Raw genomic sequence first — 57,129 nt, forward strand, 5'->3', positions numbered from 1 at the left:
CGCGTATGCCGGCCAATTGCGGATGTGCGCGCAGCACCGCGAGCTGGTCCGGGTCCCAATCATTGACCTGAGCGAGCTGCTCGCCGAATCCCGGAATCTGGTAGTAACTCACCGCCCGGCCGGCGACTATGGCAGCTTCCTCGGCCGGGGCCAGTCCCGAGGCGGTGACGACGGTGGCGCAGATTCGCACGGCATCGGCCGGGCGGCCCGCGGCCGCCGCGGCGGCGCGCACCAGTTGCGCGGACCGCGCCACCGCCTCGGGGGTCAGAAACGGATGCAGGATGACCCCGTCGAAATGGCGGCCGGCCAGCTCGAGCCCGCGCGGCCCGATGGCGGCGAGCAGCAGCGGGGGCACCGGCTGGTCGGGCACGTCGGTCAGGCGCAGCGCCGGGAAACTGCCGGCGGGCCCCTGGTAGCGAACCTTTTCGCCGCGACACAGCCGCCGGAAGATGTCGGCGGAGTCGGTCAGTGAGCGATTGGTCGGCACCGGCAGTCCCACCGACCGCCACATCGCGGCCACCGAGCGCCCGACACCCAGCACCAGGCGACCGTCCGACAGCGCCTGCGCGGTCATCGCCATCGACGCCAGCAACGCCGGATGCCGCGAGTTGAGATGCGTCACGCCGGCAGCGATGTCGATATCGCTGGTGACCTGACTGATCGCACCGAACAGCACGCCGAAGTCCTTGGCGCCCCAGCGTTCGCTGAGCCAGACCGTGCCAAGCCCGAGGCGTTCGGCCTCGGCCGCCTGGGTCAGCGCGGGCCGGGGATCGGTGACGCGGCCGGGAACGACATAGGCGCCAAGCCTGCCTGCCCGCTCGGCAGCACTGGATTTTTGTTCACTCATACCCATATTCTGACAGTAATGGTCAGTTTTTGGCCGACGCGGTCGAAGTCGGCGGCCGGGCCGTGCGACAGAGAGCGAGTTTCAGTGAGTTACACCGCCGAGCGAGGACACCTCGACGACCGGTCCCGCGGCGCGTTGACGGCGTGGGCGCGTACCCGTCTGGCACCGCCAGGTCACACCGGCTTGGAACTGTCGGAGTTCTCCGCCCCGGGCGCCGGATACTCCGGCAAGACCGTCTTCTTCACCGCCGCATGGACCGAAGCGGGCGGCCGGCGCGTACGCCGTGCGCTGGTACTACGCATGCAGGCACCCGATCATCAGCTGTTCATGGCCCCCGATGCCATCCGGCAGGCCGAGGTGATGCGTGCGCTGACCCGGTATGCGCCGATGCCGGTCATCACCGCCCAGGAGCCCGATCCCGGCGTACTCGGCACACCTTTCTACGTCATGGACCGCGTCGACGGGCGCGTCCCGTCGGACGTTCCGAGCTGGCACAAGGCGGGATGGACCGCCGACCTCACCCCGGATCAACGAAAACAGCTGTACGACAACGGGTTACGCGCGCTGGTCGCACTCCATGGAATTGCCGACCGTGCCACGATCGACGCGCTGGCCACACCCGGGCCCGGCACTGCCCTGACTCGCTACGTCGATCAGGTGCACCGCTGGTACCTCAGCGCCCGCGACGAGCTGGTGGTCGACCCCGAGGTGCTGGCCGCGGCGGTCGCCGAGTTGACCACCGACATCCCCGACACCGACGCCGAGGGCGTCGTCTGGGGTGATGCCCGGGTGGGGAATATGGCCTTCGCGGCGGACCTGTCGGTCGCCGCCCTGTTCGACTGGGAGGGCGCCACTACCGGACCGCCCGATATCGATCTGGGCTGGTGGCTGATGTTCGAGCGGTTTCTGTGCGAGAGCATCGGCCTGCGACGCCCCGAAGGCGTGCCCGACGATCCGGATATCGTGCTCCGCTACGAACAACTCGGTGGCCGACGAACCGGCGATATCGGCTACTACACGCTGCTGGCCGCCGTCGTCTTGACGCTGATCACCAACCGGCTCTCGGCCCTGCTGGTCCGAGACGGTCTCGACCCGAAGACCGCGCGTTCCTATCCGGCCGCCGCGCTGGAGCTGGTACGGCGCTACCTCGGCGAACGCATCGAACGAAGGAGTATCACACGATGAACGAACCTGCCCCGGTCGGCACCGTAGGCACGCCGTGGGAAGTGATCGTGGAGCGCGGAAAGATCCGCGAATTCGCTCGCGCGATGCAATCGGAGAACTCCGCCTACGAGGGCGCGGACGCGATCGTCCCGCCCACCTTCCTGATCACCGCCGGTCAGTGGGCGCCCCCCGGCGCGCGCGTCGACGTCGGATTCGACCGCGCCCGCCTGCTGCACGGAGAACAGGAATACATCTTCCACGGGCCGCTGCCACGGGCCGGAGATCACCTGACCGCGCGCGAAAAGGTGGTCGATCGATTCGAGAAACCGGGAAAACGCGGCGGTGTCATGCGATTCGCCGTGGTGGCCACCGAATTCCGCACCGGCGACGGGGAATTGGTGGCCGAGGCACGAGCAACATTCATCGAAACCGCACCCAGGGAGAAGAAGGAGAAGTCCGCATGACCACCCCGGCCGCCGCATTCGAGATCGGCACCACGGCCCCGCCGCGCACATTCGGCCCGCTGACCCGGCAGATGTTCGTACGCTATTCCGGTGCCTCCGGCGACCTGAATCCCATGCACTACGACGACACCATGGCGATCGCGGCCGGCTACCCCTCGGTCTTCTCCCAGGGCATGCATCAGGCGGCGCTGCTGGCGACGTTCGCCACCGATTGGCTGGGTGCGCACAACCTGCGGCGATTCGGCGTGCGCTTCCGCGAGCAGGTCTGGCCCGGCGACGTCCTCACCTGCACCGGCACGGTGACCGCGATCGAGCCGGTCGACGGCGGCCGCAGAGTAACCGTCGAACTTGCATGTCAACGTCAGACGGGCGGCACCGCCCTCGCCGGAACCGCGGAGTTCCTGCTCGACCACGGCCACGACACAGTGGTGGCCAGCACATGAAGCGCACGCGCGAGATCGACTAAAGTAGCCGTTGATGTCAGAGAACCGAATCCTTCGCCGGGCGAGCTACGGCCCGTCGAGCCCCGAGATCGGCACCCGGGGTACCACCACGCGGCGAAAGATCGTCGACGTCTCGCTTGTGCTGTTCGGTGAACTCGGCTTTTTCAACACCTCCGTGGATGCGATCGCCAAGGCGGCCGGGGTCTCGCGAGCCACTCTGTACCAGTATTTCCCGGGCAAGGACGAGATCTTCCTGGAGCTGATGGACGAGTGTGGCAGCGCACTGTTGCGTGTGACCCGCCGCATCGGCCCGCTCGGGCCCACCCCCACGGGTTTCGACAATCTGAACTGGTGGCTCGGCGAGTGGAGCTGGGTCTTCGAACGCTATTCGACGATGTTCGTGCAGTGGGCCAATGTGGCCGCCACCGAAAGCGTGGTGCAGCCGGAGATCGACCGTTTCGTCGGCAAATACCAGCATCAGCTGGCGAATCGCTTGGCCGACGCGGAACTCGACGGGCTCGACCCGGAATTCGCCGCGATGGCGATGATGGCGGTCGTGCACCGGGTGAATCTCTACCTGCACACCGACCGCGCCCACGGCCGCAGCATCGAATCGGTGGTCGATGCCCTGTCGGTCTTCCTGCAGCTGGTGTTCTTCCCGGATACACCCGCGAACGTCTTCGATACCTTGCCGCTGCGCGTCGACTCGGCGCAGGTCATCACTATCCCGCCGATACCGTCGGCGCGGGGAATAACGATCGAGGAACGCACGCGTGATCTCAGCACGCGCGCCCGGCGTACCGTCGAGCGGCTCGTAGCCGCGGGTGCGGCGCAGTTCGCAGCTCGTGGGTACCACCGCGCCAATGTAGACGATATCGTCGCCGCGGCCGGCTACGCCCGCGGCACTTTCTACAAATACTTCAACGAAAAGCAGGACCTGTTGCTCACGGTCAGCGCCGAGGCGGGTGCCACGGCGATCACCCTGGGCGACGAACTGCGTCATCTGCGCCCGCCCGCTGCCGACCCTGCCGCGTTCCGCGGCTGGCTGTCGAGATTCGTGGAGTTCGAGGCGGAGTTCGGCGGGGTCATCGATGTCTGGACCGAACGCGGGACCGAACGGTCGCTGGTCGCCGATCTGGCCGCCTATGGCGAAGCTATGACCGATTCCGCGATCCTGGATTTTCTCAGCACCGTCGATCGGCCCGACATTCCGTTCGATCCCATCGCCTCGGTGCTGATCTTCCGCGCCATCATGGAGCGGCTGGCCCGCGCGTCACAAGAGATCGAGACTCCTCTCGACCCCGAGCAGATCGTGGATCTGATGTCCGCGGTGATAGAGCGCGGATTCTTCTCGCGCGCCCGAAACTGACCTCGACGCAGCCCGGCGCTCAAATGGTGCCGGCGGAGCGGAACCGCTGAATCTCGGCCGCGGAGAAACCCAGTTCGCGCAGGACCGCCTCGGTATGGGCGCCGACGGCCGGGACGGGATCCATCCGGGGTTCCACGCCGTCGAGCGCCGCGGGCGGCAGCAGCGCTCGGATATCACCGCCGGGAGTATCCACCTGGCGCCAGCGATCGCGCGCAGCCAGAACCGGATGCTCCCATACCTGAGTCATATCGTTGATCCGGGCGGTCGCGATGGCCGCCGATTCCAGGCGCGCTATCAGCGCCTGGGTGGTGAGGCTGTTCGTCACGGCGGCGATGATCGACTCGAGTTCGTCGCGATGGGCCACCCGGCCGGGATTTGTCGCGAATCGCGGATCGGTGATCAGCTCCGGCCGCTCGAGCACCTCGGCGCACAGTCGCTGCCATTCCCGATCGTTCTGCACCGCCAGCAGGACCGTCCCGCCGTCACCGGCGGTGAACGGGCCGTAGGGCGCGATGGTCGCGTGCCGGGCCCCGGTCCGCACCGGGGCCGTGCCACCGTAGCGGGCGTAGTAGAGCGGCGAGCCCATCCATTCGACCAATGCTTCGAACAGCGATACCGACACCGCCCGCACCCGTCCGGTCGTGGCCCGGGTGTACAGGGCGGTCAGGATGCCGGAGAACGCGAAACTTCCGGCGGCGATATCCGCCACCGAGATACCGGCCTTCGCGATGTCGGCGTCCGAACCGGTCACCGACAGCAGGCCCGCCTCCGCCTGGACCAGCAGGTCGTAGGCCTTGCGCGACTGCCAGGGTCCGTCACCGCCATATCCGGAGATTCCGCACGGAATGACAGTGGGATACCGCTGCGCCAGCCGGTCGACGCCCAGGCCCATCCGGGCCACCGCACCCGGCCCGAGATTCTGCACGAAGATGTCGGCACCAGCGAGCAACCGGTGCAGCACCTCCCGGCCGTTCTCGGATTTCAGATCGAGCGTCAACGATTCCTTGGACCGGTTGAGCCAGGCGAAGTAGCTGGACTGGCCGAGCACCGTGGTGTCGTATCCCCTGGCGAAATCCCCTGCACCCGGTCGTTCGATCTTGATCACCCTGGCCCCGAGGTCGGCCAGCTGCCGCGTGGCGTACGGGGCCGCGACCGCTTGTTCCAGGCTGACGACGACCACGCCTTCCAGCGGCAATTCGTCCATCGAATTCTCCCTGCTCATTCGGTGCGAGCGCTTGGTGGCCGAAGCCTCCGCGATGGCACTCGAAATGACATGCATTGTCAGATCGACACTATAGAATGTCGTATAGGGCTGGCAAGAATGACCGGACGACAGCCTACTGTGCGCAGTATCAGGGGATTTCGACTGAGAGCAGCAGTAGTCGACCAATATAGACAAGCTGTCAGATCATCGCTTACTGTGGTGTGACACAGACCCCCCTAACACATCATCTGGTCGTGCCGGAAAGCGCCGGTCCCGGCACCGGTTCGCCCGGTCGGCCCGCGCGGAAGAGGCCGCACCGAACTATGCCGATCGGAACACACGATGACGATCTCCCTCCTCCTCGACATGGCGGTTGCCGCCAATCCGGACCGCGTCGCCCTCACCGCGGGTGACCGGTCGCTGACCTACCAGCAATTCAGCGATCTGGTCCAGGGCGTCGGCTCCGCATTGCGCCGATCCGGCGCCGAGCACATCGTCTATCTGGGCGGCTCGGGTGTCGAACTGCCCGCACTGCTGTGGGGCGCCGCCCACGCCGGAATCCCGTTCGTCCCGGTGAACTACCGGCTCGAGGCCGGCCGGCTGGTCCGGCTCATCGAGCGGGTCGGCAACGCACTCGTCGTCGCCGCTCCGCGCTACGCCGAGTCGGTCGCCCACGCCGGTGCCACCGTCGAGACCACGGACGCATTCTTCGCGCGCGCGGCGACCGGTGCGCTGCCGATCGCCGACGTCGATCCCGAGAGTCCGGCGGTCATCCTGTTCACCAGCGGAACCACCTCGGAGCCCAAGGCGGTCCTGCTGCGTCACAGCAATCTGCTCAGCTACGTCATGGGCACCGTCGAATTCGGTTCGGCGGATCCGGCGGACGCCACGTTGGTGAGTGTGCCGCCGTACCACATCGCGGGGATCGGAACGATCCTGACGAACTTCTACGCGGGCCGCCGCATCGTGTACCTACCCGATTTCGACGCGCGGGAGTGGTTGCGCCTGGTCCGCGAGGAGGCCGTCACCTCGGCCATGGTGGTGCCCACCATGCTCGACCGGATCGTGTCCGCGGTGGACGGGGCGGTCGCCGACACCCCGGCGCTGCGATCGCTGTCCTACGGCGGCGCGCGCATGCCGCGCCCCACGCTGGAGGCGGCGCTACGAGCATTCCCCGGTACCGGATTCGTCAACGCCTACGGTCTCACCGAAACCAGCTCGACCATCGCACTGCTGGGCCCCGAAGACCACCGGGCCGCGATGGACAGCGACGATCCCGCCGTGCGCGCCCGGCTCGGCTCGATCGGGCGTCCGGTGCCCGATATCGAGATTCTCATTCGCGACGCCGACGGCAGTCCGGTGGCTCCCGGCGAACAGGGTGAACTCTGGGTTCGCGGGCCACAGGTCTCGGGCGAGTACATGGGCTCGGGCTCGGTGCTCGACGCGGAAGGCTGGTTCCCCACCCGCGACCTGGCCTATCAGGATGGCGAAGGCTTCTTGTACATCGTCGGCCGCAACGACGACACGATCATTCGCGGCGGCGAGAACATCGCCCCGGCCGAAATCGAGGACGTCCTCATCGACCACCCGGCCGTGCGCTCGGTCGCGGTGGTCGGAATTCCCGATGAGCACTGGGGCCAGGCGATTCTCGCCGCCGTGGTCCCCGAAGGCGATGAGCTGCCCGACCCCGAGCAGCTGTTCGAATTCGTGCGCTCGCGGCTGCGTTCTTCACGCACGCCCGACCACCTCGTCTTCCGCAGCGAGCTGCCGGCCACCCCGACCGGAAAGATCCTGCGCAAGGACATCGCCGCCGATTATCTCGCGGACGCGGCCGCCGATTCGGTCCGCTGATCCGCACCCCGGAAAGGAGTAGCAATGGTAAAGCCCGGAACCCGGTTACGGAGTCAGGTCTGCAACACGGAGGTGATCGTGGTGCGCGCCGGTGACAACGCCGGGGAATTGCGTTGCGGCGGGGCGCCGATGGTCGATCTGGACCGGCCTCGGGAATCGGGGGCGAGCCCGGCCGCGGAGTTCTCCGGCGGCACCCTCATCGGCAAGCGCTACGTGGATGCCGAGGGCACCATCGAGGTGCTGGTGACCAAGCCGGGCGAGGGCTCGCTGTCCCTGGGCGACACCGCGCTGTCGGTCAAGACCGCGAAACCCCTGCCCGCCAGTGACTGACCTGGTACAGGCAGGCGGTGCGGGCCCCTTGGCCGGTGTGCGAGTGGTCGAGCTCGCCGCCATCGGTCCCGCACCGCACGCCGCGATGACACTGGCCGATCTGGGTGCCGACGTGGTGCTGATCGACCGCCGATTTCCCGGCGCGACCGGCCACCGGCCCGCTCAGCAGCGCGGGCGCACCCTGGTCGAAGCCGACCTCAAGCACCCGGCCGACCGTGAGCAGATCCTGTCCCTCATCGAACGAGCCGACGTGCTGCTCGAGGGTTTCCGGCCCGGGGTCACCGAGCGCCTCGGCATCGGGCCGCGGGTTGCGTTCGAGCGCAACCCGCGGTTGATCTACGGCCGCGTCACCGGCTGGGGACAAACCGGTCCACGCGCCCAGCAGGCCGGCCATGATCTCAACTACATCTCGATCACCGGACTACTGCACGCCGTGGGTCGTGCGGATCAGCGGCCGGTTCCGCCGCTGAACCTGTTCGGCGATTTCGGTGGCGGCTCGATGTCGCTGGTCGTCGGCGTGCTGGCGGCACTGGTCGAGCGGCAGCGTTCCGGCCGGGGCCAGGTCGTCGACGCCGCGATGGTCAACGGGGCCCCGGCGCTGGGTCATCTGCTGTGGTCGATGCGCGCCTCCGGACGCTGGTCCGATGAGCGCGGCACCAATATCTTCGACGGTTCCGCGCCGTTCTACGACACCTACGAATGCAGCGACGGACGCTATGTCGCGGTGGCGGCGCTGGAGCCGAAGTTCTATGCCGAACTGCTGCGAATCCTCGATCTGGAGCCGGAAACCCTGGGCCCGCAACGAGATCCGGAAGGCTGGGTGAAGATGCGCAAGGTCTTCGCCGAGAAGTTCGCGACCCGCTCCCGCGACGATTGGGCGAACATGTTCGACGGCACCGACGCGTGTGTGACACCCGTGCTGACGATGACCGAAGCCCAGGACGACGAGCATATGCGCGCCCGCGGCGTATTCGTCGACATCGACGGCGCGGTGCAACCGGCACCCGCGCCGGTGTTCTCCCGCACTCCCCCGGCCGTCCCCGCACCACCGCCGCGGTGGCCGGTGGACATCGCATCAGTATGGAAATGACTCCGCCGCACGGCGGACCGGAAAAGATAGGGACCCAGGTGACCAATAGCCAGACCGAGGTCGCGGCGCCGACCGTTCTCGTCGAACGCCACGGCCATGTCCTGCTCATCACGCTCAATCGCCCGCAGGCCCGCAATGCCCTCAACGCCGAGATGTGCGTCCGGATCGGCGACGCGCTGGAAGCGGCCGACCGCGATCCGGAGATCCGCGCGGTCGTGCTCACCGGCGCCGGCGACAAGGCGTTCTGCGCCGGCGCCGATCTGAAGGCCATCTCGCGCGGGGAGGCGGTGATTCCGGAGGGGCGCGAGCACTGGGGACTGGCCGGTTACGTCTCGCATCCGATCAGCAAGCCGACCATCGCCGCGGTCAACGGTCCCGCCCTCGGTGGCGGGACCGAATTGGTGCTCGCCAGCGATCTGGCGATCGCCGCCGACACCGCGAGCTTCGGCCTGCCCGAGGTGACCCGCGGGCTGATCGCCGGTGCCGGTGGCGCGTTCCGGCTACCCACCCGGCTGCCGCAGGTAGTGGCGTTGGAGCTGCTGCTCACCGGCGATGCGATCAGTGCCGAGCGGGCCCTGGAACTGCATCTGGTCAACCGCGTGGTCCCTGCGGGGCAGGTGCTCGAGCAGGCGCTGGATCTGGCCCACCGGATCGCGGACAACGCACCGCTGGCGGTTCAGGCCACCAAGCGCATCGCCCTCGGGCAGAGCAGCGCCGGCGAGCGCCCCGGCGAGGATCGCGGCTGGGCCGCCACCACTGCGGAGTTGACCGCAGTCGCCTACTCCGAGGACGCGCAGGAGGGCCCGCGTGCCTTCGCCGAGAAGCGCAAGCCGGTGTGGAAGGGACGCTGACCCCCGCTGACTGTCGCCCCAGACCTCGACGACACGAAAAACGCTGGGTGCCCGGACATTTCGTCCAGGCACCCAGCGTTTTCCGTCTGCCGCGAAATCTCAGCGACGGGTGTCGGGGACGGGCCGGGCCCAGTCGACCCACGGGCCCCAATCGCGCGGTGCGGCCGGTTCCCGCACCGGCCCGGGCTGCTCACGGGCCCGCAGATATTCGCGGACGAACTTCTTTCGCTCCGGCAGCAGCCACCAGCAGTCCATGCCCGACCAGTGGCCGTCCCCGGCGTAGGTGAGGATCGTCGTCGAGGTGAATTCCGCGGCGATACTGCCCCCATCGGGGCGGTCCGCGCGATGCACGCTGCGGAAGACGACGCGGTCCCCGTCGGCGGCGTACCAGACCAGCGGTGAATAGACCGGAATCGAGCCGGCCAGACTCGACTCGACCAATTCCCGGATCGCCTCGGGGCCCACGGCGGCGCCCCGGTGCGGATCGTGGTATTTCGCATTTGCGGTGAACGAGTCGGCCCAGCCCGCCCAATCCCCGTGTATCGGGCCGGTCGAGTAGAAATGCCGGAAAGCGGTGTCGATCTCACTGCCCAGTTGTGTCATCGGTCAATTCCTCCACCAGGTCTCGGCCACATCTCGACGGCCCCAATTCGCCGGCACTGCGGTCCGACGCGGCCGCCATCCAGATGGCGCTGCAATTCAATGGCTCCGCACGCCGAAATCGATATCGGCGATACCGGAGAAGGGAACGAAACCCTCGCGGGTCACCCACGACGGTTCGGCGACGTGACCGGGTTCGGGACGCGCCCACGACACCCATGGTCCCCAGTCGCGGCGGCTCAAACGCTGCTGCGGGGTTTGCGGATACGCGTCGAGTGCGCGCTGATATCGCGCGGAGAAATCGGCCATCTCGCCAGTAGCCCAGATATCTTCCTCCGAACGCCACCGGCCGCCGCCGGCGTATTCGATGATCTGCAGCGACGGGAAGTCAATCGGCGCCGCACCCGGTTCCGGATTGTCGGCGCGATTGGCGATCTCGTACACCACCCGGCCGCCGTCGATCAGATACCACTTCAGCGGGCTGTACACCTGCGGGGCGGCGCCCATCGTCCCCTCCAGGAACCGCACGATTTCACCGGGGCCGGTGAACCGGCCGTAGTAGTGATCGGTGTAGACGGCGTCGTCGGTGAACAGATTCGCCCACGCCTGCCAGTCCTCGTAGACCAATCCGGTCATCACATAGTTGCGGAATGCGGCCTCGACCTCGCTCCGGTCGAATTCAGCCATCGTGCCCCTCCTTGTTCCGGCGGATGCCATTCATCCGCGCGAGATAGCGAGCCCCATCCCGGTGATCCATTTCTCCACCGGTTCGTAGCAGACGCATTCGAACGGCTTCCCGGCACCGGCCGCGCCCGCGGCCATCCAGGTCCGGACCTCATTGGCCCCGACACCGGCCTGTTCGGTGGCGACAGCGGCGAGCTCGGCCAGCCGGGTGGCGTCCCAGGTGGTCAGCGCGTCGAGGAAGGCGCGGTCCCACTCGGGCCGGATCTTCTTCTCGGCGGCGGCGTAGCCCGCGGCGATGATGCGCGCCCGTTCCTCATCGCTCATATCGTGGGTATCGACCTCCAGGCTCGGCGGGGAGTGCGAGAGCCCGCCGGTGCCGATCACCAGCACCCGCTCGTCGAGACCGTCGAGGAAATTCCCGACGGCGGCGCCGAATTCGAGTACGCGCCTCGGCGTCGGCAGCGGTGCCGTGGCGCAGTTGATCGGCACCGGAATCACCGGATAGGCGGCCAGGCCCTCGGTGAGATCGCGCAGCGGCTGTGCGAACGCGTGATCCAATTCGATATCGCGGCATACCGTGATATCGAATCCGGCGTCGAGCAGATGGTCCGCGAGCCCCCGCGCCGGCTCGGGCGGCACCCGCAATGCTCCTGCGGGCTGACCCGCCTCGGCCATGATCGAGGCACTGAGCGCGACCGCGAACGACGGCACCACCTTGCGGAAGGCGCGACGATGGTCACCGCCGAAGAGCACCACCACATCCGGTGCGAATTCCTCGACAAGGGCGCGTACCCGCACCAGACCATCCCGGAACTCTTTGCCGTAGACATGTTCCACATCGCGCATCATTCCCGGACTGTGGCTCGCGCAGACGATCAGCCGATCCGGCCCCGACATATGAACTCCTTACTCTGTTCGTCGCACGTGCGTACGGCGGTGACCGCCCACGTGCGGCGTGGTTCTAGCGTCGAGTCGCCATTCCCGCATCGACGTTGAGGGTGCTACCGGTGAACGAGCGCCCCGACTCCGTGATGAGAAAAACAATGGCCTCACTGACATCGCGCGGCTCGATCATCGGCAGGTCCGGTAACAGGGTCTGCATGGCATTGGCCAGGTTCGGATAGGCGCCGAGCACATTGAACAGTTCCGGGTTCTGCGTCACCATTGGTGTCGCGCAATTGGTCGGCGCGACACCGTTCACCCGAATGTGGTACTGGGCAAGGTAATTCGCATACTGGCGCACCATTCCGGTCAGCGCGAGTTTCGCCATACCGTAGGCGTCGTCACCGCCCGTTCCGTTGCCGAGTCCCAACATGGCCGCCATCGAACTCGTCACCACGATATTGCCGTCCCGGTGCCCCTGCTCGCCCCGCTCGATCAGATGGGGCAAGGCGACACGAACCGTATTCCAGGGCCCGATCAGCAGCAGATCGATACCGGCGCGAAACACCTCGGCGGCATCTCTCTCGCCGGTATTGCTCAGCAGCACACCGGCATTGGCCAAGACGGTGTCGATATGACCGAACCGTTCGACGCCTGCGTCGAATGCGGACTGCAACGACGTGAGATCGCGGATGTCGGCCTTGCGGGCGAGCATGGACCGCCCCGTCTGCTCGACCAGTCGCACGGTCTCGTCGAGGTCTTCGGAGGTGCCGAGTTTGTATGGTACGAGGTCGATATCGGCGCAGATATCGATGCCGACGATGTCGGCGCCCTCCTCCGCGCACCGAATCGCATGCGACCGGCCCTGACCGCGCGCGGCTCCGGTGACGAAGACGACCCTGTCTTCCAGCTTGCCCACTGCCTTGCCCATTTCTCTTGTCGCGGTAGTGATTCGGCGCCTGAAGGCGGCCAGATCAGATGACGGCCCCGGACTCCTTCAGGGCGATGATGCGGTCCCAGTCCAGCCCCAGTTCCTGCAGCACGTCGTCGGTGTGCTCCCCGTGGCCGGGCGCCGGGCGCAATGCCGCGGGTGTCTCGTCGAACTGGACGGGATTGGCCGCCAGCGCGAAGGTGTTTCCGTTGGCGTCGGTCACCTTCGGCAGATAGCCGTTGGCCGTCACCTGCGGATCATCGTGCAGTTCGAGGGCGGATTCGAAGGCATCCCACACCCCGTCGAAATCCTCCAACTGCTTGCGCCAATACTCGAGCGGTTGAGCTTCGAAGGTCCGGCGCAGTTCTGCGGTGCATTCGCGGCGGTTGGCGAAACGAACGCGAGCGTCGGCGAATCGGTCGTCGGAGACGAGATCGGACCGGCCGATGCGCGCACACAGATCGGGCCAGAATCGGTCCGACTGCAGCAGCACCAGTGCCAGGAACCGATTGTCCTGGGTGCGATAGATACTGGTCACCGGGTTCGGCATTTCATCGAGGTCGTATTTCGGGATGTTCGAGCCGATCACCTTGGACCCCACCACATCCGGACCGAGCTGCCACAGTGCGGTTCCCAGTAGTGATACGTCCACAACCGAGGCCTGCCCGGTGCGCTCGCGCCGGAACAGGGCGGCCGCGACACCGCCCGCGATGGCGAAACCTCCGAAGACATCGCCGAAGGCCGGCCGCTGGATCGGCGGATAGCTGCCGTCACCCGCGGCCAGCGCGTCACCGATGCCACCGCGCGCCCAGTAGGCCGCGAGGTCGAATCCGCCGCGATCGGCCTGCGGTCCCTTCGGCCCGTAACCGTGCCCGCGCGCGTAGATGATCTTCGGATTGCGCGCCCGGATCGCGTCGAGGTCGACGCCGAGGCGCTGCTGAGACCCGGGCAACAGATTCGTCGCGAAGACATCGGCCTGTTCGACGAGTTTGTACAGGATTTCCAGTCCTTGCGGGTTGGCGACGTCGAGTCCGACGCTGCGCTTCCCCCGGTTGGGCTGCTCGATGAAATGGTTGACCCCGGTCGCCCCGGCCACCACCCCGGAATTGACCAGTCCGCGCTGCGGGTCCCCGGTCTCCGGGTGTTCGATCTTGATGACGTCGGCGCCCCAGTCGGCCAGCACGGCGCCCGCGGACGGCACAAATGTCCACGCCGCGAGTTCGACGACTTTCACACCTTCGAGAATCGGCTCCATTGATCGGAGTCCTTTCTTCCTGCTCGTTCCGGAACAACCCCGCGAGGGATCAGCGGAATCCGACAACCTTTGTCTGGAGGTACTGTTCGAAACCTTCGCGACCGTTCTGGCGGCCCAGACCGCTCTGCTTGTAGCCGCCGTACGGTGAATCAGCGCCGTAGAACATTCCGCCGTTGACCATCAGCGTGCCGGTGCGGATGCCACGAGCGATCGCGTCGGCACGTTCGGGGTCGCCACCCCACACCGAGCCGGACAGCCCATACGGGCTGTCGTTGGCGATGCGGATCGCATCGCGGTCGTCCTCGAACGGGATCACCGAGAGGACCGGGCCGAAGATTTCCTCCCGCGCGATGGTCATCGTGTTGTCGACGTCGGCGAACACCGTGGGCTGCACGTAGTAGCCCTGCGAAAGATGCTCGGGGCGACCGCCCCCGACGGTGATCCTGGCGCCTTCCGACTCGCCCTTGCGGATGTAGTCGAGCACACGGTCGCGTTGGCGCGCGTTGACCAGCGGGCCGGAGAAATTGGCCGGATCGGTGGGATCGCCGTACGCGATACCACCGAATGTCGCGGTCGCGATCTCGACCGCTTCGGCGTAGCGGCTGCGCGGCACCAGCAACCGGGACGGTAGCGCACATCCCTGACCGGCGTGCATGCAGGCGATCATCGACTGCGGAATGACGGCACCGAAATCCGCGTCGTCGAGTACCACCATCGCGTTCTTGCCGCCGAGCTCGAGGAAGGTCCGTTTCAACGTCGCCGCCGACAACTCGACGATGCGTTTGCCCACGCCGGTCGAGCCGGTGAACGACACCATATCCACGCGCGGATCCACCAGTAGCTGCTCGGCGACTCCGTTGTCGGAGGTCGTCACCACGTTGAACACACCCGCCGGGATGTCGGTCCGCTCCGCGACGAGCCGGCCGATGCGGGCCGCGCCCCACGGGGTGTCCGGGGCAGGCTTGAGAACGACGGTATTGCCGGTGGCCAGGGCCGGTCCGATCTTGTTGAGCGCCACTTCGATCGGAAAGTTCCACGGCACGATGGCCGCGACGACGCCGATCGGCTCCTTCACCACGCGACGATGACTGACCGCGCCGAACAGCTCGGTGTCGGGAAGCGTTCGCTCCCACTCGAAATCATCGATGAGTTCAGCTGGATAGGCGATCGCGTCGGCCAGTGGCCAATCGAGCTGGGCCATATAGGTGATCGACACCGGCGATCCGGCTTCGGCGACGAGCTCGGTACGGAAGGCTTCCTTCTCGTCCTGCAGAGCCTCGTGCAGCTGACGCAGGCAGTGTTTGCGGAATTCGCGATCGGTGGCCCAGACACCGTCGTCGAATGCCGTCCGCGCCGCAGCGATCGCACGATCGACATCCGCCGCGCCGGCGTCGGCGGTATCGCCGATGACCTGCTCGGTCGCCGGATCGATGTTGTCATAGCGCGCGCCCGAGGCGGCATCGGTCAGGACGCCGGCGATCAGCATCCGCGCTTCTCCGCGGGTGATGTGTGATGTCGTGGGGGCTGTCATGATCTCCGAGGACCTCTCAATCACGCCGGCTGAGCAGCATGGCCCCGGCGACAGGGCCGCCGCCGACCGCCACCGCCACGAGCTCCGGAGTCTTGGGCGCCTGCCGATCGCCACCCTCACCCCACAGCTGGACGCAGGCTTCGTGCAGGAATCCCATGCCGTGCAGGCGGCCACCGGACAGCTGGCCGCCACTGGTGTTGAGCGGCAGCTCCCCGTCGAGAGCGATGCGATGCCCGCCCTCGACGAATTCACCGACGCGGCCGCGCTCGCAGAATCCCAGCGCCTCGAGCCACTGCACGGTCAGGAAGCTGAAGCCGTCGTAGAGCTGGGCCATATCGACATCGGCCGGGCGCAGGGTCGTGCGCTCCCACAGCGTCGTCGCGGCATCGTGCGCCGCCATCGTCGTGATGTCGGCGCGCTGGTCCCAGGTCGCGCGTTCGAACATGCCGGTGCCGACGGATTCGACTGTCAGCGGCGGCTTCGGCAGACCGGCGGCGGCCTCGCGCCGGGAGATGATCACCGCGCTGGCCCCGTCGCAGGGCACATCGCAGTCGTAGAGGCAGAACGGATCGGAGATCATCCGCGCCTCGAGGTAGTCCTCGAGCGACATGGGGGTGCGATAGACGGCGTCGGGATTGAGTCCGGCGTTGGTCCGGGCGTTCACCGCGATGGCGCCGAGCTGTTCGCGGGTGAGACCGAAGTCGTGCATATAGCGCTGGGCGGCCATAGCCAGCCAGTTCGCCGCCGACACCGCGCCGAAGGGGCCGAAATATTCCAGGTGATCGGGCAGCCGGCCGCTCCCGAACAGTACCGATGCGCGCCCGGCGGTCTGCGCGGTCGACTCCCATACCGATCGATACACCAGCACGTGGTCGGCCAGCCCGGTGGCTACCGCCATACAGGCATCGATCGCCGGGCCGATCTGCCCCGCGGTCTCCATACTGCTGGTGAACCACCGGCTGCGCAGTCCGAGTGCGTTGCGCAACTCGTGCACAGTGGCCCCGGAGAAACCGGGATCGGGTACGCCCGGACCGGGATAGCTGGCCACCCCGTCGATATCGTCGGGCTCGAGGCCCGCATCGGCGATGGCCCGCAGGGCGGCCTCGACGGTCAATTCCAGACCGCTGCGGCCAAGACGCCGCCCGACCTGAGACTTGCCGGCGCCGGTCACTACGGCCTTGCGTCCGAACAGACCGCTCGGCTCACTCATCGCTCACTCCTGCCGCGGGACGGAACAGCGGAAGCCAGACGTCGTCCCACTGCTCGAAGAACACCTCGACCTCGAGGCCGACCGACACCGTCTCCGGCACCACCCCGACCACATTGCTCACCACTCGGACATCGGGCTCTTCGGCCAGTTCGATCATCGCCACGACATAGGGCGGCGGAAATCCCGGAATCCAAGGCTGGCGATTGACGGTGAACGCGGCCACCCGGCCGCGGCCGGAAACCGGTTCTGGGACCACATCGGTGCTCCGGCAGCGGAAACACGCCGCCGATCCGGGATGAAACCACCGCTGGCAACTGCGACACCGGTAGATCAGCAACCTCCCGTCGCGGCCGCCGGTCCAGAATGGTTCCGATACCGCCGTCGGCGCCGGCAGCAGCCGCACCTCCGGCCGCACGTATTCGACCGCGACCGCACCACCGTGCGACACACCCTCGGCCTGTTCCAACAAATCCAGTCACATCCCGTGTCCATGCGGCACGTCGTCACGATCGGCCGCAACCACTTGATCCTCTTCACTGTAGAACTGATCTGACAGTAGCGTCAATATTGCGCAGTGACTTTACGACGGTAAAGCGCGATGATTTTCCGGCGCCGCAGGGAGTAGTCTGACACTGCGTCACTAATCCGCCACGCCAAAGACAGGCCGGTCGGCCCGGCGGGGCCTGCGCGAGCAGACGCACCGGAACAACCCCATGGCACGTGTCGGCGGTGCAGCCTTGGCGACATGATAGGAGCGCAGCGCCCGGCGTCGGATCCAAACAGGAATAATCGTAATAACACCACAATTATTTAGCTGTATCAGTCCCGAGGTTGCCGTGCGGCACCTCGACCGGACCGTCCAGCTCGCCCCAGCAACCCCCGCGTACGCCGTAAGGGATCACGCTGCGGCCGGTAGCGTTCTCGATCTCGGCGGCGCCAGCCGGCGCGAGTCGACAGAGGAGCCGCTCTCGCGCGGCTGCGTGAGTAGGCCGGCGCGCCCTCGGTTCACGGCCGCACCGCTCGACATCCGCGCCGATCCGCATCGGCACATCGCACCCCAATGTAGTATAAATAGTTAGTTAAATATGCTACTTCGAGCGCCCTTAGCGCCGACGACCGAACAGGGGTTGTGGCAATGAGTTGGATCAGTTCACTAGGCACTTACCTGCCGCCATGGGGAACTGCGCAGCGGCGCACCGCCGGGGACGACGAGGATGCGGTCACGATGGCGGTCGAAGCCGGGTGCGCCGCCCGGCGAGGCGGCGGACAGATCGCCCGGGTCACCCTGGTCACCAGGGACTTTCCGCTCTTGGAGGGCGGTAGCGGAGCAGTCTTGCTGGCAGGACTCGGACTCGATCCCGACATCGAGGTCACCGAGCGCATCGGCGGCGCCCCCGCGGCGCTGGACGCGATCGCCACCGCGCGCCCGCGCACCCTGGTCATTGCCGTCGATCTGGAACCGGCCGGCGCCGCCGCGGCGGTGATCGGCGAGACCGGTCTCACCGTCCGTCCGGTGGCCCGGCTGGCCCGCAGCCTTCCGGTCCGGACCCGTGACGCCGGGGGCGTGACCCGTGACTACGGGGATCCGCGCCTGCTGCGCGAACGCGGAATCCTGCGATCGGTGCGGACCGCTTGGCCAGGTGAGGTGAGCGCGGTTGCTGGAGTGGATCACAAGACGGCCACCGCGCTGTCGAGTGCCACTGCGCCGCAGCTGCCGACGACAGGCGCGTCCGCGGCCGTGTTCGCCCTGGCTCGGATGGCCGAAACCGGCACCGAGGGTGTACTTCTCGGTGTCGAACAGGCGACGGTGAGCGGTCTCGGCGTGGATGGCGGTACCGCATCGGTGGTGCGCAACGAACTCCAGGCGCGCCCCGTTCCGCGCCTCGTCCGGGCGCCGGGCCTCGACATCCCCATCTCGCTGGCCGCCTACGAGCGCGCCTTCGATGCCAAGCTGCGCTGGCAGGCCTCGCGCAACCCCGCCACCGGCGCGCTGGATTTCCCGCCGCGGCTGTCGATCGACACCGAGGGCCGCCTCGTCGAGCCGGCCGAGCTGGTGGAGTTGCCGCGCACCGGAGCCGTCTACACGCAAGTCACGGTGCACGTGCCCGTCCCCGGCCTGCCCAGCCCGTATTCACTGGTCATCGTCGAACTGGACGGAGTCGCGGTGCGCGCACTGGCGAAAACCACTGCCGCCGAATCCGGTTCGGTCGGCATCGGTGACCGCGGCCGCATGGTCCTGCGCCGGGTCGCGGTGCGTTCGGGCGTTCCCGACTACGGGTACGCCTTCATCCCCGACACCGCGCAACACACACAGAAGGAGATCGCATGAGAAGGGTCGCGATCGTCGGGGCGGGAATGACACCGTTCGGCGAACATTTCGGGCTGGGCATCAAAGATCTGCTGCCGATGGCCTTCGCGGAGTGTATCGCGAACGTGGACAAGGGCATCGCTCCCGCCGAGATCCAGGCGGCCTGGTTCGGCGAGCTGTCCACCACCGACGGCTTCCCGTCCGGGATCCTCGCCGACAGCTGCGGCCTGCTCGACATCCCGATAACTCGAGTCGAAAACGCCTGCGCCACAGGCAATGACGCGGTGCGCAACGCGCTGTTCGGGATCGCGTCGGGCGCCTTCGACACCGCCCTGGTGATGGGCGCCGACAAGGTCCGGGAGTCCGCGAGCAAGGACACCTTCTGGGAATGGGCCGGGATGACCCGCGATATGGCGTGGGACTATCCGCTCGGACTGATCGCCCCGGCGAATTTCGCGCTGCACGTGAGCCGCTATCTGCACGAATCCCCCGCCACCCGCGAACATATGGCGATGGTGGCGGTGAAGAATCACCGCCACGCGGTGCCGAACCCGAAAGCCCAACTGCGGCAAGAGATCACCATCGAGCAGGTACTCAACGCGCCGATGGTGGTGGAGCCGTTCGGCCTCTACGACTGCACACCGCAGAGTGACGGCGCCGCGGCGCTGGTGCTGGCCGCCGAGGATGTGGTGGACCGCTATACCGATCGACCGGTGTGGATCCGGGGCGTGGGCCTGGGCGTCGATCGGGTGATGCATCAGCACAAAGCCGATATGACCACCTTCCCCGCCACCGTGCGCGCGGCGAAGGCCGCCTACGCCATGGCGGGCCTGACGCCCGGCGACATCGATGTGGCCGAGGTGCACGACTGCTTCACCGGTGTGGAACTGATCAGCTACGAGGACCTGGGATTCACCGACCGGTTCGGGGCATACAAACTCATGGAGTCCGGCGCGACGACGATCGGCGGATCACTGCCGGTCAATCCCAGCGGCGGACTGAAGGCCAAGGGGCACCCGCCGGGGGCCACGGGCGTGGCGCAGTGCTTCGAGATCTTCGAACAGCTGCGCGGTAGCGCCGCCAACCAGGTCGACGGCGCGCGGATCGGCTTGGCGCACAATATCGGCGGCCCCACCGCGGTCTCCGCGGTCACCGTCCTCGGACGGGATCGGGCCTGACCCGAGCGGGACCCGATCGCGCTGCTCGCCCCGGCCGCGTCCCCACCGGCGCGCGGCCGGGCGGCGGCCTAGGGCAGCACGTCGAGGACCGACTCCTCCGGATCCTCGATCATGAAGTTCTTGACCTGGGCCAGATGTTTACGCCAGAAGGTTTCGGCCTTGACGGCGTCCTTGTCCCGGATCAACTGCACGAGTTTGACGTGTGCCCGGTGCGCTGCCGCGGCCTTGGATTCGGCGCCGGTGTCACCGCGGTGCTCACGCAGGAAGTTCTCGACATGGCTTTCGATGATCGTCGAGACGATGTCGAGCAGCACGATCATCGTCTGATTGCCCGCCAGCTGCATCAGTGTGCGGTGGAATTCCAGGTCGTATCCCTTACCGAAGGCCAGCGGGTCACTCAGCAACGCTTCGCCTTTGGCAAGCATGTCGTCGAGGGCTCGCAGGTCGGCCGCGGTTCGCTTGCGCGCCAACGTGGCCACCGCTGCCACCTCGAGATTGGCCCGGGCCTCGTGCACGTCGGCGAGGGTGGCCTTGCGGTACTGCAGCAGGGTGCCGGCGTAGCGAGCGGCTGCGGATACGTCGGGCATCATCACCCGGCCACCACCGCGCGCACCGCGCCGCACCTGAATCACCTGTTCGGACTCCAGGATTCGGAATGCCTCGCGCAGGGTGGGACGCGACACGCCGAATCGCTCCATGAGTTCGGTCTCCGATGGCAGCGCATCGCCCTCGCGCAGTTCACCGGTGACGATCTGACGGCGCAATTGGGCGGCCACCATCTCACCGGCCTTCGGCACGCGGACGACCGACGTCGACAGTGGCATCGCAGACATGAATTCCTCCGGTATGGGTCAGCTGATACCACTATTATCACCTATCCACCTGTATCCGGCGCCAACCGACCGTGATCCGGCCCATGGGTCGAACCATCGATCAACGGGTACTGCCGCACCTCGACACCGGCGCAGATCCCGCCCTCGACCGGCCGAGTCGATGACGGAAGCGCCCGAAATGCCAGAGTTGACAAAACTGTCCGGATTGCCTGCCCGCCCTGGCGCGCACAGCCGGATCCCACGCCGGAATCTCCTAGACTGGCCCCATCATGAACGATTCATCGGCGCCCGCACTCGACGACGACGACAGCAGCCGGACCGACGACGGCACCGGCGACCTGCGGCTGGGCGCACGCGCGGCCCGCACCCGCAACGCCATCCTGGAGGCGTCCAAACAGCTGTTCCTGGAACGCGGCTATTCGGGCACCCGGATCAACAACATCACCGATGCCTGCGGGATCTCGCGCGCCGGTTTCTACACCTACTTCCGCGATAAGCGCGAAATCTTCAACACCCTGGGCGAGGAGACTTATCACGAGTTGCTCGACGTGGTCGCGCGCTGGGACACCATTCCCCAGCCGTGCACTCGCGAGGACGTCGAGACCTGGGTGCGCGGCTATTTCGCCTTCATGGACAAGCACGGGGCCTTCATCCTGTCGGCCCAACCGGGCCCTTCCGACGAAGATGTCAAGATTGCCAGCACCCGGATGCAGATGCGGGTGGTGTGGCTGCTCGGGATGAATCTGCGCAACCGCCAGCGCCACCCGGCCGCCGCACCGGAGGCGCTGGGACTGTGCGTCCAGGCCATGCTGGACCGATCCTGGTATCTGAGCCACACCCAGCAACAGCTGCCGGTGGATCCCGACGACATCGTCCGCACCGCAACCGATTTCCTGATGGCGATCCTGACCGCCTGAGCCCCGTCCGGTTACGCGCGCAGAGCCGACGCGGCCCAGGCGGTGGTCAGGTCGTCGACGGTGACGATATCGGCCAGCATAGCCATCGTATTGCGCAGCACCTGCTCGGCGTACTCGGCCGGGGTGCCCATCACCGCGTCGCGCGCGACCACCACCCGGAATCCCTCCTCGCTCGCATCGGCCGCGGTCAACGGCAGGGCCACATTCAGCGAGACCCCCGCCAGCACCACAGTGTGAATTCCCATGCTGCGCAGCACCGGAAGAAGTTCCGTACCGTGTGTGGGCGAGAGGCCCTGATGCCGGCCGAGCACGAAGTCGGCCGGATCCAGCAGCTCCGCGACGACTTGGGTGGACGGGTCCCCCGGCCCCCACCCGCCGGCTCGGTCCAGTGCACGCCACAACGGCGCCTGCCCGGGCCCACCGGCACCGAGGAATCCTTCGAACGTCGCGTGCACCACCGGGATACCGGCAGTCCGGGCGCCGGCCAGCAGCCGCGCGATGCCCGACACGACGGCCCGTACATCGGCGGCCAGCGCAGGAAGAACCGACTCGGGCCCGATCACGCCGTTCTGACATTCGACGCATACGACGGCGACTCCGGTGGGATCGGCCCCCGCCCGGGTGGCGCGGGCGCTGGATCCACTTCCGCTACTCTTACTTGACGTCATCGTCAAACACTATCGAAAGTGGGTTCTTGTTTGTGTAGCAACAGGAGATTTTCGTAGGATCCCGCCCATACCCGTCCGGAACGGGCCAGTTTGTCACTATCGTCAATTAAAGTCCGGAGCTCGCCGTCGGCAGCTGCCGGGAAAGGCGTCCCCATGAGTTACCGCTACATCCGCTACGAAACTCTCGAACAGGGCCGCATCGCACGCATCACCCTGAACCGGCCGCAGGCGCGCAACGCCCAGAACCGTGGGATGCTCTTGGAATTGGGCGAGGCCTTCGAACGCGCCGAAGCCGACGACACAGTCCGCGTGGTGGTTCTGCGCGGCGACGGTCCCGCATTCTCGGCCGGACATGATCTGGGCACCGCCGAGAGCGTCGCCGAACGCGAGCCCGGACCCGACCAGCATCCGAGTTTCCAATGCAACGGAGGCACTCTCGACGGCGCCGAATCGCGGCTGCGTCAAGAGTGGCATTACTATTTCGAGAACACCAAGCGCTGGCGACAGCTGCGCAAGATCACCATCGCCCAGGTGCACGGCAAAGTCCTTTCGGCCGGACTCATGCTGGCATGGTGCTGCGATCTCATCGTGGCCGCCGAGGGCACTGTCTTCGCCGATGTGGTCGGCACCCGGCTCGGCATGTGCGGCGTCGAATATTTCGCCCACCCGTGGGAGTTCGGCCCTCGCAAAGCCAAAGAGCTACTGCTGACCGGTGATTCGATCGACGCCGAACAGGCGTATGCGCTCGGCATGGTGAGCAAGATCTTCCCCGCCGAAAGCGTATCGGAGCGAACGGTCGAATTCGCGGCCCGCATCGGCAAGGTCCCGTCGATGGCCGCGCTGCTGATCAAGGATTCGGTCAACCAGGCACAGGACGCCCAGGGCTTCAGCACCGCGCTGGACGCCTGCTTCACGATCCATCAGCTCAACCACGCCCATTGGAGTGAGATCTCGCGCGGCGAAACCTACGTCGGCACGGTGGACTACGGACTGGAGGACTGGCGGACGGCCTCCGCGCTGCGGCCCGCGGACAAGAACACGCCGTGACGACCGCCGCCCCGTGGAGACCGAGCGCCGCCGGATTTTCCGGCGGCGCATCAGGTTTCACAGCCGCGGCGGCGATTCAGATCTTCGGCAGGGGCCTGCCGGGCGGCGGCTCCCGGAACAGCGACTCCTGAGCCAGGGTGGCCACCGTGGCGCCGTCGGCCCGGCGAACCGTTCCGGTGTAGAGCCCCCGCCCTCCGGCTACCGTCCGCGGGAGCAGGTCCACCAGCACCCACTCGTCCAATCGCGCCGGACGATGGAACCACACGGTGTGGTCGAGAGTCGAACCCGCCCACTGCGCGCCGCCGGGCACATCCACCAGACCACTTGACGTATCGGACAGATAGGTCAGGACACAGGCGTGCACGAGCGGCGAATCCGGCAGCTCGATCGCGCTGCGAGCCCAGAACCGGCTCGGCCACGGAGTGGATCGGGTTCGCTGCGGTGGCACTCGCGCCTGCATCGACCACATGCGCTCGAATTCCCACTCGGGCAGCAACTCCGGCGCTGCGATGTCGGGCATCGGCTCGACCTCGTGGTCCGCGTCGCGCCGCGGCGTCGCGAACGACGCGGACATCGTGAAGATCACTTCGCCATCCTGCAGTGCGGTCACCCGGCGCGCCGAATACGACCGGCCGTCGCGGTCCCGGTCGACCCGGAACAGCACCGGCCGCGCCGCACTGCCACCGCGCAGGTAGTAACAGTGCAGCGAATGCGGCGATCGCCCCGGTGGTACCGCCCGCCCGGCGGCGTACAGGGCCTGCGCGGCGACCTGCCCCCCGTACAGCGAGAACGGCTCGTCGAAAAGCACGACCGAACGGTGCAGATCGCGATCGATCTGCTCCAGCTCCAGCAGATCCAGCAGCGTCGCAGACGCTATCGGTGCCGACTCCAGCGACATCTCACACCTTTCTCGGCGCACACCCGCGCGCCGGACCGACCGGGTCGTCAACCGGCGTGTGCCATACCGCTCATCGAATACCAGTGTGGCACAATATATTTTGATTAGGCGGGGACGGGCACGCTGTCACCGGCGGGGTTGCGCACAGGAAGCCCGAGCAGACGACGTGCGTTGTCACCCATGAAGTCGCGGGTGCGCCGCTCGTCCATGCCCTCGGCGTATTTGTAGAAGCCACGCGGTTCGGTCAGGCCCTCCGGATGCGGAAAGTCGGAACCGAACAGCACCTTGTCCCAGCCTACGGTGTGCACCACATCGGCGACCTTGCCCTCCCAGAACGGGCTGACCCAGATGTTGCGGCGGAACACCTCGTGCGGATGCTCGTCGAAGGCCTGCGGCATTTTGGCGTACGTGGCCTCGAAATCGTCGAACAGCGGCTGGATCCAGGCGCTGCCGTTCTCCACACTGGCCACGCGCAACTTCGGGAACCGGGTCAGCGTGCCGTGGCAGATGAGGCTCGTCATCATGTCGGCGATTTCGCGGTGCCCCAACGCGATCCAGCGGAACGCGCTCATCTCCAGGTGGTTGTTGGTTTCCGGCGGTTCCCACTGGTTGATGTAGCCGTCCAGCGGCGGCTGACTGGCGTGGAATACCACCGGGATCCCCGCCTGCTCGACATCACTCCAGAACGGGTCGAACTCCGGCAGCGCCGGCGAGCGCCAGCCCCGCAGGCCCTTCACCGGAGCCGGCTTCATCAGCACTACCTTGGCCCCGTTCTCCACGACATAGGCCAGTTCCCGGCGGGCGTCGTCGACCATGGCGGCGCTGATCACCGGTGTCATGAACAGCCGATCCTGATGGGTGTAGCCCCAGGTGTCGAGCATCCAACGGTTCAGCGCGTGGATCACCGCGACCACCAGTTCGGGGTCCTCGGCCGCGGAGTGCTCGACCAGATTGGCCAGCGTCGGATAGATCAGCGCCTCATCGACACCCTGACGGTCGAGTTCGGCGATGCGGGGTCCGGGCTCCCGGAACGAGGGTTCGGCATCGATGCCGACCGACAGCTCGCGCAGCGATTTGCCCTCGGCGTTCTGACCCGCGAAGAACTTCTCCCACGATCCCGGCGCGGCCACCCGGTCGAATGTCGGGTTCGGGATGTATTCGGTGATCCGGCCGAGGATCGCGATCCGCGCCGCGTTCCCGACCTGCACGAATTGCACTGCGCGGCGGTACTTCTCAGGTAGATAGCGGGTCAGCGCGTCCGGCGTCTCGTACATGTGCTGATCGGCGTCGAAGATCGGCGCGTCGGTGAACTGCGTCATGGGATGTCCCCTGTCCGAAAATGCGGTTGCTGCGGCATGGCCACTGAGTCGATCTCTACGATAGGACTAGTTTGACGAAAGTGTCAAACTTATAGAGGCTGTTCAGCGGCTATCTATCGCACAATATTCCTAAAACTCTGATCTAATCGTCAACCGCACTGCCGTTACGGCCTATACAGCATAATAAGTTCGCCGTATCGGATCGGTTCCGCCGACGAAGGGAAGACGATGTCCGCACAGGAGCAGCCCAAACCACCCTCGGGCGACTGGCTCGGCACTCCGTATCTTCGCTTCGAGCGCGACGGCGTATTCGCCGTCTGCACGGTGGACCGGCCGGAGGCACGCAACGCGCTGACCCCGGCGATGTACTTCGGTCTGCGGTACGTGATTCAACCGGGTCGACCGCGATCCCGCCGCGGCCGGACTGCTGCTGACCGGCACGGGCGACACCTTCGTCCCGGGCGGCGACCTCGGCAAGAGCGGCACCGACGACTGGCTGGATTTCGAAACCGCGCTCGGAATGGACGTCACGCCGTTCGATACGCTGCGCCGTTCGGCCAAGCCCGTGGTGTGCGCGGTCAACGGCCTGTGCCAGGGCGGCGGCCTGATGATCGCTCTGTGCAGTGATCTGGCGGTGGTCAGCGACCGGGCGAGTTTCCGCGTCCCGGAACTGTTGCGCGGCATCGCCGATACCTACTACGCCCAGGTGCTCGCACGCGTGGTCGGCGTCGTGCGCGCCCGCGACTTGCTACTCACCGGGCGCACACTGTCCGCGCAGGAGGCACTGGACTGGGGGCTCGTTTCGCGGGTGGTGCCCCACGACGAACTTCTCGGCGCCGCAACCGAAGCCCTGGCCCAGATCTGCCGGACCGCGCCGGCCGCGCGCCGGGAGATCAAGGCCAGTCTGGACGGCTACCTCGGGCATTTCGCTCGTATCGCGATGGAGTCCAGCCTCGCCGGGCCCGAAGCACTGGAAGGCTTTCAGGCATTCAAGCAGCGCCGCTCACCGCACTGGGTGCCCGCCGAATTGCGCCGCGACGGCCGGCTGTGAGCTCTCAGCCGAGCAGATCCAGCACGCTGGTCGCCGCATCGTCACCGAGAACGTAGCCCTCGGCTTCGCCGAGGTGACGGTGCCACAGCTCCTCGGCCGCGCGCGCATCTCGCTCGCGTATGAGCTCCACCAGCTTGCGATGGACCCTGCCGGTGTCGCGCCGGGCCCGCTCGGCGGAGGGACCACTGTCGGGTTGCAGTGTCACGTTGGCGGTCTCGATGATGTGATGCACCATCTCCGAGAGCAGGGTCAGGGTTTCGTTACCGGCCAGCCGGACCACCAGCTGATGGAATTCGCCGTGCAGCCGGATCGACCGCGACGGGTCGTATTCGTCGTCGTAGCGGTCGAGCGCCTCGGTCAGCGCGGCCAGATCGGCCGCGGACCGGCGCAGCGCCAACCGGCCGACGCTCGGCACCTCGAGCGCGGCACGTGCTTCGTAGACGTCTTTGACCGAGGCACCCTGATACTCGAGGATGAAACCCGCGTAGCGGGCGGCGACTTCACGCCGCGGCGGCTGCACGCGCGCCCCGCCGTTGGCGCCGCGGCGGATGACGATCAGCCGTTCGGACTCCAGCACCCGATACGCCTCGCGCAGGGTCGGACGCGACACCCCGAATCGGCTCATCAGCTCCGTTTCGGACGACAGCGCCTCACCTTCGGACAATTCGCCCCGGATGATGCGGCGGCGCAGTTCGGCAGCGACGAGTTCGGCCATCTTGGGCACCCGGACGCGCTGAGTGGTGCCGCGAGCCGGGGACCGCTGGGCACCACGCGACGCCCCGGTCGGGGAATCGACTGCCACGCTTACCTCCCACCGCCGAACGATACCTTAAATGAATCATATAATAAAACTAATTGGGCGCACTGCGGACATGGCGGCGGTCTCTGCCGATCCAGGCGTGAAATGCACTGCGCCGCCCGACCGGATCGGCCGGGCGGCGCAGGGAACTCAGCGGCTCGGCGCATCTCGGGCGTACCGCATGGCGGTCAGCCACCTGGTCAGCAGATCGGTATCGGTTCAATCGTCACGGGATCTGCTCGTGACTCGTCGCGAGCTAAACTCGCCGCGCCCACCTGCGCCGGAGCGGCCGCAAGGAGGCGGTAGAACCGGCGAGCGTTCAGCTCCACGACCCGGCCGACGTGGGCCCGCCCGCGGGCGGGCCCACGTCACGCGCTCACCGCGGGGTGAACCGCTGCGCACCGTCGAGCCGGATGGTCTCGCCGTTGAGGTATGCGTTTTCCAGAATGTGGCGCGCGAGCGCACCGTATTCCTCCGGCTTTCCCAGCCGCCGCGGATTCGGGATGTTGGCGGCGAATTTGGCCAGTGCCTCGTCGCCGACGGACTCCATGATCGGCGTGCGCATCGTGCCCGGCGCGATAGTGACCACCCGGATGCCCAGGGACCCGAGGTCGCGGGCTGCCACGATGGTCATGCCGACCACACCGGCCTTGGCCGCCGAGTAGGCGATCTGGCCGATCTGCCCCTCGAAGGCGGCGATGCTGGCCGTGGCCACGATGGCGCCGCGCTGCCCGTCCTCGTCGGGCTCGGTCCCGGCGATGGCCGCCGCCGCGATGCGCAGCACGTTGTACGTGCCGGTCAGATACAGGTCGATCGTCTTGGTGAAGCCCGTCAAGCTCGCCGGGTTGCCATCCTTGCCGACCACCTTCTCCGCGACGCCGAAACCACCGTGCGCCACCACCGCGTACCGGAAGGTGCCGAGCTTGCCGGCCTCGGCCACCGCATTGCGCACGCTGTCCTCGTCGGTCACGTCGGTGCGCACGTACTTGGCCTTGGAGCCGAGGTCGGCAGCGAGTTTCTCGGCCTTCTCGTCGGCGAGATCGGCGATGACCACCGCGGCACCGGCCGCGGCGACCTCCCGGACCACGGCCTCACCGAGTCCGCCCGCGCCACCGGTCACCAACACCACACTGTCGGCCAGATTCATATTTGCTCCTCGTCTCGATCCGATCGCCCGTCGCGACCGCGAGTACCTGGCGGCAACCCGGCCGCGACGCTGGGCGACATCACCCCCATAGTAGAATCAGTTATCTAAATATTCTAATTCTGCGGATAGAGCGGATTGCGCCGTAGGTAGCCGGCCCGCGCCCGCCACGTCGGTGACATGCACGCATTCCCGTTGGACACTCTCAGGCCGGCGCCGGGCCCGCATTCCAATAATCGCGGTTGGTACCGATGCGCCCCCCGCGCAGCGAGCCGACCGACGCGCCCCGCAACCCGATCGGTTGCATGATCCATTCCACGACGAACGCATCCCCGCTGATATGGCTGCTCACCACGTCGTAGGAGGCCCCGGGCGCCTTCTCCAGCGCCCCGGCGACGAAAGCCCGTGCCTCGCGGGGGCCGCGGGCGACGTGGCCACTGGGCACATCCTCGAGTACGACATCGGTATCGAGCGTTGCCATGATCGCGTCGGCGTCACCGGCATTCCATGCGGCGAAGTAGCGTTCGATCGCGGTCGTTTCGGTCATGGTTTTCTCCCGTCTCGTGGATTGTCTCGTTCGTTCCCGGTGCCCGACCGGGCCGCCGCAGCGTTTTCCAGCAGTCGCCGCAGTGCCCGGTCGAGCGCCGTTCCGTCTGCCAGGTCCGGTGCCGTGACACCCGCGGCGATCAGCGCCGGATGGGTGCCGCCGGTCTCGCGCAGGCCGCGGGTGGCCAGCCATCCGGCGAACATCAGATAGGTGGCCGTGAAGAGGTCGACGGCGTCCGCCTCGCCGAACCCGGCGGTGCGCAGAATCGACAGCGCCGCACCGGTCAGGCGTTCGGCGGCCGGGGATTCCCGTGCGGCCGTGAGCACCCGAGTGCCCGTGCCCGGATAGCGCAGGAACGCGCGGTCCATGCTCGACACCAGACCGGCGTACTGATCCACCCAATGCGCCTCGGGGTCGACGGCTATCTCGATGCGGGAGGCCACCGCTTCGATCACGCGCGCGTCCAGATCCTCTCCGCCGCGCAGGTGGTAGTGCACCGCCGGCGGCGTGACCCCGAGCTCGTCGGCGACCGCGCGCACCGTCAGCCGATCCAGACCACACCGCTGCACGATCCGCAGTGCGGCCTCGAGAATGTCCTGCGCCGACAACGGAACGGGTTGTGTCCCACCACGCTGACGCGCCACCGACACCTCCGGGTGCTCGAGCCTCTCTCGCGTTCCGCGAATCATTATGTCACAGTAAATGAGAATCTCATTATGCACCAGTAAATGAACCGAAGGAGGATGGAATGCGTTGTGACGCAGTCATAGTCGGCGGCGGCGTGGCCGGATGCGCATTGGCGGCCCGGCTGGCGGCCGCCGGGGTGGCGGTGACCGTACTCGAGCGCGAGCCGGTCTACCGAGACCAGGTTCGCGGCGAGGCCCTGGTGCCGTGGGGGTTTCTCGAAGCGATCGATCTCGGCATCGCCGACGCCGTCACCGGCGCCGCCGACGCCTCGGTGATCACCCGGATGGTGCCCTACGACGAAAGTCTCGACATCGCCCGGGCGCGGCGCGGGGCGATCGATCTCAGCGCGGTGGTACCGCAGGCGCCCGGCGTCATCGGAGTCGGCCACCCCGAGCTGCGAGAGGCCTTGGCCACCGCGGCGACCAAGGCGGGCGCCACGGTCGTGCGCGGTGTCGCCCGCTGCGTCGTCGGGCACGGCGCGTCACCCTCGGTCGACTACGAAAGGGCGGGAACCGAACACCATCTGGACTGCCGGATCGTCGTGGGCGCCGACGGCAAGAACTCGGCCACCCGGACCGCGACCCAGGTCCCGTTCACCATCACCAGCCCGCGAGTGATGCTGTCGGGCATGCTCGTCGACGACCACGGCGCATGGGATCGCGCCGAGACCACGATCGCGGTGAGCGGTCGCAACCAGTACATCGTCATCCCGCGCGCCGACGGGCGGATCCGGCTCTACGTGGGCCGCCGCACCACCGATCCGGAACGCATCACCGGGCCGGATCGGATCAGCCGATTCCTCGATGCCTACCGCACCCCGGCGCTGCCGTGCGGCGACGCCCTGGCCACGGCGCAGCCCCTGGGCCCCTGCGCCACCTTTCCGTTGACCGACGCCTGGACCGATACCCCCGTCGTCCCCGGCGTGGCGCTGATCGGCGACGCGGCCGGGTGGAGCAATCCCATCGGCGCCCAGGGACTCAGTATCGCCCTGCGCGATGCCCGGCTGCTCGCCGAAGCGCTGCTGGACAACCGGACGTGGACTCCGGCGACCTTGCGCGGCTACAGCGAGGAGCGCAGCGTGCGCATGGCCCGGCTGCGTTTCGCCACCGCGCTCACCGACATGCTCTCGGCGTTCGGGCTGCCCGACCGCACCGCCAAGCGGGCACGCATGCTGAAACTGGTGGCCGAGCGCCCGGAAACGAGCGCGGCGCTCGGGGGCATCCACTCCGGCCCCTGGACGCCGCCGGCCGCGGCCTTCAGCCCCGACATCCTGACCACGCTCGCCCTGACCTGAGGGTAATGAGATTACTTATTCATCTAATTGATGGCGGACCTATTGGCTGTTAGCATGCTCGACACCGGGGGCACAGCGGAAGGGTCGAGAATGAGAAGTCTGCGGGCAGTATGGTTCTGGCCGACGGTCATAGCGGTCATAGCGTTCGCGGGCCTGGCGGCACCTGCCACCGCCGCGCCGGCGGCCGGCCCCCGGTGCACGGAGGTCTCCATCCCGGTCACCGTCGACCGCGAGGCCCGGATCGCGGGCACCTACTGCCGGCCGGCCGATCCGTCCTCCGCACTCCAGATACTCGTGCCCGGAGCCACCTACGACCGGACCTATTGGGACTTCCCCGGATTCGACGGCCGCTACTCCTATGTGCGGCACGCCGCCCGCGCCGGATTGGCGACCCTCGCCATCGACCCGATCGGCGTCGGCAAGAGTTCCAAGCCGGTCGGGGTACAGGTCTCGGCGTTGTCGGCGGCCCAGGCCGTGCACGAGGTCATCGGCGCCGCGCGCGCCGGGGCACTGGGACGGGCGTGGAACCACGTCGTGCTGGTGGGCCACTCGTTCGGCTCACTGACCTCGATGCTCGAGGCCGGCACCTATCACGACGTGGACGGGCTCCTGGTCAGCGGCGCGTCACACGCTCCCGGGCCCGGCGGCATCGCCACCATCGTCGGCGCGGCACGTCCGGCACTCGACGATCCCGCCACCGCGGGTCGGATACCCGCCGGCGACCTGGGTTACCTGAGCGTTCCGGGCGCCCGCCAGGCCGCCTTCCACGCACCGGGGGACTCCGATCCCCAGGTGGTGGCCGCCGACGAGGCCACGCGCGCCGCCGGCACTATCGGCATTCTGGCCACCATCCCGGTATTCATCCCCGCCACTTTCGATATCGCGGTGCCGGTGCTCATCGCGAACGGGACCGCGGACAAGGTCTTCTGCGCGCAGGGAGCGGGCGGCTCGCTCACCGATTGCTCCAGCGCCGCGGCTCTGTACAGCTCCGAACGCCCGTTCTTCCCCCGCGCGGAGCTCGAAACCTACGTGCTGCCGGGATCGGGCCATTCGATGAACCTGGCGCTCAACAGCGCCGAGTTCTTCGACCGGGCCGCCGAATGGGTGCACAGCATCAGCGAATCATGAAGCCGCGCATCGTGTTCGACGGCGACGCCGGCGGATGACAACGCATCGAGCAAGAACGGGAGAGTTCGTGTATCCAGCCCACTTCGCCGCATCCACCCCGGACAAGCCGGCGGTGATCGACACCGCCACCGGCGCCGTGCAGACCTATGGCGAGCTGGTCGCCGGTGCGAACCGGCTCGCCCGGCTGCTGCGGGAGGCCGGATTGCGGCCCGGCGACCACTACGTGGTTCTCGCCGAGAACCACCTGAGATATTTCGAACTGGTCTGGGCGGGACTGAATTCCGGTCTGTACGTCACTCCGGTCAACTCCCACCTGACCGCCGCCGAGGTCGCCTATCTGATCAACGACAGCACCGCGAAGGTGGTCATCACGACCGCCGCGCTGGCCTCGGTGGCCGAACAGATCGTCGACCTCACTCCCGACGTCGTGCGGCGTTTCATGCTCGACGGCACCAGCACATCCTACGAATCGCTGGACGACGCGGCCGCGCGGTATTCCGGCGGACCGGACGATCAGGAGGTCCGCGGCACCTTCATGCTCTACAGCTCCGGCACCACCGGCCGGCCCAAGGGCATCCGCTACCCGCTGCCCGATCACCCGGCCGCCGACGGTGACGCGGAGTTACTGCCCAGCGGGCGAGCCCTGTTCGGGCTCGATGCCGACACCATGTTCCTGTCCCCCGCTCCGCTGTACCATGCTGCGCCACTGCGTGTTTCATGTCTTGTGCACTGCAGCGGCGGTACGGTGGCAATCATGCCGAAATTCGATGCCGAGGCCGCGCTGCGCGCCATCGACGAATACTCGGTCACCTCGAGTCAGTGGGTACCGACGATGTTCGTGCGCATGCTGAAGCTGGCGCCGCGGATTCGGTCCCGCTTCGACCTGTCCAGCATGCGGGTGGCCGTGCACGCCGCGGCGCCGTGCCCGATCGAGGTCAAAAAGCAGATGATCGACTGGTGGGGGCCGATCATCACCGAGTACTACTCCGGCACCGAGAACTTCGGCACCACCGCCCTGTCCAGCGAGCAATGGCTCGACCATCCGGGCTCGGTCGGGCGGCCGGTGGGCTGCACTGTCCATATCTGCGACGACAACGGCGACGAACTGTCATACGACGACATCGGCACCGTCTATTTCGAAACCGCCGGCGCGAACTTCAGCTACCACCGCGACCCCGAGCGCACCGCTGCCGTCTCACATCCGGAGCATCCGGACTGGCATACCCTCGGCGATATCGGGCAGCTGGATGCCGACGGATATCTATATCTCACCGACCGGCGTGATTTCACGATCATCGCGGGCGGAGTCAACATCTATCCCCGCGAGATCGAGGATGTGCTGATCCTGCACCCGCAGGTGGCCGATGTGGCCGCCTTCGGAGTGCCGGACCCAGAACTCGGCGAACAGGTCAAAGCCGTTGTCCAGCCCGCCGATTGGGCCGATGCGGGACCTGAGCTGACCCAGCGGCTACTCGACCACTGCCGTGGCCGGCTTGCCTCCTACAAGTGGCCGCGATCGATCGATTTCGCCCGCGAACTTCCCCGCCAGGACAACGGAAAGCTGTACAAGAAGCTGCTGCGCGACCCGTACTGGGCCCAGGCGAGGCTGTGACCGATGCCCGCGCCGATTCCACAATTCGGGGTCTTCCTCCCGCAGTTCAACACCAGCCCGGATGCCGTGATAGCCACCGCTCGCACGGCCGAGGACGCGGGTTTCGATTCGTTCTGGCTCATGGATCATCTCTACGCCCCCGCCGCCCCGCCGGTGGATGTGCCGGACAGCTGGATTCTGCTCACCGCCATCGCCACCGCGACCGCCACGATCCGCCTGGGCCATCTGGTCGGATGTGCACCATTGCGGCATCCGGCGGTGCTGGCGAAGATGGCCGCGACCCTGGATCGCATCAGCGGCGGCCGCCTGGATCTGGGCCTGGGCTGGGGGTCGATCGAGGAGGAATTCGACCGGTTCGGCATCGAGGCCGGTTCGCCGCGGGTGCGCTCGCAACGACTGGCCGAGACGCTCGAGATCCTGGCATTGATGTTCACCGGTGAACGTTTCGACTACGCCGGCAAGCACTTTCGGTTGCGGGACGCGTGGGGACTGCCCGTACCGGCACAGGACCGGATCCCGTTCCACATCGGTGGCGGCGGGCCGACCTTGACGATGCCACTGGTCGCCGAATACGCCGACTGGTGGAACTGCGTCGCCGGCGCCCGCGAGCGTATGGACCAACTGGCGCCGCTGCGCGGCAGCGCGCGCATCTCCGCACAATATCCGGTCGGCCTCGTCCATCCCGGCGACGACCCCGAAGCCGTGCGCGCGAAACTTCTGCGGCGCATGCCCGAATCATCTTGGGGCCCACCGGTTGTCGGCACCCCGGCCGAACTCGTCGACTACTTCGCCCGCGAGCGGGCGCGGGGCGTGGATCTGTTCATCCTGCGCTTCCACGATCACGCCCCCGCACGCACGCTCGACCTGTTCGCCACCCAGGTCGCGGCGCCGTTGCGGCGCGCGGCCGCGGATCGGTAGGTGCGCCACCGGCCGCGAGGCCCTGGTCGCCCCCACGTCAGGGGGGGCGACCAGCCCCTCACCAGCTCAGCGCGGGGCTGTGCCCGAATCGGCCAGCGCAGATCGACCGGGACCGGGCTCGGGCTCGGACTCCTGCACCGTGATCGTGCGCAACAGGCGGACCACCGGCGCAGGATCCATACACAGGGCATCGGACATGTGCAGGGCTCCGCCTACCGCAGCGGCCAACAGCCGGTCGACCACGGCCTGCAGATCGTCGGCCTCGATTTCGTACAGGGCGACGAACGGGCCGTCATCGGCGACGGGCTCGAGCCGGCGGCCCGAGACGAACCCGTCCATCGCCACCACCTCGCGCAGATGCGTCTCGTCGTACCAGCTGTGATACTCCGCGGTGCGCTGCGGGGCACTGGGCCGGGTTTCGACGTACAAGATTCCTCGTGCCACGACTGTTCTCCTCGAACGAGCATGTCTGGTACAAAACATGTTGGTGCGCGGTAACTTCGGTGAGCTCCGCGCATCCGGAACCCCGCCGGTGGTCAACGGTGCAGGACACCGGCCCGCGGCAGCGGACAACGGCGTGCCGCGGGATCCGGCCCCGCTATTCGATCCGGCCGACGACTGAGCCGACCGGGTACTCCACCTCGATCTCACCGACTATGACCAGCGTGCCCGCGGCAGGTGATTCGATATCGGTCTCAGTCTTGTCGGTGGCCAGGGTGTAGAGCAGATCTCCCTGCTGCACCGTCTGGCCGTCCTCGACCAGCCAGGCCGTGATCGTCCCCTCGGTCATCGTCACACCGAGCTGGGGTATCAATAGTTCGTGCGCCACGGAAGGCGTCTCCTCTCGCGATGAATCGGGTGATCGGGTGTCACAACAGCCCGCGCACGGCCGCCTCGATCTGCGGCGGCCCGGGAATGTAGGCCTGTTCCAGCGATTTGGCGTAGGGCACCGGCGTGTTCGGTGCCGTCACCCGCGCCACCGGACCGGCCAGCTCACCGAACAGCTCGGAGTGGATGGTCGCGGCCAGTTCGGCGCCGAATCCGTTGCGCCGCACCGCTTCGTGCACGACGACCGCACGCTTGGTCTTGGCCACCGAGGCGAGCACGGTCTCGATGTCGAGCGGCTGCAGCGTCCGCAGATCCACCACCTCGACGTCGATCCCCTCGGTGGCCAGCTGTTCGGCGACGGCCAGGCAGTCGACCACCTGCCGCCCATAGGTCAGGATGGTGACATCCGATCCGGGGCGCGCGATGGCCGCCTTACCGAGCGGAACTCGATGGTCCCCCACCGGAACCTCACCGCGCGAGGCGAAGTAGAGCCCGAACATCTCCACGAATACCACCGGGTCGTCGTCGAAGATCGACGACAGCAGCAGTCCCTTGGCGTCGGCCGGATTGCTCGGCACCACGACCTTGAGGCCGGCGGCATGCACCAACTGAGCCTCAAGCATGTCGGAATGCTGTGCCCCGAATCCACCGCCGGCGCCGGTGGCCGTGCGCACCGTGATCGGCACCGGGGTGCGGCCACCGGACATGTAGCGCAACTTGGCGGCGTGGTTGACCAGCTGATCCATGCAGACGTGGGTGAAGTTCATCAGCATGATCTCCGGGACGGGCCGCAGCCCGGAGATGGCCGCGCCGATCGCGGCCCCCATGATCGCCTGCTCGGAGATCGGTGTATGCCTAATCCGTTGTGTCCCATACTTTTTTCCCAGGCCCTTGAACGCACCGAAACCGCCACCGCCGGGCTCCTGGATATCCTCGCCGAGGGCGAAGACCCGCTCGTCGGTCTCCAGCGCGATATCGAGCGCGTCGTTGATCGCCTGGACGAAGCCCAGGGTCCGGGTCTGCACGGGCTGTTCTGCGATGGTCATGCCGCCGCTCCTTCCGCATACACATCGGTGGTCAGTTCCGCTGGATCCGGTAGGGGCGCATCGAAGGCGAATTCGGCGGCATCGGCGACCTCGGCGGCCGCCGCCGCTTCGACGGCCTCGATCTGCTCGACCGTGGCCGCGCCCGACTCGATCAGTTGGGCCCGGAAACGCGGCAGCGGATCGTTCGCCATCGCCGCCGCGAGTTCCTCCTTGGGCATGTACCCCTGCTGATCGCCCATGACATGGCCGTGGAAGCGAAAGGTCATGGCCTCCAGCAACGTCGGCCCCTCACCGCGCCGGGCCCGGCCGATCGCGTCGCCCGCGACCTGGTACATCGCAATGGGATCATTGCCGTCCACAGTGACACCGGGCATCGAATAACCGGCCGCCCTGGTGGCGATGCTCTCCACCGAGGTGCCCTCGCGCAGTGGCGTGTACTCGGCGTATCTGTTGTTCTGACAGACGAAGACGACCGGAAGCCGCCACACCGACGCCAGGTTGAGCGCCTCGTGGAAGGCGCCGATATTGGACGCGCCGTCACCGAAGTTCACCACGGTCACCTGATCGGTGCCGCGCATCTGCGCGGACAAGCCCAGTCCGTTCGCGATCGGCAGACCGGCGCCGACGACACCGGTGGTGACCATCAGCCCGTACTCCGGCGCGGTCACATGCATCGGCCCGCCCTTGCCGCCGCAGGTTCCGGCGGCCTTGCCCAGGTACTCGGCCCACAGATCGCGCAGCGGCACCCCCTTGGCGACCTGGTCGTGTAGTCCGCGATAAGTGGTCACCACGTAGTCGTCGCGCCGTAGATGCGCCGCTACCGAAGCCGCGACGAACTCCTGTCCGCGCGGCGAATAGTACATGCCGCCGATCTTGCCGCTCAACATGTATGAGCGATATTTCTCGTCCGACAACGCGATTCGCGTCGCGGTGGCGAAGATGTCGAGTTGCGCCTCGGGGCTCGGCGCGGGGGTCGATGGACTCACCTGGTCTCCTGATTCTTCAATTCGAGGATTTCGACGTCGCGGCCGGAGCGAGCCGCATGCTCACCGGCACGGCGGCCGGAGAACACCGCGTCGGCCAGCGACAGCCCGGACACGTAACTGTTGCTGCAGATTCCGACCGCCGCGCGGCCGGCGGCGTACAGTCCGGGGACGGTGCCACCGGTTGCCCGGCGCACCGCCCCGGTGTCCTCGTCCACCGCCAACCCGCCGAGAGTGATGAACGGGAACGGGTAGGCGGGGCTGACGCCCGGCGCCAGATTCACCGCGAAATACGGGCCGCGGTCGAGCACCCGCCGGTACTGGTCGGCCTTGCCGAACCGATCGGGCCGTCCGGCCTCGATGTCCTGGTTGTATTTCGCGACGGTCGCCGCCAGACCGGCCGGATCGATACCGCACGCTGAGGCCAGCGCCTGCACGGTCGCGGCCCGGCGGTGGCCGAATGGGCTGAAAATATAGAGGCTCTGCGGAACTTGGAAGAATGCCGATTGTTCCCGCGCCTGCCGTCGCGCGGTGCGCCAGCCCGGCGCGTCCAGAATGAGGAATCCGCGCCCGCCTTGTTGTTCGATCAGCGGTTCGGACATGGTCGCGCCGTAGAGCTGTTCGTTGGCGAACCGATCGCCCTCCATTCCGACCGCGACCCCCTCGAGAAATCCCGACGGGGGCGAGATGAATTTCCAGCCCGACATCTTGTGCAGGTGGCTGGTGGCCGCGTCGACCTGCGCACCCAGCCGCAGGCCCGCGCCGTCGTCACCACCGGCGGCCAGCGGCGACACCTCGGTCCAGGCCGGCGCGTGGCGCCGGACCAGTTCCTTGTTCTGCCCGAAGCCGCCGGTGCACAGCACCACCCCGCCGCGGGCCAGGACCCGGTGGCGAGTGCTCCGCTTGCGTTGGGCCGAAACGACTTTCGCCATCAGGCGGTCGCCCAGCGGCGGATGCCACACCTCTGCCTTGGCGGCGATCTCGGTGCGGATCTTGTGCCGGCGCCCGAAGACACCGGGGTCCGGGGCGTCGAATTCGACGCCGACCACCGCACCGTTGGCCACGATCAGCTCGCGCACCTCGGCCAGCGGGCGGAACTCGATGCCCTTGCCCAGCGCGGCATCTCGCAGCGTGGCGTAGAACGCGGCCCCGCTGAAATTCTTCGCCCGGACCCGGTGCCCGCGCGGGGCCGGGGCGGCGTTGTCGGCATAGCTGGGAACCTGTTCGTTGCCCGAGTAGTACAAGAAGTGGCGATTGGTCGGATAGGACGTCTTGTACGGGCACAGGCTGCCCTCGAACGGCACGCCCTGGCGGGTAAGCCATTCGATCATCGCGGGACTGCCGTCCACGAACCGGCGCAGCGTCGCGGTGCCCACCGCGTCACCGGCCTCCTGTGCGAGATAGGTGAACATGGCCTCGGCGGTGTCGGTGACGCCCGCCTCCCGCTGCGCGGGTGTGCCGCCGCCGGCGTAGACCACACCCCCGGAATGCGTCGTCGATCCGCCACCGTAAAACCTGTCCACTACGAGCACCGAAGCGCCGGCTTCGGCGGCCGCGATCGCGGCGCAGGCCCCGGCGCCGCCGAAGCCCACGACCACGACGTCGTAGACCTGTTCCGGCGTCGTTGCCGGTCCCTGCTCACTCACCGTCCCGCTCCTCACTGTCGGACACTCCGGGCGCACACGGCCGGGCCGCCCGCTTTTCCACTGTGATGTCACCGGTCACCGTCAACCGGCATGCCAGCCGGGTATCGCGCAGGGGCCATCCCATGCGCCGATTCGTGATCTGCCGCAAGACATCTCGCTCTTCGTCGGAGACCGGGCCGAGCCGGTCGTGCCCGTCGATCACTCGCACGGCGCAGGCCGTGCAGCGGGCCTGCCCGTAGCAGATGGTCGGCCAGCGAGCCCCCACCCGCAGCGCCGCCTCGAACAGCGTCTCACCGTCGCCGACGGCCAGTTCGAAACCGGCCGGGTCCACTCGTACCACTGGCACCCGGATCACCGCGCCAGATACTGATCGATCGTCCGATGACTGTTGACGATCATCGCCTCGTACGGTTCGGACAGCGTCAGCCCGTCGAGCCCTCGAGTCTTCAGACCCTTCTGCTGGGCGATGATGTTGTGGAAATCCTCCTTGAGGATCTGCGGCCAGTCCTCGACCGGGATCGGTCCCTCGAGTTCGGGCCGATCGGCGCTCTCCTCCCCCGCCGCCGGAATCTGCAGTGCCCAGACCTCGAAGACACAGCTTTCCGGATCGTCGCCGTTGGGCCGGACCCGGTACATGATCGAATTGCCATAGGCGGGCAACACGGTGATGTTCGGAAAAATGTGACCGTAACCGCTGGTCTTTGTCGGCGGCGCCGGCAGATCGACGCCCGCCCCCTTCGCGTAGTCGTACAGCGCGCCGAAGAACGCCGACGGGAACTGATCGGGATCGATGTCGCGCTCGAGCAAGCCCTGCTGGATGAACATCTCCCGTTCGGTGGCGTAGGCATCGGTGCCCAGGTAGAGCGCGGTGTTGTACTGGACGAAGTACTCCGCCGCGGACATTCCCTCGACCGGAATCTCACCCGGCACGGGCAGCATGTGCGCGTGGCCGCCGTCGAAGGTCTCGAACGTGCCGCCGAACGCGTCGAGGTTGAAGTCCTCGTCGGACGCGCCCATCGACAGCGACGGATGCGCCTGCATCACGTGGTAGGCCTCCATGAACGCCTCCTGGGCGACCTTCCAGTTCCCCGGCAGGATGAGGTGACGCCACCAGCGCACCCGCATCCGTTCGAAAGCGATCGGCGCCAGCGCCTCGGCGATCCCGGCCATCGCCTCGTGCAACGGCGGCGCGGCCGGATCCATATTGATCCACACCAGCCCGAACAATTCGCCGACCTGACACTCCACCAGCCGCAACGACTCCGGATCGAGACAGCGCGGAGCGAAGCCGCGTTCGGCATACACGTAGGAATTGGAGCCGTCCAGGTTCCAGCGCCAGCCGTGGTACGGGCAGACGATCTGACCACCGTGGAAGGTTCCGCTGTCGGAGGCCAGGGCCGTGGCACGGTGGCGGCATGCGTTGAAGTAGGCCTTCACGGTGTCGTCACGCTGACGCACCACCATGATCGACTGATCGTTGATCTTGTACTCGGTGAAGTCACCCGGGCGTGGGATCTCGTCGGCCCGGCAGGCCATCTGCCAAACGTGCGGCCAGAGCTTCTCCTTCTCGAGCTGGGCAAACTCAGGCGAAAAGTACCTTCCCGCAGGAACTTTGGCCGGGTCGGTGATCGCGAACGGGACTCCGGCTGTACTCGGCTGCTCGATCCGGTGTTCGACGTGGGTGGTCAAAGCCAGCCACCTCCTCGTGACAAGGCTGCATGTAACTAACTAATTGATGAGTTACTTTATGGAGGTGGCCCGAGCCGCGGGAGCGATTCCGAAAAAATGACTTAAATTCGTTTAATGATTGCGTTCAATCAACAAAGTTCCGGCCAGCAGCGCTTCGGTCGCACGGACCGCCGCCCGGTGCCGGTCGGCGGTCGCGGTGGCCGACAGATGAGCAAGCCCCCAGGTCAGCGAGGTCAGCATGTCCACCACCGACCGCGCATCGATACCGGGCGCCACCTCGCCGGCGCGCACCGCCTCATCCACCAGCCGCGAGTAGAGCGCCTCCTCGGCTCGCTGGCGTCGCGTGACCGCGGCACCCAGATCCGGGTAGCGCGCGGATTCGAGGTAGACGGTGGCATCGAAGCGGGTCACCGACGGATAGTCGCGCACACACGCGATCGCCTCGTCCAGCAGGGCGACGAAATGTTCGCGCAGCGTGCCCGGGAAGTCGACCGCGTGCACCAGTCGAGCCATCACCTCGTCGATCCGCACGTTCAGCGTCGCGGTGACCAGCTCCACCTTGGAGGGAAAGTAGTGGTAGATCGCCGCACTGGTGAGCCCCGCCTGCTCGGCGATCGACTTCATCGTCGCCTTGGCGTAGCCGACCTCGGCGATGTGGTCCATCGCCGCGGTCATGATTCGGAGGCGAGTCTGTTCCCCGTCCGCATTCACCGGACGGCCCATCCTGGCGGGCGCCGACATCGAATCTCCTCCCTACGAGGACAGTATCGAGCTGCCATTGTTCCATCTCGGACACCTGCCATCGCCTCCCGCCCGGCAGCGGGGCGAGCGAGAAGACCCACGGGTTACTACGCGGAATCCGGGCGCGACTCGGTAGCACCCGCACAGCGCCTCGGGCAATATAGTTAGATAGTTAAGCGACAAACGACGGGTTGGTGGGTACCCGTGCGGGCTTGCCACCGAGAGAAGAGGTTCCAGCGATGAGTATGGCGACGCGGACTGTCGATCCGGTCTCCCTGGCCGACGTTCTGAGCATCCACCGGATCGGCGGATCCGAATTCCTCGGCCCTGCCCGGCCCACCGCGGCACCGCGCATCTTCGGCGGCGTCACCGTAGGACAGGCCATACTCGCCGCCCGGGCGACGGTCACCGACGATCGGCCGATACACGCCCTGCAGACCACATTCCTGCGCCCGGGATACGGCAATTCTCCTGTCACCTACCGGGTCGAACCCCTGCACGACGGGACGTCACTGACCACCCGGCTTGTCACAGCCACCCAGCACGACCGGATCATCTTCATCGCCACCGCCTCGTTCCAGCGACCCGAAAACGGTCTGGCACATCAACTTACGACGCTGTCCGCACCCCATCCCGAAGACGTCGAACCGGCCGCGCAGATCGTGGGCGAGGGTGCCGATCGGGCATGGCTGTCGGCACTCGAGCAGACCACGATGCTGGAATTCCGCTTCCCCGACACCCCGGTCCGGGTTTCCGCCGGCCAGGGCACCGCTGTGGCACCGTACCAGAGGTTCTGGGTGCGTCCCCCGCAGCCGCTGCCGGACGACGACGTGGTCCATGCCGCTGTACTCGGTTATCTCTCCGACGCGCTACTGCTGTCGACCTCGCTCGGTCCGCATCGCCGGACCGTACACGACCCCGATCTGCGCTTCGCCACGATCAACCACAGCATCTGGTTCCACGCACCCGGCCCTGCCGACGAGTGGCTGTGGTACGAGCAGGAAGGCATCTGGGCCGGTTCGGCCCGTGCGCTGTGCCGGGGCTCGATCTTCCGGCGCGGCGGCGAGCTGGCGGCGACCGTCGTTCAGGAGGGGCTGATCCGGATCGCGCCGGAATAACGCGGTGCGCCCGCCGGCCGGCACGGACGTGCGCACCCGCTCACGCTCCGGAAAAGGTCCTCCGCAGCGACTGCTTGTCCAGCTTTCCCAGCCCGGTCTTGGGCAGCTCCGCCAGGACCTCGAGGCGCTCGGGGAGCTTCTGTGGCATGAGGCCCGCCCGCCGCAGATGCGCGGCGACCTCGTCGAGGGTGGGCGTTGCCGCACCCGGACGGACGGCGATCACCGCACACACGAGCTCACCGCGTTCGTCATCGGGCAAGCCGATCACCGCGACCTCGGCCACGGCGGGATGTTCGGCGAGCAGCGCCTCCACCTCGACGGGTCCGATGTTCTCACCTTTGCGAATGATCATGTCCTTCAGACGGCCGGTCACCTCCACATGTCCGTCCGAACGCAGATGACCCAGGTCGCCGGTGCGGAACCAGCCGTCGGCGGTGAACGCCGCGGCCGTCAGCTCCGGATCGGTGTAGCCACGAAATACCGATGCGCCCTGGACCTGAATTTCCCCGTCCTGCCCCAGCGGTAGCTCCCCGGCCGCGCCGACGACGCGCAGCCGAAGGCCTGGAATCGGGCGGCCTTCGGTGTTTGCCAACTGCTCGTCGGTGTCGTCGGGGGACGCGACGCAGATCATCGGCACCTCGGTCGCGCCGTAGTCGTGCGCGACCGTCGCGTTCAGTTCAGCGCGGACCGCGTGATACACACTCGGCGGGCACGGCGCTCCGCCGCCCTTGAGCAGGCGCAGGCTCGGCAGCAGCCGTTCACCCGGGGGCAGTTTGCGCTGTTCGTTGAGCAGCGCGTTGTAGAACACCGTGCTGCCGCCGGTGAATGTCACTCGGTGCCGGCGGAACAGCTCCGAGGTGGTGGCCGAATCGAACGCCTCGACCACGACGGCGGGGAATCCGACCAGCAGCAGCGACATCAGATAGAGCACCCCGCCGACGTGTGCCACCGGGAACGGGATTCCGCCGACTTCGCCGGGCTCGCGCCCGAGTCCGCCGCGCTGGGTAAATCCCCGCGCCGCGGCCAGCAGGGAGCTGTCGCCGTGACAGGCCCCCTTGGGCAGACCGGACGATCCCGAGGTGAAGTAGATCCACCGGATATCTTGCGAGACACCGGGTTCGGGCGGGAGCGCCACCACATCCGCCGACTCGGGTGCGGTCATCCCGATGGTCAGCACCCGCCGCGTCCCCGGCAGCCCCTCGGCCATGGCGCGGTAGTCGGTGCCGCGCCACGTTCCCGGTATCAGCATCGTGTCGGCCTCTGCGGCGGCCACCGCCGCACCGGTTTCGCGTTCCCGATAAATCGGAATGATCGGCGCCTGCACCGCACCGAGCCGGGCCAGCGCGGCCATCACCAGCAACGTGCTGATCCGTGTCGGCAGCTGCCAGGCCACCCGCGAACCGGGGCCGATCCCCTCGGCCCGCAGTGCGGCCGCGACCCGCTCGGCACGCGCACGGAACTCCCCGAAGGTGAGTGTGGTGCCGTGTTCGTCGACCAGCATCGGCAGTCCCGCCGATCGTTGCGCGCGCTCGCGGATCAGATCCCAGATTCCCTCCGCCGCAATCTGATCGGTGTCATTCACAACAGCAGCAGCGGGGTCGACCAGCATCGGAGGAGTCCTTTCACCAGCCCGTGGCGGGCGTCACAGTCTGTGCATATAGTAAAAAGATCTCACTATTAATTCAATGCCTGGCTTCCGGCCCCAGTTCGGACCGGCACCGGCGGCGGACACGAAAACGCCGCAAATAGGGCGCACGCTCCCGCGGCGGCCGCGGAAACCGGCCGGACCGCCGCCGGCCGGCCGGTGGGCCTTTGCGTAATCTGGCAGCAGAGTTCACCGCCCGCCGACCGGATCGACAGATGGACCACACCGATTCCCCGCGCGCCCCGGCCGCACACCGCGATGACGCGGTGGCGGCCCGGCCCGACGATGCCATGCCGCTGTCCGGGATCGCCGCCCGGATACACGGCGACGGACCGGCCGCGACGCACGCGCGCAGACTGCTTCGCGAATTCGGCGCCGCCACCGCCGACCCGGACGGAAGTGCCCCGGAGCTCTCGGTGGCAGTGGATTCCTTTCCCGCAGTGCGGGATTGGGCGCAATCGGGTGCAATGGCGCTCACCGGCCGAGCCGGCGGACCGCCCCTGGTGGCCCCCGGAACGTCTGCCGCGGCCACCCGCGCCGCGTTGGCCGTCTTCGCCGCACTGCGTCACGGTGACGGTGCGGTCGATTCGGCGCTGCCCGGCGCCGAGGTGCTCGGCGAGCGCGCGGCGCTGTTCGGCCGTGGCCGCAATGCCCCATGGTCGGTCGGGGGAGCATTTCGGGCCCTCCCCGCGGCGGACGGCCACCTGGGGATCTCGCTGCCGCGCCCGGACGATCTGACCCTGCTGCCCGCCCTGATCGAGGGGGAGCCCGGGCGGTACCCGTGGCGGGCCGTCGCCGAGTGGGCGCGCACCCGGCCCGCCGCGGATGCTGCCGCCCGCGCCCAGCTGCTGGGTATCGCCGCGGCCGCGGTTGCCGACCTGCCCGGCCGGCCGCGCGACGAACAGTTCCGCCAGCGGGGCGAACGCGCAATCATTATGCGGCGCGGTGGTTTTCGGCGCCATCGTCGGCCCGCGCCGCTGGTTGTCGATTTGACCTCGCTGTGGGCGGGTCCGCTGTGCGCGCATCTGCTGGGTATGACCGGCGCCCGGATCGTCAAGGTCGAAAGCACCCGCCGCCCGGACGGGTCGCGTGCGGGTTCGCGGGACTTCTACGACCTGATGCACGCCGGACACGCCTGCGTCGGCCTCGATCTGACCACCACAGACGGCGTCGGCACGCTGGCACAGCTGATCGATTCCGCCGATCTGGTCCTTGAGGCGTCGCGGCCGCGGGCGTTGCGCGGCCTCGGCATCGATGCCGAGGCCACGGTGGACAGCGGCACGAGCTGGCTGAGTATCACCGCCTACGGACGCGCCGGCCCCTGGTCGGATCGGGTCGGTTTCGGCGACGACGTCGCCGCCGCGGCGGGGGCGGTCATCATCGACGAGGGCGAGGCGCTGCCCTGCGGGGATGCGCTGGCCGATCCGGTCGCCGGGGTGCACGCCGCGGCCGCGGCCGCCGCCGTCTTGGCCTCGGACCGGGCGTTTCTGGTCGACGTATCGATGCGCGACGTCCTGGCGGCCGCGCTCCGCGACCCGGTCGAGGCGCACGAGGTGGTCCGCGGGCCGGACGGACACTGGCGGGTCCGGACCGCGCGGGCAGAATTTCCGGTGGCCGCACCGTGCCCGCGCCGGGCGGCGAGCGCCGCCGCGGACTTGGGGGCCGACACCACCGCCGTCCTGTCGCGGTGGGTGGGTGGGTGAGCGTGCTGATCCAGGAGGCGGAAGTAGCGGGGCAGCTGCTGGATGCCCGCATCGAGCAGGGCGTCGTCCGTGAACTCGCCCCCGGACTGGTTCCCCGGCGCGGCGAGGAGCTGATCGCCGCCCGTGGCGGCGCCCTGATTCCCGGCCTGCACGATCATCACATCCACCTGCTGGCCGCCGCGGCGGCGGCGGACTCCCTCGACTGCGGCCCACCGCACGTGCGCACCGCCGAGCAGCTCGAACGGGCACTGCGGGCCACGGGCGCTCGCCTGCCGGCGGGGCACTGGATCCGCGGGGTCAACTATCACGAATCGGCGGCGGGAATTCTCGACCGCCACATCCTGGACGGGATGATCGGCGAGCGGCCGGTGCGGATCCAGCATCGCGGCGGCGCTCTGTGGACACTCAACTCGGCCGGCATCGCGGCGCTCGGCAGCGCGCTCGATACCGGCACCGAGGTGGAACGGGACGCCGAAGGTGTTGCGACAGGCCGCTTGTGGCGCTTCGACGCACGCCTGCGCGATGCGGTCGGGACCACCGCGCCGGACCTCGCGGCTCTCGGCCGTCGCCTGTCGGCCTACGGCATCACCGGCGTGACCGACGCCACCCCGGACGAGGACGGAACTGGGCTGGACACTCTCGGCAGCGCCGTCCGCGACCGCCGCCTGCCGCTGCGTGTCCACGTCCTCGGTGCGACAGCGGCCACCACTCCCGTCGCCGGTCTCACCACCGGGCCGCGCAAAATGCTGCTGCACGACCATGATCTGCCCGGCATGTCCGACATCGTCGACACGATCGGCTCGGCACGAGCGCAGGGCCGCGCCGTTGCCGTGCACTGCGTCACCCGGGAATCGCTGCTGCTGACGCTGGCCGCCCTGCAGACGACCGGAACGATCACCGGCGACCGGATCGAACATGCCGCGATCGTCCCGCCCGAGACCCGGCTCGAGCTGGCACGGATGGGCTTGGCGGTCGTCACCCAGCCCAGTTTCGTCGCCGACCGGGGCGAGCAATACCTGGACGCGGTCGAACCGCAGGACCACGAACTGCTCTACCCCTATGCGTCGCTGGCAGCGGCCGGTGTGCGGGTCGCACCGTCGAGCGACGCCCCGTTCGGTGCGGCCGACCCGTGGCACACGATCCGCTCGGCCGTGCGGCGGGCCACCCCTTCGGGCACGATTATCGCTGCGGCAGAACGTGTTTCGGCTCGGGTAGCACTGGCAGGATATCTTTCGCCGCCCGAGGACCCGGGCGGGCCGCCGCGACGGCTGTACCGCGGCTGTCCCGCGGATCTGTGCCTGCTGTCCGAACCACTCGGCACGGCGCTGACCCATCCCGACGCCGGTCTCGTCAGCGTGGTCGTGCAGGCCGGAGAGGTCGTGTTCCGGCGACGGTGATCGCCTCGACGGTCGATGCGGCCCGGCGCGGTGACGCGAACCGCCTCCTCCGGGCCATTGCCCTCACCGAGGTTCGACCTCATCGACCAATCCCCACCGCAACGCCGTGTGCACATCGATCCGTTCCCCGGTGAGCATCATCCAGGCCGCCCGCCGGGCCTGGCACCGCTCGCGCGCGTGCATACCGCGGTACTGGCGGGCTCCGATCCGGTGATCATGCTGACCGGCCCGATTCCCGCCACCGAGAAGGCGCTCGAGCGCAGCGGCCTGAGCATCGACGAGATCGGCGCGTTCGAGGTCAACGAGGCGTTCGCGCCGGTGCCGCCGGCCTGGCTGGCCGAAACCGGTGCCGATGTCAAGGCGCTCAACCCGAACGGCGGGGCCATCGCGCTGGGTCATCCGCTGGGCGGTAGCGGGGCCCGGCTGATGACGACGCTGCTTTATCACATGCAGGACAACGGAATTCGCTACGGACTGCAGACGATGTGCGAGGGCGGCGGCCAAGCCAACGCCACCATCCTCGAGCTGCTGAGCTGATCAGCCGCCGTTGCCGAATGCTCTGGGCTACACCGGAAATGCAGAGTCGGCACCGGCGTACCGAGCCCGCAGCACCTTCTTGTCCAGCTTTCCGGTCGGCAGTTTGGGCAGCTCGTCCACCACGATCGTGCGCCGCGGCGCCTTGTATCGGGCGATCCGCGCCGCGACATATTCGCGCAGGTCGTCCGCATCGACGGTGACTCCCTCGACCGGAACCACCACGGCACAGACGGATTCACCCCAGCGCTGGTCGGGAATGCCGATCACCGCACATTCCGCGACCGCCGGATGGCCCGCGACAACCTCTTCGACCTGTACCGAGTAGACGTTCTCGCCGCCGGAGATGATCACGTCCTTCTTCCGGTCGACCAGATACAGCAGGCCCTCGGTATCGAACATCCCGACGTCACCGGTACGACACCAGCCATCGCGAATCGTTTCGGCGGTGGCCCGGTCGTTGTTCCAGTAGCCGCGGAACATCACGGCCGAGCGAACCACGATCTCCCCCGGTTTTCCCGGCGAGCACTCGCGCCCGTCGCCGTCGATGATCCGTACCTCGGTCTCGGGGAAGGGATGACCGACCGAAGTCAGCCGGCGCCGGTCGTCCTCGGTCGCGGTGCGGTGCAGCTCCCGCGGTAAGCCCGAGGTGATCACCTCGGTCTGCCCGTATAGATTGAGGAATCCGGCATTCGGCATCGCCGCCATCGCCGCGCGCAGGATACTGCTGGTGACCGGCGCCGCCGAGTAGACCACCGTGCGAATGCCGGCCAGTGCCGGACTGTCCGGGCCGGCCGCGTCGACCAGCGTCTGCAACATGGTCGGCGCCAGGTGCAGGATGGTGATCCCGTCCGCGGTCGCCGTCGTCAGCATCGCCGCCGGCTCGAACTGCCGGTGCAGTATGGCGGTGCCGCCGCGCGCGTGCACACCCAGCGCGATCGCGATCGCGCCGATGTGCAGCATCGGCATAACCAACAGCGCACGATCGGTACTGCCGCTGCGCATTTCGCCGTTGACCACGGCTCCCATCCGCCGCAGCTCGCGCTGGCCCAGGATGCATCCCTTGGGACGTCCGGTGGTTCCGGTGGTGTAGATCAGGCAGGCGATATCGCCCGCCACCGCACTGAACGGCAGCTCGCGATCGGCGCCCGCGTCCAGCAACTCCCGGTATTCCACAGCGCCGGGGGCCGGGACATCCAGGCATACGTAGAGGTCGACACCGGTCAGCTCCGGACGAAGCTCCTCGACGGCGGCCAGATATTCGGACTCGAAGAACAGCACCCGCGGCGCCGCGTCGCGCAGGATCGAGCCCATCTCCGGCACCGCCAGCCGATAGTTCACCGTCGCGACCACTATGCCACTGAGCTGACCCGCCGCTAGCACCTCCCCGAAACGAATGCTGTTGCGGCTCAAGACCGCGACGCGATCCTGGCGGCGCACGCCGCGCTCGGCCAGTGCGGCGGCCAATTCCGTGGCACGGCGGAGCAACTGGGAATGGGTCAGGATCTCACCGTCGGCGATATAGGCGGGAACATCCGGGAAGCGCACCGCATTGTCACCGATGATGTCACCCAGGGTCAGCTCCGACCGCATGGCGCTCCTTTTGTCCGCGAGCCTTCGAGTCCTTCGTATCAGCGCGACAGAATCGTGACCGCGGCCGTCCCCGGGGAACCGTAAAGCTGCGCGTAGCCGACCCGCGCCCCCTCCACCTGCCGGCCGGTCGCCCGCCCGCGCAGCTGGTTGACCAGCTCGAACACCTGCCGCAGGCCGGAGGCGCCGACCGGTTCACCATTGGCGAGCAGTCCGCCGTCGGTATTGATCGGCAGCCGCCCGGTGATCTCGGTCTCCCCGTCGGCGAGCAGCTTCTCCTGATCGCCGTCGGCGCAGAAGCCGTTCTCGGCCATGTGGATGACCTCCGAGCCCGCGTCGGTGTCCTGCAACTGGATGACGTCGACATCCTCGGGGCCGATGCCGGCCTCTTCGTAGGCGGCCCGGGATGCGAACACGGTCGGACTCGGCGCGGTCTCGATCTTCAGCGACGGCGTCAGCACCTCGATCGAGCCCTCCCGGCGGGAGAACAGCTGGGAGGCCCGCAGATAGATGGGCGTATCGGTGTATTTGTGTGCCTGGTCCGCGCGGCACAGGACCGCGGCCGCCGCCCCTTCGTCCGGATTGCAGTACATGTATTGGCGCAGCGGATAATTGAGCACCTGCGAGGCCAGCACTTCCGCCTCGGTGACGGGCTTGCGCCGCCACGCGGTCGGGTTGGCCGCCCCGTTGCGGAACGCCTTCGCCGACACCCGCGCGAGCGTCTCGTGCGAGATCCCGTGGTCGTGCATGTAGCGGTTGATCTTCATCCCGAAGAAGTGAGTGGTGAGGAACAGGCCGATCTCGCCGTACCAGTCCGGGAGCCCGACCACCGACGGGTGGTCGGAGAACGCGCCGCGCGGATGCTTGTCCAGGCCCACCGCCAGCGTCAAGTCGTGATCGCCGACCCGGATCGCGTTGGCCGCCATGGCAAGTGAAGTCCCGCCGGTCGCGCATCCGGTGAACACCGCGCGCGTGGGTATGCCCGTGGGACCGAGCAGAGAGACGACGTTCTCCGGATTCTTCACCTCCATGCTGCCCGCGTAGAGGGCCTGAACATCCGGCCAGGCCACGCCGGCGTCGGCGAGGGCGTCGATGATGGCATCCTCACCCATTTCCAAGGCGGACTTGCCCGGATGGCGCCCGAACGGGTGCAGACCCACCCCGATGATCGCGACCTCACTGCTCGCCACGGCCGTCCTCCTTCTCGTCGACCGGAGCGAAGGCGAACATCAACGTCTGCACGCCTTCCTTGTTCTTGCCGAAGGGTACGATCCGCAATTCCATCTGCTGACCGATCCGCAGCTTTTCCGGGTCGGGCTCGGTCAGCCGCGCCTCCACCCGCAGTGCGCCGGGGAGTTCGATGTATCCGACTGCGAACGGTTCGAAGGTTTCGGCGTCGCCCGCGTAAGGCGGAATCGGCGGGCAGAACCGCTGCGTGGTGAACGTCCACAGCGTGCCCCGCCGGGGCAGCTCCACTGGCTCGAGCTTCTCCCGGCGGCCGCTGACGAGGCGGTGCTCACGGTAGGGGAAGACGATGCTGCCGTCGGAGGCCTTCCCGCCGATCAGGGCGGGATTGTCCGCGGGCCAAGTAAACAACCCCTCGGCCAGGGGCACTGATTGGGTCATGCGCGATTCCTTCCTGGAAGTGTCGCCAAGCACGGGAGGCGTGTGACGCTGCATAGGCGGGCCGATATGGGGACTCCCGGTCGATGGCACCGAAGAGTGCGGATCCCCCGCTCGAAGCAGGTGAGCTGGGGAAATCATACGGCTCACGAAGAGTTCTTGTCAACGAAAGCGTCAAGTCTGGTAGCGCCGGATAGCAGGCCATTAAAACCTTACAATTACGTCGTAATATAGGTCCCGATCCCGCGTCGATCAACGGAATCCGAGCCCTCGAATCCGTCGCTAATTGATATAAGCGTCATATTTGTGGCTCGGAGCGAGAGCAGCTCAGACGGCGATCGTCGAACCGACCGATGTGACCGCGGCGGTGATACCGCGCTCCCGAGCCATTGCCGCGCCGAGCCGCAGGTTCAGCGTCATCTCGTCGCCGAATTCGCCGCGCCAGCCCTGCAGGCGGCGAGAGAGCAGTTGCAAGGAGTACTCCCTCGTCATCCCGATCGCGCCGTGTGCCTGATGTGCGGCCCGGACCGCGAGGCCCGCGTTCCGGTTGGCCAGCGATTTCGCGGCGACGATCTCGAACGACGCCGGGCCGCGCAGTGCGGCGACCCCGGCGCGATCGACCGAGAGCGTGGTCAGTGCCGATGCCTGCGCCAGCTCCACGATATGAGTCTGGACGGACTGGAACGCGCCGATCGGCCGGCCGAACTGCACCCGCTGTTCGACGTATCGTCTGGTGAGATCGAAGGCCGCGGTGATCGCGCCCGCCATCTGCGCCGAGCGCAGCAGTGCGCCGCGAAGCAGCAGGAAGTCAGCGGTGGCGTCGCTGTCCCAGCTCTGCACCTCGACCTGCGCGGCCGATATCCGATCCTTCGGCATACCGGCCAGGTCGGTGCCCGCTTCGATGTCGAGATCGGCCGCATTCACCGAGACGACCCGCGAGGACCCGCTGCCGTCCTCGATGATCGCGACCACACGGGTGGCGCCCCGAGCCCACGCCACGCCCGCAGCGGTGCCGGACAGGCGATCACCGTCCAGATGCAGGTGGCTCGAATCCGCGACCACGGTCATCGGACCGGGCTCCACCCGGGCACCGGCGGAGGTGAGCAGCCAGGCCGCCAGGCTGGTCTCGACCAGCGGCAGCGGCACCGCATGCTCTCCGGCGCCGTGCGCCACCGCCAGCAGATCCGGCAGCGAGCCGCCGGAACCGCCGAGATCTTCTTCGATCCCGATGAGCGGAAGTCCGAGTTGTTCCACCGAGGACCACAGATCGGGTGAGAAACCCGCGTTCTCCACGGTTGTCACCACATCCGGGGTGAATGTCTGCGAGAAGAATTCCGCGACGAGCCGGACCAGATCCGGATCGCGCCGGACGACACCACTCATAACCGGATCAACCCCTTCGAGATAATATTGCGCAGGATTTCGGTCGTGCCGCCGCGGATGGTCCACGAGGGTCCGGTGAGAATCGCCCTGGCGAGCAGCGACTCGTAGGGGTCCGAGGAGGACAATTCGGGTGTCCTGCCGAAATGGCGGGTAACGATCTCGATGGATTCCTGTTCGAACCGGGTCGCCATTTCCTTGGCCAGTGCCGCCTCGATCGTGGGCGAACGACCTTCGTCCACGGCTCTGGCTATCGACAGCGACACACCGTGGAATGCCCAGGCCCGCGCGGCGATCGACCCCAAATCGCTCTGCGCCCAGCGCGGATCCGTGCTGCTCAGGTGGGCTGCCCAATGCTCGAGGACCGGCATCAGCGACATCCAGCGGTCCACTCCCCCTCGTTCGAGGACGAGCTCCGCCTTGTTCTGGCCCCAGCCCGCGCCGATGTCTCCCAGCCGCATGGTGTCGGGCACGAAGACGTCCTCGAACGACACCTCGCAGAAATGCCGGGTCCCGTCGATGAACGGGATCTGCGATACCCGCAGCCCCTCGCTCGCACGATCCACGATGAACTGGGTGAGGCCCCCGTACCGTTCGTCGGAGGTGCGGAACAGCCCGAGAATATGGGTCGCCTCCAGCGCACCGGAAGTCCATATCTTGGTTCCGTTGATCAGCCAGCCGTCATCGACCCGGACCGCCCTGGTACGCACCGACGCGAGATCCGAACCCGATTCGGGTTCGCTCATGCCGATGGCGAACGACAATTCTCCATTGGCAATCCGCGGGAGAAAGAATTCCTTCTGTTCGTGCGTGCCGTTGGCCGCGATATTCGGCCCGGATTGGCGATCGGCAACCCAGTGCCAGCCCACCGGCGCCCCGACCGCGAGCAGTTCCTCGACGACGATCAGGCGCTCCACCGCCGTGCGCCCGCCGCCGCCGTACTCCTTGGGCAGTGCCATTCCGAGCCAGCCGCGCTTGCCGAGGTCGCGGGAGAATTCCGCGTCGATATCCGCGGCGAATCCGAGGCCGATGTCATAGGTTCCCGCGGGCAGCCGCTCGGCGAGGAATTCGCGTACTTCCTCCCGCAGTCGTTGTTCGCCGGCCGTCAGTTCCGCGGCTTCGAGCCGCTGCAGATCCGCGGCCATCAACGCACCATGACCAGTCCGCCATCCACCGGAAGCACCTGTCCGGTGATGTAGTTCGCGTCCTCGGAGGCTAGGAAGGCGTAGGCGCCGGCGATCTCCTCCGGCTGCGCCCACCGCTGCAGCGGGATCTTTTCGAGGTAGGCCTCCTTGAAGCGCGGGTCCGTACGCACGGTCTCGGTCATCTCGGTGGCGGCCGCGGGCGCCACCGCGTTGACGATGATGTTGTACCGGGCGAGTTCACGCGCGGCCGAGCGGGTCATCCCCAGGAGCGCGGCCTTGGCGGATCCGTAGTTGATCTGGCCGATCGTCCCGTTGATGCCCGCGGCGGAGGTGGTGAAGATGATGTAGCCCTTGCGCGCCTCCTTCATCGCGGGCACCACGGCCTGCAACCAGTAAAAGGCACCGTTGAGGTGGATGTCGAGCACCCGCGACCATTCGTCGTCGGTCATCTTCGTGATCAGAGCGGTGCGCGTGATGCCCGCATTGCTCACCAGCACATTGGCGGGGCCCAGCTTGGCGGTGACCAGCTCCGCGGCCTGGTCGACGGCGCTGCGGTCGGATACGTCGCAGGCGACGGCGACGGCTTTGCCGCCCGCCTCGGTGATTTCCCCGGCCACCTTCTCGGCCGTGGCCTGGTTGATGTCGACGACGGCGACCTGGGCTCCTTCGGCGGCGTACCGGAGCGCGATCGCCCGGCCGAGGCCCTGGCCGGCCCCGGTCACGATCGCGACGCGGTCGGCGAGCTGTGCAGCGGAAGTCATGTACATCTCCTTGAACGGATGTTCCACGGTGAGTTGACCGGGGGCGGACGAACGTGGATCCTATAGTTAAATTAGTACGCTAATTACACTCATACTATGTCATCTTCGCGCTGTCGGAACAAGTGGTCCGCGGGCGCGAGCAGCACGACGGGAGGGTTCATCGGATATGAACGACACGACGGCCGAAGACGAACGCACCGCGACGATTACGACACTTCTCGCGCGGTTCAGTTCCGGAGGGTTCGATGAAGCGATGGACCTGTTCTCCGAAGACGTGGAGATGCGGCTGCCATTCCAAGATACGAGCACCGGATTCTGGTCCGAGGTCGACGGCAAAAAGGGCCTGATGCAGCTCTTCGCCAGTATTCCGAGATTGTTCGACACGCATCCGCTTTATCTCGACAGCGTCGTGCGATCCACCGATTCCCGCACTCTCGTCGCTCGATACCATGGTGATTTCACGGTCCGCAAAACCGGAAAGCCGTACCGGAACACCTATATTGCGGTCTTCGAGTTCGCCGACGACAAGATCCGCTCCTGGACCGAATTCCACAATCCGCAGATACTCGCCGAGGCATTGCGTCCATAGGCCGGGCGGGCGGTGTTGCCGCGCGGAATACGCGGCAACACCCGAGCGGGAATTACGGTTCAGAAGCCGAATGCGGCGTCGTCCTCCACGCCGTCGAGCACCGCATTTCCGACGACCTCGGTGAGCAGGCGATGCCCACCCAGCAGCGCGTCGAGCGCGGCTGCCCTGGTCACGTACCTGTGCAGATCGCCCTCCTGCGTCAGCCCCAAGGCACCGAATACCTGAACGGCGTTGCGCATGAGTTCGGCCTGGGCGCGGCCCGCTCGCACCTTGGCGAGCTTCGCCGCCCACGCGCCTCCGTCGGGCGCCGAGGCGGCATACCCCGCCGCATCCAGGACCGAGCGGGCGCCGGCGATCGCGACGGCCGCCTCCGCGAGCCGGTGTCGCACCGCCTGGAACGAGCCGATCGGGCGGTTGAATTGGACGCGGGCCGTGGTGTGCGCGGTGACCAGATCCATGGCCGCATCGCAGATTCCGAGTATCTCGGCCGACAGCGCTCGATGCCCGGCGGCGACGGCCCGCTCCCAACTGCGTCCGGCCGGTGCGGGAACCAGATTCCCCAGTGCGAGCCCGGCGATCGCCGTCCAACCGGTGGCCGGATCGAAACCGCCCAGCGGGGCAGCCGAGGTGCGGATATCGGCCACCGGCACCACGAACAGTTCCGGTGTTCCCTGGGCTCCCACCGTGGGGATCACCACGTCGTCGACGTCGTCGAGTGATCCGAGCACGATTCCGTCGATCGGACCGCCGGCCGGCGGCAGATCGAGGGTTCCGCACGGATAGACGACCGCGCGACGCAGGTCGGCGGCGACCACCTCGGGGAGTTCTGCGAGCACGACGTCATCGAGCGCACGGGAACTGGCCAGCGCGCGCCCGTGCTCGGTGAACAGCAACCTGACGGCCGCGCGCGGATCCTCGGCGAGTACCTCTGCCCAGCCGAGCTCGGCGAGTAACGGCGCCAGACTCGCTCGCCCGTTCCGCGCCGCGAACATCTCTCGCAGCGATTCGGCGATGACCGTCTGTGTCTCGGCGTCCAAGCCCATATTTCTTCCCTCGGCCGTATCCGTCGCTGAGCGCGTGGTCGTGATCGATGCGCCACTCATGCGCCACGCTCCTTGGGCAGACCGAGGACACGATCGGCGATGATCCCGCGCTGGACCTCCGCGGAACCGCCCATGATGGTCGAGGCCCTGCTGTACCACCAGTCGGCCCGCCACTGCTGGGCGGCCGGGGCGTCCCCGAAGAGGAATTCACCCGGCAGCACATCCCGGGCGAGATCGTGCAGTCCGGTCTCCACCGTTGCCAGCAGGATCTTGTCGATACTCGCCTCGGGCCCCACCGTCTCGCCGGCGGCGAGACGGCGCACCGTATCGGCACTGCGCGCCTTCAGAGCGACTATGTCGCAATAACATTCGCCGAATCGCCGGATCGCGCCGTCGGGCAGCCGCCGCCCGAGCAGCGCGGCACGCAGTTCGCGCAGCCGACGCGAGGCCACGGTGGCGCTGAGCCAGGCGTACATGGCCCGCTCGAACTGCAGCAGATACATCGCCACCGCCCAGCCCTCGCCCTCCTGGCCGAGCAGGCGCGAGGCGGGTACCACAGCGTCGTCGAAGAACACCTCGGCGAGCTCGTTGTGCCCACTGGCCAGGGCGATGGG

55 protein-coding genes and 3 pseudogenes (1 of these 58 only partly in view) are annotated in these 57,129 nt (G+C 67.5%); 22 read left to right on the forward strand and 36 right to left on the reverse strand.

Annotated elements, in window-relative coordinates; all coding sequences use genetic code 11:
- The coding region (locus C5E41_RS17070) for a TIGR03857 family LLM class F420-dependent oxidoreductase (RefSeq protein ID WP_104376934.1) at positions 1-847 on the reverse strand (847 nt) is incomplete at its 3' end.
- A gap of 84 nt (positions 848-931) precedes the next feature.
- Here C5E41_RS17070 and C5E41_RS17075 point away from each other — a divergent pair.
- Genes C5E41_RS17075 through C5E41_RS17090 form a run of 4 tightly spaced genes read left to right on the forward strand, consistent with a single transcriptional unit; the run spans position 932 to position 4,287 of the window.
- The gene (locus tag C5E41_RS17075) at positions 932-2,032 is read left to right on the forward strand and encodes a phosphotransferase family protein (RefSeq protein ID WP_104363388.1); all 1,101 of its coding nucleotides are present in this window, start codon (positions 932-934) and stop codon (positions 2,030-2,032) included.
- A complete protein-coding gene (locus C5E41_RS17080) occupies positions 2,029-2,475 on the forward strand; it encodes an FAS1-like dehydratase domain-containing protein (RefSeq protein ID WP_104363389.1) in 447 nt (148 codons plus the stop codon). The genes C5E41_RS17075 and C5E41_RS17080 overlap by 4 nt, the downstream gene beginning before the upstream one ends.
- On the forward strand, positions 2,472-2,918 hold the full coding sequence (locus tag C5E41_RS17085; protein ID WP_104376835.1) for a MaoC/PaaZ C-terminal domain-containing protein: 447 nt from the start codon (positions 2,472-2,474) through the stop codon (positions 2,916-2,918). Before C5E41_RS17080 ends, C5E41_RS17085 begins: the two co-directional genes overlap by 4 nt.
- Positions 2,919-2,952: 34 nt before the next feature.
- Positions 2,953-4,287, forward strand: coding sequence for a TetR/AcrR family transcriptional regulator (locus tag C5E41_RS17090; protein WP_063009693.1), 1,335 nt, complete (start codon positions 2,953-2,955; stop codon positions 4,285-4,287).
- A 19-nt stretch (positions 4,288-4,306) separates the two neighbouring features.
- On the opposite strand, the gene C5E41_RS17095 is transcribed toward C5E41_RS17090, so the two are convergent.
- On the reverse strand, positions 4,307-5,491 hold the full coding sequence (locus tag C5E41_RS17095) for a CaiB/BaiF CoA transferase family protein (protein ID WP_104376935.1): 1,185 nt from the start codon (positions 5,489-5,491) through the stop codon (positions 4,307-4,309).
- Between the two features lie 342 nt (positions 5,492-5,833).
- On the opposite strand from C5E41_RS17095, the gene C5E41_RS17100 reads away from it, so the two are divergent.
- From C5E41_RS17100 to C5E41_RS17115, 4 genes are read left to right on the forward strand one after another with little or no spacing between them, the layout of a single operon-like run.
- A complete protein-coding gene (locus C5E41_RS17100; protein WP_104363390.1) occupies positions 5,834-7,342 on the forward strand; it encodes a class I adenylate-forming enzyme family protein in 1,509 nt (502 codons plus the stop codon).
- 24 nt (positions 7,343-7,366) lie between these two features.
- Entirely contained in the window at positions 7,367-7,672 is a 306-nt protein-coding gene (locus C5E41_RS17105; RefSeq protein ID WP_104376836.1) for a hypothetical protein, read from the forward strand.
- Positions 7,665-8,762, forward strand: coding sequence for a CaiB/BaiF CoA transferase family protein (locus C5E41_RS17110; RefSeq protein WP_281260900.1), 1,098 nt, complete (start codon positions 7,665-7,667; stop codon positions 8,760-8,762). Before C5E41_RS17105 ends, C5E41_RS17110 begins: the two co-directional genes overlap by 8 nt.
- Positions 8,759-9,613 (forward strand): crotonase/enoyl-CoA hydratase family protein, encoded by an 855-nt coding sequence (locus C5E41_RS17115; RefSeq protein WP_104363391.1) that lies wholly within the window; start codon positions 8,759-8,761, stop codon positions 9,611-9,613. The genes C5E41_RS17110 and C5E41_RS17115 overlap by 4 nt, the downstream gene beginning before the upstream one ends.
- 99 nt (positions 9,614-9,712) lie before the next feature.
- Here the strand turns inward: C5E41_RS17115 and C5E41_RS17120 are convergent, their stop codons facing one another.
- The 9 genes and pseudogenes from C5E41_RS17120 to C5E41_RS36205 form a co-directional block, all read right to left on the reverse strand.
- Positions 9,713-10,216, reverse strand: a complete 504-nt coding sequence (locus C5E41_RS17120; protein WP_104376837.1) for a nuclear transport factor 2 family protein — start codon at positions 10,214-10,216, stop codon at positions 9,713-9,715.
- A 96-nt stretch (positions 10,217-10,312) separates the two neighbouring features.
- Positions 10,313-10,900: a nuclear transport factor 2 family protein gene (locus C5E41_RS17125; protein WP_063009701.1), complete on the reverse strand. Its 588-nt coding sequence runs from the start codon at positions 10,898-10,900 to the stop codon at positions 10,313-10,315.
- Positions 10,901-10,930: 30 nt separating this feature from the next.
- Positions 10,931-11,794, reverse strand: coding sequence for a 3-carboxyethylcatechol 2,3-dioxygenase (locus C5E41_RS17130; RefSeq protein WP_181063283.1), 864 nt, complete (start codon positions 11,792-11,794; stop codon positions 10,931-10,933).
- A 64-nt stretch (positions 11,795-11,858) separates the two neighbouring features.
- Positions 11,859-12,698, reverse strand: a complete 840-nt coding sequence (locus C5E41_RS17135; RefSeq protein ID WP_063009903.1) for a mycofactocin-coupled SDR family oxidoreductase — start codon at positions 12,696-12,698, stop codon at positions 11,859-11,861.
- A gap of 55 nt (positions 12,699-12,753) precedes the next feature.
- Positions 12,754-13,965: a CaiB/BaiF CoA transferase family protein gene (locus tag C5E41_RS17140; protein ID WP_104363393.1), complete on the reverse strand. Its 1,212-nt coding sequence runs from the start codon at positions 13,963-13,965 to the stop codon at positions 12,754-12,756.
- A 49-nt stretch (positions 13,966-14,014) separates the two neighbouring features.
- Positions 14,015-15,496, reverse strand: coding sequence for an aldehyde dehydrogenase family protein (locus C5E41_RS17145; protein ID WP_104363394.1), 1,482 nt, complete (start codon positions 15,494-15,496; stop codon positions 14,015-14,017).
- A 16-nt stretch (positions 15,497-15,512) separates the two neighbouring features.
- Positions 15,513-16,706: a thiolase family protein gene (locus C5E41_RS17150; RefSeq protein ID WP_063009707.1), complete on the reverse strand. Its 1,194-nt coding sequence runs from the start codon at positions 16,704-16,706 to the stop codon at positions 15,513-15,515.
- Entirely contained in the window at positions 16,699-16,962 is a 264-nt protein-coding gene (locus C5E41_RS17155; protein ID WP_372453252.1) for a Zn-ribbon domain-containing OB-fold protein, read from the reverse strand. The genes C5E41_RS17150 and C5E41_RS17155 overlap by 8 nt, the downstream gene beginning before the upstream one ends.
- Positions 16,963-16,971: 9 nt before the next feature.
- Positions 16,972-17,154 (reverse strand): annotated as a pseudogene (locus C5E41_RS36205) (zinc ribbon domain-containing protein); the annotation flags it as partial.
- 687 nt (positions 17,155-17,841) lie between these two features.
- Between C5E41_RS36205 and C5E41_RS17160 the strand changes: the two are divergent.
- Together C5E41_RS17160 and C5E41_RS17165 are read left to right on the forward strand one after the other, a co-directional pair.
- Entirely contained in the window at positions 17,842-19,035 is a 1,194-nt protein-coding gene (locus C5E41_RS17160; protein ID WP_104376838.1) for an OB-fold domain-containing protein, read from the forward strand.
- Positions 19,032-20,192, forward strand: a complete 1,161-nt coding sequence (locus tag C5E41_RS17165; protein WP_064909008.1) for a thiolase C-terminal domain-containing protein — start codon at positions 19,032-19,034, stop codon at positions 20,190-20,192. Before C5E41_RS17160 ends, C5E41_RS17165 begins: the two co-directional genes overlap by 4 nt.
- A 68-nt stretch (positions 20,193-20,260) precedes the next feature.
- Here the strand turns inward: C5E41_RS17165 and C5E41_RS17170 are convergent, their stop codons facing one another.
- Positions 20,261-21,025 carry a FadR/GntR family transcriptional regulator gene (locus C5E41_RS17170; protein ID WP_104363399.1) on the reverse strand — a complete coding sequence of 255 codons (765 nt, stop codon included), beginning with the start codon at positions 21,023-21,025 and terminating at the stop codon, positions 20,261-20,263.
- Positions 21,026-21,294: 269 nt separating this feature from the next.
- Between C5E41_RS17170 and C5E41_RS17175 the strand changes: the two genes are divergently transcribed.
- Positions 21,295-21,942, forward strand: a complete 648-nt coding sequence (locus C5E41_RS17175) for a TetR/AcrR family transcriptional regulator (RefSeq protein WP_104363400.1) — start codon at positions 21,295-21,297, stop codon at positions 21,940-21,942.
- An 11-nt stretch (positions 21,943-21,953) separates the two neighbouring features.
- Here the strand turns inward: C5E41_RS17175 and C5E41_RS17180 are convergent, their stop codons facing one another.
- Positions 21,954-22,610, reverse strand: a complete 657-nt coding sequence (locus C5E41_RS17180) for a cysteine hydrolase (RefSeq protein WP_082976539.1) — start codon at positions 22,608-22,610, stop codon at positions 21,954-21,956.
- A gap of 153 nt (positions 22,611-22,763) precedes the next feature.
- Between C5E41_RS17180 and C5E41_RS17185 the strand changes: the two genes are divergently transcribed.
- Complete coding sequence (locus C5E41_RS17185; protein ID WP_104376839.1) at positions 22,764-23,657, forward strand: enoyl-CoA hydratase; 894 nt, start codon at positions 22,764-22,766, stop codon at positions 23,655-23,657.
- A gap of 76 nt (positions 23,658-23,733) precedes the next feature.
- Here the strand turns inward: C5E41_RS17185 and C5E41_RS17190 are convergent, their stop codons facing one another.
- Positions 23,734-24,555: an acyl-CoA thioesterase gene (locus C5E41_RS17190; RefSeq protein ID WP_104376840.1), complete on the reverse strand. Its 822-nt coding sequence runs from the start codon at positions 24,553-24,555 to the stop codon at positions 23,734-23,736.
- A gap of 104 nt (positions 24,556-24,659) precedes the next feature.
- On the reverse strand, positions 24,660-25,874 hold the full coding sequence (locus C5E41_RS17195) for an amidohydrolase family protein (RefSeq protein ID WP_104376841.1): 1,215 nt from the start codon (positions 25,872-25,874) through the stop codon (positions 24,660-24,662).
- A gap of 228 nt (positions 25,875-26,102) precedes the next feature.
- Here C5E41_RS17195 and C5E41_RS17200 point away from each other — a divergent pair.
- Positions 26,103-26,925, forward strand: a pseudogene (locus tag C5E41_RS17200) (enoyl-CoA hydratase/isomerase family protein).
- Between the two features lie 4 nt (positions 26,926-26,929).
- Here C5E41_RS17200 and C5E41_RS17205 read toward each other — a convergent pair.
- From C5E41_RS17205 to C5E41_RS17220, 4 genes are all read right to left on the reverse strand, one after another.
- On the reverse strand, positions 26,930-27,727 hold the full coding sequence (locus tag C5E41_RS17205; RefSeq protein ID WP_308248262.1) for a FadR/GntR family transcriptional regulator: 798 nt from the start codon (positions 27,725-27,727) through the stop codon (positions 26,930-26,932).
- A gap of 373 nt (positions 27,728-28,100) precedes the next feature.
- Complete coding sequence (locus C5E41_RS17210; RefSeq protein ID WP_104363405.1) at positions 28,101-28,871, reverse strand: SDR family NAD(P)-dependent oxidoreductase; 771 nt, start codon at positions 28,869-28,871, stop codon at positions 28,101-28,103.
- Between the two features lie 202 nt (positions 28,872-29,073).
- A complete protein-coding gene (locus C5E41_RS17215) occupies positions 29,074-29,415 on the reverse strand; it encodes a nuclear transport factor 2 family protein (RefSeq protein ID WP_063009730.1) in 342 nt (113 codons plus the stop codon).
- Positions 29,412-30,104 carry a TetR/AcrR family transcriptional regulator gene (locus C5E41_RS17220; RefSeq protein WP_219823181.1) on the reverse strand — a complete coding sequence of 231 codons (693 nt, stop codon included), beginning with the start codon at positions 30,102-30,104 and terminating at the stop codon, positions 29,412-29,414. Before C5E41_RS17220 ends, C5E41_RS17215 begins: the two co-directional genes overlap by 4 nt.
- Before the next feature lie 59 nt (positions 30,105-30,163).
- Here C5E41_RS17220 and C5E41_RS17225 point away from each other — a divergent pair, with 59 nt between their 5' ends.
- From C5E41_RS17225 to C5E41_RS17240, 4 genes are all read left to right on the forward strand, one after another.
- On the forward strand, positions 30,164-31,396 hold the full coding sequence (locus tag C5E41_RS17225) for an FAD-dependent oxidoreductase (RefSeq protein ID WP_104376842.1): 1,233 nt from the start codon (positions 30,164-30,166) through the stop codon (positions 31,394-31,396).
- Between the two features lie 90 nt (positions 31,397-31,486).
- The gene (locus C5E41_RS17230; protein WP_181063284.1) at positions 31,487-32,524 is read left to right on the forward strand and encodes an alpha/beta hydrolase; all 1,038 of its coding nucleotides are present in this window, start codon (positions 31,487-31,489) and stop codon (positions 32,522-32,524) included.
- 67 nt (positions 32,525-32,591) lie between these two features.
- A complete protein-coding gene (locus C5E41_RS17235; protein ID WP_104376844.1) occupies positions 32,592-34,136 on the forward strand; it encodes an AMP-binding protein in 1,545 nt (514 codons plus the stop codon).
- Positions 34,137-34,139: 3 nt separating this feature from the next.
- On the forward strand, positions 34,140-35,054 hold the full coding sequence (locus C5E41_RS17240) for an LLM class flavin-dependent oxidoreductase (RefSeq protein WP_104363409.1): 915 nt from the start codon (positions 34,140-34,142) through the stop codon (positions 35,052-35,054).
- A 66-nt stretch (positions 35,055-35,120) separates the two neighbouring features.
- On the opposite strand, the gene C5E41_RS17245 is transcribed toward C5E41_RS17240, so the two are convergent.
- From C5E41_RS17245 to C5E41_RS17280, 8 genes are all read right to left on the reverse strand, one after another.
- Complete coding sequence (locus tag C5E41_RS17245; protein ID WP_245922320.1) at positions 35,121-35,498, reverse strand: hypothetical protein; 378 nt, start codon at positions 35,496-35,498, stop codon at positions 35,121-35,123.
- A 154-nt stretch (positions 35,499-35,652) separates the two neighbouring features.
- Positions 35,653-35,883, reverse strand: a complete 231-nt coding sequence (locus C5E41_RS17250; RefSeq protein ID WP_063009739.1) for a biotin/lipoyl-containing protein — start codon at positions 35,881-35,883, stop codon at positions 35,653-35,655.
- Between the two features lie 40 nt (positions 35,884-35,923).
- A complete protein-coding gene (locus tag C5E41_RS17255; RefSeq protein ID WP_396930244.1) occupies positions 35,924-36,922 on the reverse strand; it encodes an alpha-ketoacid dehydrogenase subunit beta in 999 nt (332 codons plus the stop codon).
- A 2-nt stretch (positions 36,923-36,924) separates the two neighbouring features.
- The gene (locus C5E41_RS17260) at positions 36,925-37,914 is read right to left on the reverse strand and encodes a thiamine pyrophosphate-dependent dehydrogenase E1 component subunit alpha (protein WP_063009741.1); all 990 of its coding nucleotides are present in this window, start codon (positions 37,912-37,914) and stop codon (positions 36,925-36,927) included.
- Positions 37,911-39,557, reverse strand: a complete 1,647-nt coding sequence (locus tag C5E41_RS17265) for an FAD-binding protein (RefSeq protein ID WP_104407341.1) — start codon at positions 39,555-39,557, stop codon at positions 37,911-37,913. Before C5E41_RS17265 ends, C5E41_RS17260 begins: the two co-directional genes overlap by 4 nt.
- On the reverse strand, positions 39,550-39,903 hold the full coding sequence (locus tag C5E41_RS17270) for a 2Fe-2S iron-sulfur cluster-binding protein (RefSeq protein ID WP_219823182.1): 354 nt from the start codon (positions 39,901-39,903) through the stop codon (positions 39,550-39,552). The genes C5E41_RS17265 and C5E41_RS17270 overlap by 8 nt, the downstream gene beginning before the upstream one ends.
- Before the next feature lie 5 nt (positions 39,904-39,908).
- Positions 39,909-41,246 carry an aromatic ring-hydroxylating oxygenase subunit alpha gene (locus tag C5E41_RS17275; RefSeq protein ID WP_104363412.1) on the reverse strand — a complete coding sequence of 446 codons (1,338 nt, stop codon included), beginning with the start codon at positions 41,244-41,246 and terminating at the stop codon, positions 39,909-39,911.
- 111 nt (positions 41,247-41,357) lie between these two features.
- Positions 41,358-41,921: a TetR/AcrR family transcriptional regulator gene (locus C5E41_RS17280; RefSeq protein WP_218021982.1), complete on the reverse strand. Its 564-nt coding sequence runs from the start codon at positions 41,919-41,921 to the stop codon at positions 41,358-41,360.
- A 305-nt stretch (positions 41,922-42,226) separates the two neighbouring features.
- Between C5E41_RS17280 and C5E41_RS17285 the strand changes: the two genes are divergently transcribed.
- Positions 42,227-43,105, forward strand: a complete 879-nt coding sequence (locus C5E41_RS17285; protein ID WP_104363413.1) for an acyl-CoA thioesterase — start codon at positions 42,227-42,229, stop codon at positions 43,103-43,105.
- Between the two features lie 40 nt (positions 43,106-43,145).
- Here the strand turns inward: C5E41_RS17285 and C5E41_RS17290 are convergent, their stop codons facing one another.
- Entirely contained in the window at positions 43,146-44,714 is a 1,569-nt protein-coding gene (locus tag C5E41_RS17290; RefSeq protein ID WP_104376846.1) for a class I adenylate-forming enzyme family protein, read from the reverse strand.
- 251 nt (positions 44,715-44,965) lie between these two features.
- On the opposite strand from C5E41_RS17290, the gene C5E41_RS17295 reads away from it, so the two are divergent.
- The 3 genes and pseudogenes from C5E41_RS17295 to C5E41_RS17310 all read left to right on the forward strand — a co-directional run.
- On the forward strand, positions 44,966-46,453 hold the full coding sequence (locus tag C5E41_RS17295; protein ID WP_245925257.1) for a CoA transferase: 1,488 nt from the start codon (positions 44,966-44,968) through the stop codon (positions 46,451-46,453).
- Complete coding sequence (locus C5E41_RS17300) at positions 46,450-47,850, forward strand: amidohydrolase family protein (protein WP_104376847.1); 1,401 nt, start codon at positions 46,450-46,452, stop codon at positions 47,848-47,850. Before C5E41_RS17295 ends, C5E41_RS17300 begins: the two co-directional genes overlap by 4 nt.
- Positions 47,851-48,006: 156 nt before the next feature.
- Positions 48,007-48,387: pseudogene (locus C5E41_RS17310) on the forward strand (acetyl-CoA C-acetyltransferase); the annotation flags it as partial.
- Between the two features lie 27 nt (positions 48,388-48,414).
- Here C5E41_RS17310 and C5E41_RS17315 read toward each other — a convergent pair.
- The 6 genes from C5E41_RS17315 to C5E41_RS17340 form a co-directional block, all read right to left on the reverse strand.
- Positions 48,415-49,977, reverse strand: a complete 1,563-nt coding sequence (locus C5E41_RS17315) for an AMP-binding protein (RefSeq protein WP_104363416.1) — start codon at positions 49,975-49,977, stop codon at positions 48,415-48,417.
- A gap of 38 nt (positions 49,978-50,015) precedes the next feature.
- Positions 50,016-51,164, reverse strand: a complete 1,149-nt coding sequence (locus C5E41_RS17320) for a thiolase family protein (protein ID WP_104376848.1) — start codon at positions 51,162-51,164, stop codon at positions 50,016-50,018.
- Positions 51,151-51,600, reverse strand: coding sequence for a Zn-ribbon domain-containing OB-fold protein (locus C5E41_RS17325; RefSeq protein ID WP_104376849.1), 450 nt, complete (start codon positions 51,598-51,600; stop codon positions 51,151-51,153). Before C5E41_RS17325 ends, C5E41_RS17320 begins: the two co-directional genes overlap by 14 nt.
- Positions 51,601-51,924: 324 nt before the next feature.
- Positions 51,925-52,980: an acyl-CoA dehydrogenase family protein gene (locus tag C5E41_RS17330; protein WP_104376850.1), complete on the reverse strand. Its 1,056-nt coding sequence runs from the start codon at positions 52,978-52,980 to the stop codon at positions 51,925-51,927.
- Positions 52,977-54,122, reverse strand: coding sequence for an acyl-CoA dehydrogenase family protein (locus tag C5E41_RS17335; RefSeq protein WP_104376851.1), 1,146 nt, complete (start codon positions 54,120-54,122; stop codon positions 52,977-52,979). The genes C5E41_RS17330 and C5E41_RS17335 overlap by 4 nt, the downstream gene beginning before the upstream one ends.
- Complete coding sequence (locus tag C5E41_RS17340) at positions 54,122-54,883, reverse strand: SDR family NAD(P)-dependent oxidoreductase (protein WP_104376938.1); 762 nt, start codon at positions 54,881-54,883, stop codon at positions 54,122-54,124. The genes C5E41_RS17335 and C5E41_RS17340 overlap by 1 nt, the downstream gene beginning before the upstream one ends.
- A gap of 166 nt (positions 54,884-55,049) precedes the next feature.
- Between C5E41_RS17340 and C5E41_RS17345 the strand changes: the two genes are divergently transcribed.
- Positions 55,050-55,472, forward strand: a complete 423-nt coding sequence (locus C5E41_RS17345; protein WP_104376852.1) for a nuclear transport factor 2 family protein — start codon at positions 55,050-55,052, stop codon at positions 55,470-55,472.
- A gap of 59 nt (positions 55,473-55,531) precedes the next feature.
- On the opposite strand, the gene C5E41_RS17350 is transcribed toward C5E41_RS17345, so the two are convergent.
- Together C5E41_RS17350 and C5E41_RS17355 are read right to left on the reverse strand one after the other, a co-directional pair.
- The gene (locus tag C5E41_RS17350) at positions 55,532-56,575 is read right to left on the reverse strand and encodes an acyl-CoA dehydrogenase family protein (RefSeq protein ID WP_219823183.1); all 1,044 of its coding nucleotides are present in this window, start codon (positions 56,573-56,575) and stop codon (positions 55,532-55,534) included.
- A protein-coding gene (locus C5E41_RS17355; protein ID WP_104376854.1) for an acyl-CoA dehydrogenase family protein crosses the window boundary here: on the reverse strand, positions 56,572-57,129 show its end. It continues 642 nt past the right edge of the window; only the last 558 of its 1,200 coding nucleotides appear in the window; its start codon lies beyond the right edge, outside the window; it ends in the stop codon at positions 56,572-56,574. Before C5E41_RS17355 ends, C5E41_RS17350 begins: the two co-directional genes overlap by 4 nt.

The organism is Nocardia nova (genome assembly GCF_002933465.1).
GTDB lineage: Bacteria > Actinomycetota > Actinomycetes > Mycobacteriales > Mycobacteriaceae > Nocardia > Nocardia nova_B.

Bases quoted from the DNA above. Each gene is read 5' to 3' on its own strand.
- C5E41_RS17080 (WP_104363389.1), top strand. From the start codon at position 2,029: ATGAACGAACCTGCCCCGGTCGGCACCGTAGGCACGCCGTGGGAAGTG.
- C5E41_RS17085 (WP_104376835.1), top strand. From the start codon at position 2,472: ATGACCACCCCGGCCGCCGCATTCGAGATCGGCACCACGGCCCCGCCG.
- C5E41_RS17090 (WP_063009693.1), top strand. From the start codon at position 2,953: ATGTCAGAGAACCGAATCCTTCGCCGGGCGAGCTACGGCCCGTCGAGC.
- C5E41_RS17095 (WP_104376935.1), bottom strand. From the start codon at position 5,491: ATGGACGAATTGCCGCTGGAAGGCGTGGTCGTCGTCAGCCTGGAACAA.
- C5E41_RS17100 (WP_104363390.1), top strand. From the start codon at position 5,834: ATGACGATCTCCCTCCTCCTCGACATGGCGGTTGCCGCCAATCCGGAC.
- C5E41_RS17105 (WP_104376836.1), top strand. From the start codon at position 7,367: ATGGTAAAGCCCGGAACCCGGTTACGGAGTCAGGTCTGCAACACGGAG.
- C5E41_RS17115 (WP_104363391.1), top strand. From the start codon at position 8,759: ATGACTCCGCCGCACGGCGGACCGGAAAAGATAGGGACCCAGGTGACC.
- C5E41_RS17120 (WP_104376837.1), bottom strand. From the start codon at position 10,216: ATGACACAACTGGGCAGTGAGATCGACACCGCTTTCCGGCATTTCTAC.
- C5E41_RS17125 (WP_063009701.1), bottom strand. From the start codon at position 10,900: ATGGCTGAATTCGACCGGAGCGAGGTCGAGGCCGCATTCCGCAACTAT.
- C5E41_RS17130 (WP_181063283.1), bottom strand. From the start codon at position 11,794: ATGTCGGGGCCGGATCGGCTGATCGTCTGCGCGAGCCACAGTCCGGGA.
- C5E41_RS17140 (WP_104363393.1), bottom strand. From the start codon at position 13,965: ATGGAGCCGATTCTCGAAGGTGTGAAAGTCGTCGAACTCGCGGCGTGG.
- C5E41_RS17145 (WP_104363394.1), bottom strand. From the start codon at position 15,496: ATGACAGCCCCCACGACATCACACATCACCCGCGGAGAAGCGCGGATG.
- C5E41_RS17150 (WP_063009707.1), bottom strand. From the start codon at position 16,706: ATGAGTGAGCCGAGCGGTCTGTTCGGACGCAAGGCCGTAGTGACCGGC.
- C5E41_RS17160 (WP_104376838.1), top strand. From the start codon at position 17,842: ATGAGTTGGATCAGTTCACTAGGCACTTACCTGCCGCCATGGGGAACT.
- C5E41_RS17165 (WP_064909008.1), top strand. From the start codon at position 19,032: ATGAGAAGGGTCGCGATCGTCGGGGCGGGAATGACACCGTTCGGCGAA.
- C5E41_RS17170 (WP_104363399.1), bottom strand. From the start codon at position 21,025: ATGTCTGCGATGCCACTGTCGACGTCGGTCGTCCGCGTGCCGAAGGCC.
- C5E41_RS17175 (WP_104363400.1), top strand. From the start codon at position 21,295: ATGAACGATTCATCGGCGCCCGCACTCGACGACGACGACAGCAGCCGG.
- C5E41_RS17180 (WP_082976539.1), bottom strand. From the start codon at position 22,610: ATGACGTCAAGTAAGAGTAGCGGAAGTGGATCCAGCGCCCGCGCCACC.
- C5E41_RS17185 (WP_104376839.1), top strand. From the start codon at position 22,764: ATGAGTTACCGCTACATCCGCTACGAAACTCTCGAACAGGGCCGCATC.
- C5E41_RS17190 (WP_104376840.1), bottom strand. From the start codon at position 24,555: ATGTCGCTGGAGTCGGCACCGATAGCGTCTGCGACGCTGCTGGATCTG.
- C5E41_RS17195 (WP_104376841.1), bottom strand. From the start codon at position 25,874: ATGACGCAGTTCACCGACGCGCCGATCTTCGACGCCGATCAGCACATG.
- C5E41_RS17210 (WP_104363405.1), bottom strand. From the start codon at position 28,871: ATGAATCTGGCCGACAGTGTGGTGTTGGTGACCGGTGGCGCGGGCGGA.
- C5E41_RS17215 (WP_063009730.1), bottom strand. From the start codon at position 29,415: ATGACCGAAACGACCGCGATCGAACGCTACTTCGCCGCATGGAATGCC.
- C5E41_RS17220 (WP_219823181.1), bottom strand. From the start codon at position 30,104: ATGATTCGCGGAACGCGAGAGAGGCTCGAGCACCCGGAGGTGTCGGTG.
- C5E41_RS17225 (WP_104376842.1), top strand. From the start codon at position 30,164: ATGCGTTGTGACGCAGTCATAGTCGGCGGCGGCGTGGCCGGATGCGCA.
- C5E41_RS17230 (WP_181063284.1), top strand. From the start codon at position 31,487: ATGAGAAGTCTGCGGGCAGTATGGTTCTGGCCGACGGTCATAGCGGTC.
- C5E41_RS17240 (WP_104363409.1), top strand. From the start codon at position 34,140: ATGCCCGCGCCGATTCCACAATTCGGGGTCTTCCTCCCGCAGTTCAAC.
- C5E41_RS17280 (WP_218021982.1), bottom strand. From the start codon at position 41,921: ATGACCGCGGCGATGGACCACATCGCCGAGGTCGGCTACGCCAAGGCG.
- C5E41_RS17285 (WP_104363413.1), top strand. From the start codon at position 42,227: ATGAGTATGGCGACGCGGACTGTCGATCCGGTCTCCCTGGCCGACGTT.
- C5E41_RS17290 (WP_104376846.1), bottom strand. From the start codon at position 44,714: ATGCTGGTCGACCCCGCTGCTGCTGTTGTGAATGACACCGATCAGATT.
- C5E41_RS17295 (WP_245925257.1), top strand. From the start codon at position 44,966: ATGGACCACACCGATTCCCCGCGCGCCCCGGCCGCACACCGCGATGAC.
- C5E41_RS17315 (WP_104363416.1), bottom strand. From the start codon at position 49,977: ATGCGGTCGGAGCTGACCCTGGGTGACATCATCGGTGACAATGCGGTG.
- C5E41_RS17325 (WP_104376849.1), bottom strand. From the start codon at position 51,600: ATGACCCAATCAGTGCCCCTGGCCGAGGGGTTGTTTACTTGGCCCGCG.
- C5E41_RS17330 (WP_104376850.1), bottom strand. From the start codon at position 52,980: ATGAGTGGTGTCGTCCGGCGCGATCCGGATCTGGTCCGGCTCGTCGCG.
- C5E41_RS17335 (WP_104376851.1), bottom strand. From the start codon at position 54,122: ATGGCCGCGGATCTGCAGCGGCTCGAAGCCGCGGAACTGACGGCCGGC.
- C5E41_RS17340 (WP_104376938.1), bottom strand. From the start codon at position 54,883: ATGACTTCCGCTGCACAGCTCGCCGACCGCGTCGCGATCGTGACCGGG.
- C5E41_RS17345 (WP_104376852.1), top strand. From the start codon at position 55,050: ATGAACGACACGACGGCCGAAGACGAACGCACCGCGACGATTACGACA.
- C5E41_RS17350 (WP_219823183.1), bottom strand. From the start codon at position 56,575: ATGAGTGGCGCATCGATCACGACCACGCGCTCAGCGACGGATACGGCC.